This is a genomic window from Streptomyces sp. NPDC056128, assembly GCF_042263835.1.
GTDB lineage: Bacteria > Actinomycetota > Actinomycetes > Streptomycetales > Streptomycetaceae > Streptomyces.
Genome location: NZ_JBHJVQ010000031.1, coordinates 1 through 57,039, shown reverse-complemented (window position 1 = coordinate 57,039; position 57,039 = coordinate 1). Strand labels below are relative to the sequence as shown.

The following is a 57,039-nucleotide window of genomic DNA, read 5'->3' as shown; positions in this document are numbered from 1 at the left end:
GCCACGCGCGTGACGGCCACCGACGTCAACCCGCGCGCGCTGCACATCACCGCGCTCACGCTCGCCCTGTCCGGGGCCCCGGCCGCCGAGCTGCGCGAGGGCTCGCTGTACGAGCCGGTCGACGAGGACGCGACGTACGACCTGATCGTCTCCAACCCGCCCTTCGTGATCTCGCCCGGCGCCCGCCTCACCTACCGCGACGGCGGCATGGGCGGGGACGATCTGTGCCGCCGGCTCGTTCAGGAGACGGGGGAGCGGCTGAACCCGGGCGGGTTCGCGCACTTCCTCGCCAACTGGCAGCACGTGGAGGGGGAGGACTGGACGGACCGGCTGCGCTCCTGGGTGCCGCGCGGCTGCGACGCCTGGATCGTGCAGCGCGAGGTGCAGGACATCACGCAGTACGCCGAGCTGTGGCTCAGGGACGCGGGCGACCACCGCGGTGACGCGGCCGAGTACCAGGCGCGGTACGACGCGTGGCTGGACGAGTTCGAGGCGCGCAAGGTCAGGGCCGTCGGCTTCGGCTGGATCACGCTGCGCCGGACCGGGGCCGCCGAGCCCTCGGTCGTCGCCGAGGAGTGGCCGCACCCGATCGAGCAGCCGCTCGGCGAGACGGTGCGCGCGCACTTCGACCGCGTCGACTACCTCCGCGCCCACGACGACGCCGCCCTGCTCGAAGCGCACTTCACGCTGGCCGGCGAGGTCGTCCAGGAGCAGGTCGGGCTGCCCGGCGCCGAGGACCCGGAGCACGTCGTCCTGCGCCAGAACCGCGGCATGCGCCGGGCCACCCGGGTCGACACGGTCGGCGCCGGTTTCGCGGGCGTCTGCGACGGCACCATGAGCGCGGGCCGCATCCTGGACGCCATCGCCCAGCTGGTCGGCGAGGACCCGGTGGCGCTGCGCGACCGCACTCCCGCCCAGATCCGGCTGCTGGTGGAGCAGGGCTTCCTCGAACCGGCGTAGAGACATGCCACGTAGAGGCGTGCCTCGTGGAGACATGCCTCACCGGTCCCCGCCCTCCCGTCGCCGAACGGGAAGAACGAGCCACGCGCGGTGGCCGGCCGCCCGTCGGCTCCCCGTTCACCTCGGGTTCGCCTGCCCGCCGCCCGCGCGTGACAGCGTCCCCGATGCTGCACACGCGCGGGCTGGAGAAAAGGGGCACGGGGACCATGGAGAGCGGGCCGGCGATCTTCGCGGGATTGGTGTTCGCCCTGTTCGGGGCCGGTCTGCTGGTGTGGACCACGACGCGGGTGCGGCACGGCCGGCCCGTCGCGCACGGTGTGAGCCCCGTCGCATCGGCGACCGCCGCGAGTGTCGCCGCCGTGGTCGCGCTGGCCCTCGGGGCATGGTGCCTGTCGCACGTGTGAGAGGCCGGTTCCGGTCCCCTGCCGCAGGCTCCCCCGCGTAATCGGGGGATCGCGCTCCGGATACCCGGATCAGGGCCGGTGACCACTCCGGGCGGCAGGAACAGGGTTCGTCGGGTTACCGTTCGAGTGGCCGTTGCGGGCTTTTCCCGTTTGACACGGGGGCGGGAGGTACCGTCACACTCCGCAGCGTCACGACCGAAACGCAGTACGACCCGACCCCGGGGACCACGGCCCGGGGAGGCCCAGCGTCGACCGGAGAGAAGAGCGAAGTTGTCCCCGACCAGCGAGACCGCGAACGGCGGCCGCCGACTCGTCATCGTCGAGTCGCCTGCCAAGGCGAAGACGATCAAGGGCTATCTCGGCCCTGGCTACGTCGTCGAGGCGAGCGTCGGGCACATTCGCGACCTTCCCAGCGGCGCCGCCGAGGTGCCCGAGAAGTACACCGGCGAGGTCCGCCGCCTCGGTGTGGACGTCGAACACGACTTCCAGCCGATCTATGTGGTCAACGCCGACAAAAAGGCACAGGTCAGGAAGCTCAAGGACCTGCTGAAGGACTCCGACGAGCTCTTCCTCGCCACCGATGAGGACCGCGAGGGCGAGGCCATCGCCTGGCACCTCCAGGAAGTCCTCAAGCCGAAGATCCCCGTCAAGCGCATGGTGTTCCACGAGATCACCAAGGACGCGATCCGGGCCGCCGTGGCCAACCCGCGCCAGCTCAACCAGAAGCTCGTCGACGCCCAGGAGACCCGCCGCATCCTCGACCGCCTCTACGGCTACGAGGTCTCGCCGGTCCTGTGGAAGAAGGTCATGCCGAAGCTGTCGGCGGGCCGCGTCCAGTCCGTCGCCACCCGCCTCGTCGTCGAGCGGGAACGCGAGCGCATCGCGTTCCGCTCCGCCGAGTACTGGGACCTCACCGGCACCTTCGCCACCGGCCGCGCGGGCGACGCCTCCGACCCGTCGTCGCTGGTCGCCCGCCTCCAGACGGTCGACGGCCGGCGTGTCGCGCAGGGCCGCGACTTCGACTCCCTGGGACAGCTCAAGGGCGCCAACACCCTCCACCTCGACGAGGCGAACGCCCGCGCGCTCGCCGCCGCCCTGGAGAACACGCGCTTCGCCGTCCGCTCGGTCGAGTCCAAGCCGTACCGCCGCTCGCCGTACGCCCCGTTCCGTACGACGACGCTCCAGCAGGAGGCGAGCCGCAAGCTCGGCTTCGGCGCCAAGGCGACCATGCAGATCGCCCAGAAGCTGTACGAGAACGGCTACATCACCTACATGCGTACGGACTCGACGACCCTGAGCGACACGGCCGTCAGCGCCGCCCGCGCCCAGGTCACGCAGCTGTACGGCGCCGACTACCTGCCCGCGCAGCCGCGGACGTACGCCGGCAAGGTCAAGAACGCCCAGGAGGCGCACGAGGCGATCCGCCCGTCGGGTGATCGTTTCCGCACGCCCGCCGAGACCGGGCTGACCGGCGACCAGTTCAAGCTCTACGAGCTGATCTGGAAGCGGACCGTCGCCTCCCAGATGAAGGACGCGACCGGCAACAGCGTCACCGTGAAGATCGGCGGCGCGGCCTCCGACGGCCGGGACGTCGAGTTCAGCGCCTCCGGCAAGACCATCACCTTCCACGGCTTCCTCAAGGCCTACGTCGAGGGCGCCGACGACCCGAACGCCGAGCTGGACGACCGCGAGCGCCGCCTGCCGCAGGTCGCCCAGGGCGACGCGCTGACGGCCGAGGAGATCACGGTCGACGGCCACGCCACCAAGCCCCCGGCCCGCTACACCGAGGCGTCGCTGGTCAAGGAGCTGGAAGAGCGCGAGATCGGCCGCCCGTCGACGTACGCGTCGATCATCGGCACCATCCTGGACCGCGGCTACGTCTTCAAGAAGGGCACGGCACTCGTCCCGTCCTTCCTCTCCTTCGCCGTGGTCAACCTCCTGGAGAAGCACTTCGGGCGGCTCGTCGACTACGACTTCACCGCCAAGATGGAGGACGACCTCGACGCCATCGCGCGCGGCGAGGCGCAGGCGGTGCCGTGGCTGCGGCGCTTCTACTTCGGTGAAGGCACCGGCCACGGCGGGGCGGCGGAGGCCGGCAACGGCGACGGCGACCACCTCGGCGGCCTCAAGGAACTGGTCACCGACCTCGGCGCGATCGACGCGCGCGAGGTGTCGTCCTTCCCCGTCGGCAACGACATCGTGCTGCGCGTCGGGCGCTACGGCCCCTACATCGAGCGCGGCGAGAAGGACTCCGAGAACCACCAGCGCGCCGACGTCCCCGAGGACCTGGCACCGGACGAGCTGTCCGTCGAGCTGTCGGAGGAACTGCTCGCCAAGCCGAGCGGCGACTTCGAGCTGGGCGCCGACCCGGCCACCGGCCACACCATCGTCGCCAAGGACGGCCGCTACGGCCCGTACGTCACCGAGGTGCTCCCCGAGGGCACCCCGAAGACCGGCAAGAACGCCGTGAAGCCGCGGACGGCCTCGCTGTTCAAGTCGATGGCGCTGGACACCGTCACCCTGGACGACGCCCTGAAGCTCATGTCGCTGCCGCGTGTGGTCGGTGCCGACGCCGAGGGCGTCGAGATCACCGCGCAGAACGGCCGCTACGGGCCCTACCTGAAGAAGGGCACCGACTCGCGGTCCCTCCAGGCCGAGGAGCAGCTCTTCACGATCACGCTGGAGGAGGCGCTGGCGATCTACGCCCAGCCCAAGCAGCGTGGCCGGGCCGCGGCCAAGCCGCCGCTGAAGGAGCTGGGCACCGACCCGGTCAGCGAGAAGCCGGTCGTGGTCAAGGACGGTCGCTTCGGCGCGTACGTCACCGACGGCGAGACCAACGCGACCCTGCGCTCCGGCGACAGCGTCGAGGAGATCACGCCGGAGCGCGGCTACGAGCTGCTCGCCGAGAAGCGTGCCAAGGGGCCCGCCAAGAAGACGGCGAAGAAGGCCACCAAGAAGACGGCCGCCAAGAAGGCTCCGGCCAAGAAGGCGGCGGCGACCAAGAAGACGGCCGCGGCGAAGACCACGGCCGCCAAGAAGACCACCGCCGCCAAGAGCACCGCGAAGAAGACGGTCACCAAGAAGGCGACCGCCTCGCGGGCGTCGGAGGACTGAGCCCGGCTCAGATCCGAGAGCGGATCGACAGAGCACCCTTCGCAAAACGAACGCCCCGGCATCATTCGGATGCCGGGGCGTTCGTACGTGCCGCCGGGCATGCCGGACTGTCGGCGGCGACCGATAGGCTGAACGCATGACGCGAGCCGAGCAACCAACGGCCCCTCACCCCGCCCCGGACGACGCCCTGGTCGCGGACTCCCGCGAGCGCGCCGTCCGCGCCCTGCTGCGCCGGCCGCAGCTGCGGCGTTTGTGGAGCGCACAGCTCGTGGGGGGTGTCGGCGACATCCTCGCCCTGCTGGTGCTGGTCCTCCTCGCCGTCCAGGCGGCGATCGGCGCGGGCTCGTTCGGCGGCGGCTACCGGGGCGTGGCGTTCGCGGTGGCGACCGTCTTCGGCGTCCGCATCCTGGCGACGCTGCTCTTCGGCGCCGTCCTGCTCGGGCCCCTCACCTCACTCACTTCGCAGGACGGTCCGCTCGACCGCCGCTGGACCATGGTCGGCGCCGACGGGCTGCGGGCCGCCCTGCTGATCGTCGCCCCCCTGTGGATCGACTGGACGCCGGACGACGCCCTGGCCGTCCTCCTGGTGACCGCATTCGTCACCGGTGTCGCCGAGCGCTTCTGGACGGTGTGCCGCGAGAGCGCGGCCCCCGCGCTGCTGCCGGTGCCGCCCCTGGAGGGCGCGACCGTACGGCCGCTGCCCGACCACATGGACACGCTGCGCCGCCTGTCGCTGCGTACGGGCTTCGTCGCGATCCCCCTCGCCGGCGCCGTACTGGTCGTCGCGGCACTGGTGAACAACCTGCTGGGCGCCGGCATCGACTGGTTCGCCGAGCACCAGGCGGCGCTCGCCTCGTACGTCGCGGCCGGTCTCTTCGCCGCGTCCCTGTCCGTGGTGACCTTCCTGGAGCTGCCCGGCGTCCGCACCCCCCGCGCGCGGTCGCCGCTGGAGGGCCTGCGCCGTCCCAAGAGCGGCACCGGCGTCGACAAGGGCCGCACCGGCGTCCTGCCCCTGCTGGTCTTCGCCTGCGCGGCCGTCGCCGCCGTCGTGGCCGCCGTGGTCGCCGTGGCGGTGCTGCACGCCAAGGACCTGGGCGGCGGCCCCGTGCTGTACGGGCTGATGGTGGGCGCGCTCACCGGCGGCGTCGTCGTCGGCATCCGTACGGCCCCGGCCCTGCTGCCCTCCCTGTCGCGCCGCCGCCTGCTCGCGCTGGCGATCGCCTTCGCCGGCGTCGCCCTGCTGGCCGCCGGGCTCGTCCCGGATGACACCACCGTGCTGCTGCTCCTCGTGCTGGCCGGTGTCGGCGCGGGCGTGACCGCGAACACCGGGCACGCGCTGCTCGACCAGGAGACCGAGGACGGCCGTAGGGCCCGCACGACCGAGCACCTGCACGCGGTCGTCCGGGTCTGCGTGGCCCTCGGCGCGGTCGTCGCGCCCGTGGTCGCCGCGGCGATCGGCCCGCACCGCCTGGAGAGCGGCAAATTCGTCTTCGCGCACGGCGGCGCCGCGTTCGTCCTGATGCTGGTCGGCGCGCTGCTGCTGCCGGTGGCCGCGCTGGTGCTGGCCAAGGTCGACGACCGGTCCGGCGTACCGCTGCGGCACGACCTGCGGGACGCGCTGCTCGGCGGCGACGACCCGGTGCCGACGCCCGCGACGGGCGGCTTCTTCATCGCCCTGGAGGGCGGCGACGGCGCCGGGAAGTCCACCCAGGCCGAGGCACTCGCCGAGTGGATCCGGGGCAAGGGGCACGAAGTCGTGCTCACGCGCGAGCCGGGGGCGACCCCGGTGGGCAAGCGCCTGCGCTCCATCCTGCTGGACGTCTCCAGCGCCGGTCTGTCGCACCGCGCGGAGGCGCTGCTGTACGCCGCCGACCGCGCGGAGCACGTCGACACCGTGGTCCGGCCCGCGCTGGAGCGCGGCGCCGTGGTCATCTCCGACCGGTACATCGACTCGTCGGTCGCCTACCAGGGCGCGGGCCGCGACCTGTCGCCGACCGAGATCGCCCGCATCAACCGCTGGGCCACCAACGGGCTCGTACCGCACCTGACCGTCCTGCTGGACGTCTCCCCGGAGACCGCGCGCGAGCGGTTCACCGAGGCGCCCGACCGGCTGGAGTCGGAGCCCGCCGAGTTCCACGCGCGCGTGCGCTCCGGCTTCCTCACCCTGGCCGCCGCCGACCCCGGGCGGTACCTCGTCGTCGACGCGGGCCAGGAGCCCGAGGCCGTCGGCACCGTCGTACGCCACCGGCTCGACCAGGTGCTGCCGCTGTCCGAGGCCGAGATCAAGGCCCGGGAGGAGGCGCGCCGCAAGGCCGAGGAGGAGGCCCGCCGCAAGGCCGAGGAAGAGGCCGCGCGCAAGGCCGAGGAGGAGCGCCTGGAGCGCGAGCGCCTCGAACAGCTGGAGCGGCTGCGCGCCGAGGAGGAGGAGCGCAAGCGGCGCGAGCTGGAGGAGGCGCAGCGGCGCGAGGCCGAGCGGCAGGCGGAGGAGGCCCGGCTCCGGGCCGAGGAAGCGAGCCGGAAGGCCGAGGAGGAGCGGGTACGGCTCCTCGCCGAGGAGAAGGCACGCGCCGAGGAGGAGGCGCGGCTGCGGGCCGAGGAGGAGCGCCGCCGCAAGCAGGCCGAGGAGGAGGCCCGGCTGCACGCCGAGGCCGAGGCCCGGCGGCTGGAGAAGCAGCGCAAGGCCGAGGAGGCCCTGCTGCGGGCGGAGGAGGCGCGCCGGGCGGCGGAGGCGGCGGCAGCCGCCGCATCCGCGGGCCCGAAGACGTCGGCGCCGCCCGCTGCGGACGCGCCCCGGCCCAAGCGGACCGCGGCCCCCACGGACGCGGCGACGGTGCCGACGCCGGTGGTGACCCCGACGAACGCCTCCGGCGGCCCCGTGGAGGACACGGCCGTCCTGCGGCCGGTGCGGGACACGCGGGACGGCGACACCGAGGACGGATCCGGGGACGGATCCCGGGCCGATGGGGCTTCCGGAGCAGCCGGGGCGTCCGGGTCCCGGGAGTCCGAGTCCGAGGTGACGACCGAGCTGCCCAAGCCGCCCGAGCCGGCCGGTTCGGCGGACGAGACGACGGTGCTGCCGGCCGTGGAGCCGCGGGACGTCGACGAGACGGCGGTCCTGCCGCCGGTGACGCCGGGCGCCGCGGACGAGACGGCGGTGCTGCCGCCGGTACGCGACGACGACCCCGCCGACCGGGTCCCGCCGGGCTACTTCCGGGAGGACGGCCCCGGCGACGGTGCCGCCGACCGCACCCGGGAGGCCGACGCACGGGACCGTACGCGCGAGCTGCCTCAGATCGACCCTGACCAGGCACCGCCCCGCCGACGCCGCTCCGACTGGGCCGAGGAGACGCCGCTCGACGACCTGCCGACCCTGGCGGACGAACTGCTCGGGCCGCGCGACGACGAGGACGGCCGGGGCGACGAGGGCCGGGACGGCCGCGGTGTCGACGGTGGCCGCCGGGGCAAGGGCCGGGGGCGCCGCTGAGCACCGGGCCCCGGGCCCCTCGGTCGCGGGGCCCGGCCTCGTTGTCAGTGCCGCCCCGCACAATGGAAGGCGCGACGCGGACAGGTGCGGCGCGGTGCGACGGCGGAGCGTGACGGAAGGACGGCGTGACCCATGACTGTGTGGGACGACCTCGTCGGGCAGGAGAGGGTGAGCGAGCAGCTCACCACCGCTGCCCGGGACGCCGACGCCTTCGTCACCGCCGCCGCGGCCGCGGGCCCGCTGCCGGAGGCGTCGAGCATGACGCACGCCTGGCTGTTCACCGGCCCGCCCGGCTCGGGAGTGACCCAGACGGCGCGGGCCTTCGCCGCCGCGCTCCAGTGCGTGAGCCCCGACCGCGCCCTCGGGGGCGTCCCCGGCTGCGGCTTCTGCGACGGCTGCCACACGGCGCTCCTCGGCACCCACGCGGACGTCAGCACGGTGAGCGCGGTGGGCGCCGAGATCCTGGTGCGGGACATGCGGGACACGGTCCGCAAGTCGTTCACCTCGCCGGCCAACGGCCGCTGGCAGATCATCCTGGTCGAGGACGCCGAGCGGCTGAACGAGAAGTCGGCCAACGCCGTCCTCAAGGCCGTCGAGGAGCCCGCCCCGCGGACCGTCTGGATGCTGTGCGCCCCGTCCATCGAGGACGTCCTGCCCACCATCCGTTCCCGCTGCCGCCACCTGAATCTGCGCACACCGTCGGTGGACGCCGTCGCCGACATGCTCGTACGCCGGGAGGGCATCGAGCCGGACGTCGCCGCCGCGGCGGCCCGCGCCACCCAGGGCCACGTCGATCACGCCCGCCGCCTGGCCACCGACCCGGCCGCCCGGGAGCGCCGGACCGCCGTGCTGAGGATGCCGCTGCGGGTCGAGGATGTCGGCGGCGCGCTTCGGGCGGCCCAGGAGCTGGTCGACGCGGCGGCGGAGGACGCCAAGCAGCTCGCCGACGAGACCGAGACCAAGGAGACCGAGGAGCTGAAGGCGGCGCTGGGCGCGGCCCAGGGCGGCCGAATGCCACGCGGCACGGCAGGCGTGATCAAGGACCTGGAGGCCGACCAGAAACGCCGCAGAACGCGTACGCAACGCAACAGCCTCGACCTCGCCCTGACCGACCTCACCGCCTTCTACCGCGACGTCCTCGCCCTCCAGCTCGGCTCCCGCGTGGCGATCGCCAACGCCGACGCGCAGGACGCCCTGGACCGGCTGGCCCACGGCAGCTCACCCGAAGCGACCCTCCGCCGCATCGAGGCGATCGCCGCCTGCGGTGAGGCCCTGGACCGCAATGTGCCGCCGCTGCTGGCGGTGGAGGCGATGACGATGGCGCTCAGAGCGGGCTGAGCCGCCTTCCGTCCCGGTGCCGCATCCGGTTGACGGGGTAACACGAACGAGGCACGCGAACCACGCACCGCATCAGTGTCGTCGCGGAGAGTTACGCTCGCTGAATGCACACAAGGCGCACTCACCGCAGGACCCGCATCGGCACCACCCGGATCCGAGCCACGCTCCTCGCCGCCGCGCTGCTCGCCACCGCCTGCTCGGCGGGGGGCGCGTCGACGTCCGCCGGTTCGGCGGCGGAGGCGGCAGGCGCGACGGAGGCGGCGACGGCGTCCCTGGCCCCGCTGCCGAAGGCCACGCCCGCCGAGCTGTCGCCGTACTACGAGCAGAAGCTCGGCTGGCGCGACTGCGGTGTCCCCGGCTTCCAGTGCGCCACCATGAAGGCCCCGCTCGACTACGCGAGACCGGCCGAGGGCGACGTCCGCCTCGCCGTGGCCCGCAAGAAGGCCACCGGCCCCGGCAAGCGGCTCGGCTCGCTCCTGGTCAACCCGGGCGGACCGGGCGGCTCGGCCATCGGCTACCTCCAGCAGTACGCGGGCATCGGCTACCCGGAGAAGGTCCGCGCCCAGTACGACATGGTGGCGGTCGATCCGCGCGGCGTGGCCCGCAGCGAGCCCATCGAGTGCCTGGACGGCCGCGAGATGGACGCGTACACACGGACCGACGTCACCCCGGACGACCAGGGCGAGACGGACGAGCTGGTCGACGCGTACAAGGAGTTCGCCGAGGGCTGCGGGGCGGACGCGCCGAAGCTGCTGCGCCACGTCTCGACGGTCGAGGCCGCCCGCGACATGGACGTCCTGCGCGGGGTGCTGGGCGACGACAAGCTGACCTATGTCGGAGCCTCGTACGGCACGTTCCTCGGGGCGACGTACGCCGGACTCTTCCCGGACCGGGCCGGTCGGCTGGTCCTGGACGGCGCGATGGACCCGTCCCTGCCCGCTCGCCGGCTGAACCTGGAACAGACGGCGGGCTTCGAGACCGCCTTCCAGTCCTTCGCGAAGGACTGCGTACGCCGCGCCGACTGCCCGCTCGGCGACCGGGGCACCACCCCCGGCCAGGTCGGCAAGAACCTGAAGGCGTTCTTCGACGACCTGGACGCCAAGCCGATCCCCACCGGCGACGCGGACGGCCGCAAGCTCACCGAGTCCCTGGCCACCACCGGCGTGATCGCGGCGATGTACGACGAGGGCGCCTGGCAGCAGCTGCGCGAGTCGCTGACCTCGGCGATGAAGGAGAACGACGGCGCCGGCCTGCTGGTCCTGTCCGACAGCTACTACGAGCGCGAGGCCGACGGCGGCTACAGCAACCTGATGTTCGCGAACGCCGCCGTGAACTGCCTCGACCTCCCCGCGGCCTTCTCCTCGCCCGACGAGGTCCGCGACGCCCTCCCCGACTTCGAGAAGGCGTCCCCCGTCTTCGGCGAGGGCCTGGCCTGGTCCTCCCTGAACTGCGCGTACTGGCCGGTGCGGGCCTCGGGCGAGCCGCACCGCATCGAGGCCGCCGGCGCCACCCCGATCGTCGTGGTCGGCACCACCCGCGACCCGGCCACCCCCTACCGCTGGGCCGAGGCCCTGGCCGACCAGCTCTCCTCCGGCCGCCTCCTCACCTACGAGGGCGACGGCCACACCGCGTACGGCCGCGGCAGCACCTGCATCGACACCGCGATCGACACGTACCTGCTCCGCGGCACCGCCCCCGAGGACGGCAAACGCTGCTCGTAGCGCCCCCTCACCCACCCCACCCGCCCCGGAACCCTGGCCTCCGGGGCGGGTACGAAGCACCCCCGGAAACTGTGTAGACTTACCGACGTTGCTGATCGCACCATGGTGCCCAGCACACGCCGCCTTAGCTCAGATGGCCAGAGCAACGCACTCGTAATGCGTAGGTCTCGGGTTCGAATCCCGAAGGCGGCTCCGGCAAAGGCCAGGTCACATAGGCCGTGACCTGGCCTTTTGTGTTGCTCGGGGCATGACGCGTCACGCGGCCGGGTTGCGGCGAGATGGCTTGCGTGAGCGATGCGTGAGCGGAGCCGCCCGGGAACCTACTTCTGGGACTTGCCGCGCTTGGCCTTCGTGGCGCCATTGGCTGGGGCGTTCGCCTTGGTCTTCGGCTTGCCGCCCTTGGCCTTGCCGGCGTTCTTGGCCGCAGCCTTCTTGGCCTTCTCCTTCTTCTCGGCTTTGCGTGCCGCCTTCTCGGCCTCGGCTTTCCGCTGAAGAGGGACCAGCTTCGCGGTCGCCTCGGCGGCGCTCCTGCCGACCTGGGGCAGGACGCTCTGGTAGATGTCCCGAGTGATCCGGGTATCACTGTGACCGAGGGTGTCCGACACGATCTTGATGTCGATGTCAGCGGCGAGCATGAGGGTGGCAGCGCCGTGGCGGAGGTCGTGCAGACGGATCGGCGGAAGTCCGGATGCGGCGACGAGACGCTCGAAAAGATCGGTCACCTTGCCCGGGTGGAGCCAGGACCCGTCCTCCTGGGTGAAGACGTTCCCCGTCTCGACCCAGGCGGTGCCCCACTCCTGGCGGTCGGCGTCCTGCCGCTGACGGTGCCGCTTCAGGACGTCGACGGTGTCGTCGTCGAGCGCGACCACGCGATGCCCGCTGTCCGTCTTGGGGTCGGACGCCTCTACCTCCCAGCCGTCCTGCACTAGTTGGGAGGAGACGGTCAAGGCGTGGGTGTCGAGGTTCGTCTCCGACCACGGCTGCCCGCACGCCTCGCCACGGCGAAGGCCACGGAAGGCGATCAGGTGCCACATCGCGTACAGCCGGTCTTCGGCGACGAAGTCGAGGAACGCTCCTGTCTGCTGCGGCGTCCAGACCATCACCGGCGACGGCTTCTCGCCCGTTTGCTCCCACTTGGCGCCCCGCTCGTCCGTCCACACGAGCGCCTTCGGCTTGCGCACGGGATCGATCTCGACGTGGGCGGCGGGGTTGAAGGTGATGATCTGCTGCCCGATCGCGTCGTTCAGGGCCGCGCGGAGGGTGGCCTTGACGTGCTGGCGCGTGGCGGGGCCGGTGACGCGGCGGAAGGGCGGCATCTCATCGATCGCGGTCTTCATCGTCTTCCGGCGGGCGCGATTCTCCCCGCCCTTCCACGGTATGGTCGCCAGCTCGTCGAGTGCAGCGCGCCGTTGAGCATTGTCCTCCAGGATCTGGGCGTTGGCGTCGCGGATGTCGGTGAACATCTCGCTGAGGTGGCTCACGCGGAGCCGGTCCAGGCGCCGGTTTCCGATGCGAGGCTTCAGGTGCACGCGGATGTCGGTCTCGTAGCGGTTGAGACCTGACTTGCGTATGCGCTTGCCGGCCAGCCACCGGTCGAGCCACTCGGCCACGGTCAGGCTGCCGATGAGGTCCTGGCCGGAGTTGAGACGCCGCCTCGTCTCCTCGACCTCGGGCAGAGGCGACCGCTCGCGGCTGACCTCGGCCAGCATCTCGGCGATGAGCTCGGTGCCCTCGGGGTCGTCCGACTCGGCCAGCCCGAGGAGGGCCCGCACGTGGTCGAGGTCGGCCTGGGCGGCCTTTAGGCTGCCGTACCCGCCCCGGGCGAAGGAGCGCCGGCTGCCGTCCTCGCGGGGCGAGAGCTCCTGGCGTACGGAGTAGGTGCAGTGGTTCCTGCTGTTGCGCTTGGGGCAGGAGGTGCCGAGTTCCTTGCCGGTCTTCGGGTCGCGGCAGGAGCAGCGGCGGTAGGTGGAGCCCTTCAAAGATCATTCTCCTCGGTGGTATCGGGATCGCTCTCGGATGAGTCGATCGCGGTGGCCACATCGGGCCACAAGGACGGGGGCGTGACGCCCTCTTGCCGGATGAAGGCGCGGATTCTGCGCAAGCTGCTGGCGGCGTCGTCGGCCGTCTCGGCGGCACGGGCCTGAGAGCGGAGGGCCTCGGCCTTACGGTCGGCGTTCGGCGCGGTCTCGGCGTGGTAGCGCGCGTGGTCCCCGTCGTGGCGCGCCTTCCGTAGTCGCTCCTGGGCAGCGTGGTGGGCGCGGAAGTAGCGGAGCATGTCGTCGTCCGTGCCGAGGTCGGTCTCCTCCCCGGTGAAGCGGCGCAGCGCGTCCAGCGAAGTGGTGGGGTGCTGAAGCGGGAGTCGCTGCACGTCGTCGACGTAGCCGACCGGGTAGACGAGGCAGATGGGCGGGGTGTTCAGCGCTTCGGCCAGGACGATGACGTCGACCAAGGGCAGGTTGGAGCGGCGTCCGGACTCCATGTTGGCGATGACGTTGCGGGGGATCGGGTGGCCGATCTCGTCGCACTTGTCGGCCAAGTCCTGCGCACTCCAACCTAGTTCCTTCCGTCGTCTGCGGACTTCGGCGGCCACGGTGGCCATGACCTGATCCACCCACTCCGGGACGTCGTCCTCGTCGTCGGCCTTCTTGAATCCAGGATCGCTACGGCGCTGTGTCATTTAGACACAGTAGCTCGCTTAGCGTTGATTCCAAGACCTGGAGACGGGCGCGATGGGCGCGTTCGCCGTGGGCTCAGTCATGGATGGAGCGCGCATGCGCGAGAACGAAGAGGCCGGCCGGGTGAAAGGGATGAGCCGCGATGAGCTCCTTGAGCTTCCTGCGGCCGTTGACCTGGAGACGGGCAACCGGGCGCTGGGGCTGGGGCGGAGCAAGGGGTACGAGCTCGCCAAGCGCGGCCAGTACCCGTGCAAGGTGCTCCGTCTCGGAAACGCCTACCGGGTGGTGACCGCAGACTTGTTGGCTCTGCTGGGGCTGGCAGCGTGAAGCGCCTGACGCGTAGCAGATGGTTCTGCGCTGAGCTGACACAGAAACGCTGGACTGTGGCACGGCGTGGACGTACTGTCCGTGGTCGCTCGCGGCGCCGAGAGGCCCGCGAGAAGAGGAGGAGCCTCCGACGGTGCAACGCCGGAGGCCCCAAGACTCCCCAGCAATCCCGTGAGAACCGACCCGGCGGCAGGGGTGTGCAAACCCGAAACCGCCAGACGAGGAGCCGCCCAGTGCAACCCGAGAACCCCGAGTCCTATTCCGCCCCCGCACGAGCGGCCTGGCCCGCCACAGCCATCCCCGGCCGGCCTGGCGCCCACCTGAGTCCCGAGCGGGCCAACACTGCCACGGTGGACCCGAGCGACGGTACGGCCGATGACAGCGCCAACGAAGCGGACCCGGCAATCGGCTTGGAGGCCATCCCCGACGCGGAGCCGACGGCCGGCTCGAAGCTGCTGGACGAGCTGCGCTCGCAGATAGCCCGGTTCGTGATCCCGCCCTCGTCGGAGGCACTGGACGCGATCACTCTGTGGGTGGCAGCGACACATCTCCAGCCGGCGTGGCAGCACGCCCCGCGGCTGGCGGTGGTGGGGCCGGCGAAGCGCTGCGGCAAGTCGCGGTTGCTGGACGTGCTGACCGAGACGGTCCACGAGCCCATGCTCACCATCAACACCACGCCGGCGGCCATCTTCCGCTCGATCAGCGAGGACGAGCCGCCGACGTTGCTGGTGGACGAGGCCGACACCATCTTCGGCCCCAAGGTCGCAGAGAAGAACGAGGAGACGCGCGGTCTGCTCAACGCCGGCCATCAGCGCGGCCGGTACGTCACCCGGGTCGTCGGCAATGACCACACCCCGCACAAGTTCGCCACCTTCGCGATGGCGGCCATCGCGGGAATCGGGGACCTGCCGGACACGGTCATGGACCGGTCGGTGGTCATCCGCATGCGGCGCCGAGCCGAGGGCGAGAAGGTCAAGCCCTTCCGCTCCCGCCGGGACATCCCGGCCCTGCACGAGCTACGAGACCGCATCCACGCACTGGCCAGGCCGCTGCTGGAGGAAGCCGCGAACCTGGAGCCGGACATGCCGGTCGAAGACCGCGCTGCCGACACATGGGAGCCCCTGGTGATCGTCGCCGATCTGGCAGGCGGTCGCTGGCCCCGGGTGGCGCGGATCGCCTGCGCGCGGATGGTCGCCGCCGAAGTGGCCGCGGAAGAGGATCACCCCAGTGGTGCGCGCATCCTCGCCGACATCCGCAGGGTGTTCTTCGCTCAGCGTGAGGTGGACAGCCTGTCCACCGAGGAACTTCTCCACCACCTGAACCGAGACCCCGAAGCCCCGTGGGGGGAGCGAGGGCGCGACGGCCTGACCTCCCGGGAACTCAGCAGGATGCTGCGCGACTTCGACATCCGGCCCGGCAATGTGCGCATGGCCGACCGGACACAGCGCAAGGGCTACATGCGCAACAAGTTCCTCGACGCTTGGCGGCGGTACTGCCCTACCGTCCACTCCCTCGACGCCGACCCTGCGCGCGGCGAAGGCTGACCCCCACCTCCTGGTTGCCGTACTTGCCGTCCCTGCCGTGATCTCGCAGGTCAGGCAGCACACCAGCAAGACGCCAGCCAGGGGCAAGACGGCAACGCAAGCGTCTCCCGGCGTGTTGCCCGCCGGAGACGCTGCCGAAATCCGTCTTGCCACGTCCCAAGCGTCCATGCCGTATCGCCGCAGCTCACAGCCCTGCGTACTGGGACGGACGGCGCTGCGCAGCCGTCCCTTCAAGGGACACACCGACCCAAGCAAGGCCCGCCCCGAAGGCGCCGCGTCCTTGTCCCGAGTCGGGACAAGGACGCCGCACACCTGTCCCGACCCGGGACAAGACGCCAGCACTCGCCGAGACGGCACCTCAGGAGCGCTGCCGTCCCGCGCTGACCTGCACGTGCAACGGCCGAGACGGCAAAGACGCCGCACACCACTATCCCCAGGAGCCTCCCGCTTGACCACTCCGCCCCTCACGCAAGCCCCAAAGCCGCACGATGACGTCCCCAGCGAAGGGCGACCGAATAGGAAGGCTGACGCCGAGCAGTTCGCGCTCGGCGCCGCCGGCATCGTCATCGTCGCCCTGACTGCCGGAGCGTTCTGGCTCTCCTATGCGCACCTGGCTGACGTCGCCGGCCAGCACGGGCTCGGAGCGTCGCCCATTCGCCGCTGGGCCTGGCCCGCCACCCTGGACGCGTTCATCGTCGCGGGCGAACTGCTCATGCTGCGCGCAGCGCTGCGCCGCGTTACTGACCCGTGGGCGATCGCCGTGACCGCCGTCGGTTCGGTCGGCTCCATAGCGCTGAACGTCGCCGGGGTCAGCGGTACGGGCGACGCACGCACCGTCCCGTTCCTCGACTACGTGGTCGCCGCCGTCCCTCCGGCCGCCGCGATGGTCGCCTTCGGTGTCCTGATGCGACAGATCCACCAGCTCGTCGCACCGTCCGGCGACTCCCCGGACACCGGTTCCGTACAGACGCAGGAACAGGCGGTCGGCGACCTCAGCCACAGCCACCTGCCAGACGCCGCTCCCGACGGTTCACAAGCCTCCGGTGGTGAGCGGACGGAACCCGCGTCACAGGTTCCGGAGGGCAAACCGAGCGGTGGCCGTCCGGCGAAAGCGACCATCGCGGAGCTGGCGGATATCGGCCGGGCCACCGGTCACCAGCACGGCAAACTCACGCGCGGCCTGCTCCGAGCGGCGGTGAAAGACCGAGACCTGACGATCGGCAGTGAGCGGCAGACCGAGGTGATGGAACTGCTTCGGCCGGAACTCGAAGCCGCCGGGATCGAGGTTTCCAGGCGCTGACAGCGCCCTGCTTGGGTGACCGGAACCCTTCCGGTCACCCAAGCTCCGGCCCGCCGCCCCGCAGATTTCCACACCTGTGGACAACACGACGACCCAGCCGGGCAGGCATCTCCGCCCCGCCTACCCAGCCGTACCTGGAGCATTTCCCTTGACGCACGACCAGCATCTGCCTGAAGACACCCACCCTGAGCCACCTGTGTCGTCGCATTCCCCGACGCTGCTGGGACGTCTGCGGCGGGCGTTCGGACGGACGGCTCCTGGCGGAGCCAGTAGTACCCCGAGTCCGACTCAAGGCCGGTCTTCGGGGATCTCCGCCCCGGGGGTGGCGGAGACGGCCCAGCGCCAGGGGGCGCCGGGCGAGGAGGCCGGAGCCGAGGGCGGCCTCGACCCGGACACGCTCCACGCCGTACAGCACGAGATTCTGCGCCCCGTCCGTGCCACCGAGCCTCCCGTGCACAGCGTCCAGCCGACTATCCGCCGATTCACCGGAGACAAACGCACGGAGCGTATCGGCCCTCTGCGCTTCACCACCGGTCAGCTCGCTCAGCTTGAGGAGGCCACCGCCGAGCACGGATACAAGGGTGAGGGCGGCTTCGCCGCCGATGTCGTCGTCGCCTTCATCACCGGCCGGTTCACCGCCAACCTGCCGCTGTCCGAAGACCGCCGCCGCACCCACGTGTTCCGCGCCCAGGTACTGCGCGAACTCAACCGCATCGGCGTCAACGTCAACCAGATCGCCCGCGCCCTCAACAGCGACCTCACCCCGCCCGACGTACGTGACCGTCTCGACGAGCTGCACCACCTGCTGGACCTGATCGCCGAAGCCCTACGTGAACCCGCCGACGCCAGGAAGGACGAGGCCGCGTGATCGCTGCCATCAAACCGGCCGGAGCCAACACCCGTGGCCTGCTCGCCTACCTCTACGGACCCGGTCGCCACGACGAACACCTCGACCCACACATCGTCACGGGCTTCGCCATGCTCGGCATGCCCGACCCCGGCCGCAACCCCGACGCCACCCTCACCCAGCTCGCCCAGCACCTCGATGAGCCAGTGCATCTCCGGAACAGCGAGTTCAAAAAGAAGATCACCGACCACGTCTGGCACTGCCCCGTCCGCGCAGCCCCCGAGGACCGGCACCTTTCCGATGCCGAGTGGGCCGACATCGCCCAGAGGATCGTCGAAGCCGCAGGCATTGCCCCTCCCGGAGACGACCTCGGCTGCCGGTGGATCGCCGTACGCCACGCGGACGATCACATCCACATCCTCGCCACCACCGTCCGCGAAGACGGCCGCCGCCCGAAGCTCCACGACAGCGGCATCCGCGTCGGCGACGCCTGCCGCCAGATCGAGACCGACTACGGCCTACGCCAGTTGAAGAAGGGCGACCGCACCGCCGCCCGCCGGCCCACCCAGGCCGAGATGCACAAGGCCCAGCGCCTTGGCTGGGAGCAGACGAGCCGCGACTGGCTCCAGGACCGCATCCGCGCCGCCATCCCCCACGCCAGCAACACGGAAGAACTCCTCGCTTACCTCGAAGCCGACGGCATCGCGATCAAACCCCGCCGCGGACCGTCCGGAGACCTCCTCGGCTACGCCGCCGGCCGTCCCGGCGATCTCAACAAGGACGGCGAACAGATCTTCCACCCCGGCGGGAGGATCGCCCCTGACCTCACCCTTCCCAAGCTCAAGGCCCGCCTCGAAACCACTGAGCCGGAGGAGCACCCCACCGCCCGTCGCGACCAACCTGCCACCCCCTGGCACCGGGCAACCGACGCCCTCGACACCCTCCAGGTCGGCATGGCCGACGACGCCCACGCCCAGGCCCACATCACCGCGCTCGGCGACCTCATCGAAGTCACCGCCCAGAAAGCCCCCGTCCGCCTGCAGGCGGAACTGCGAGCTGCCTCACGGGCGTTCGCCCGCGCTCAGCGTTCCCAGATCCGGGCCGAGAACCAGGCCGCCCACACCCTGCGCAAGGCGGCCCGCGACATCGCGCACACCGCCACCGGCCCCGACGGCAGCGCCCTGGCCGCCCTGCTTGCCGCCCTTGTTTGGGCTACGGTCCTCGCCGCTCGCTGGCACGAGGCGAAGAACCACGCCCAGCAGACCGAAGCCGCCCGCCAAACCCTCCACCACCTTCAGGTGGCAGCCGATCACGCCCTCACGCCCGTTCTCGACAGCCTCGCCACCCGTCAACCGAGCGAGCAGGCCGGCCGGACCCTCGTCCTCGACATCCGCGCCGCCATCCCCGACCACGCCGACCGCATTCTCGCTGACCCCGCCTGGCCCGCCCTCGCCACGGTGCTCGCCGACGCCGAAGCCGGCGGCCACAATCCCCACCAGATCCTCAAGGAAGCCGCCGCCCAACGCGAACTCACCACTGCCCGCCAACCCGCACGCGTCCTGATCACCCGCATCCAGCACACCAGCCGCAACCCCGCACCCAACCCCCGAGCCGAAGCCGCCCGCCGCCGCTCCACCATGACGCCGGCGCCCAGCGGACACCTGGCTCGAAATCCCCCGCCCACCACCGCACCCACGATCTCCGCCGATCAACGCCACCGACAGCGCTGATAGCCGAAGAGAGCTCCATGACAGCTACCCAAAATCCGCAAACACGCCCACACGCCACCCCAGCGCACTGGCAGGGTGCCGACCCCACACCAGTCGACAACAAGGACACCACCCTGAAGATCCATCCCGCCGCCAGCATGTTCCCGATGCTCAGCCAGGACGAACTGCTCGACCTCGCCGAGTCGATCAAGACCGAGGGTCAGCACGAGGACATCGTTCTCGACCCTGACGGCGTCCTCCTCGATGGCCGCAATCGTCTCGCCGCCTGCGAAATCGCTGGAGTCGAGCCCCGCTTCACCACCTACGCCGGCACCGATGCCATGAGGCTGATCATGTCCAGCAATCTGGTCCGCCGGAGTATCAGCAAGGGCCAGCAGGCAATGATCACCGTCATGGCCCGTTCCTTTTCGGGACACTCCCTGCGAGACCAGGCCAAGCAACACGGCCTCAGCCTCACCCGCCTCTCGAACGCGGCCACCATCCTCAAGTACGCCCCAAACCTGGCCGAACAAGTCCGCGTCGGCGCGCTCGGCCTCGACGCCGCCTATACCGCAGCCCGCGAGCAGAGGGACCGGGCCGCTGCCTTCCTCGCCCAGCACGACCGACTCCGCGAGCAGGCCCCCGACCTCGCCGCACAGGCCGCAGAGGGCCTCATCTCCCTCGACGACGCCACGGCAGCACTCGACCAGCGACAGGGAGAGGAACGACTCCGGCAACAGGTGACCCACGCCGACACCATCCGCCTCGCGGACGGCAACACCGCCCTGCCCCTCGCCCAACTCGCCGAACAGGGCGACATCACATGGCACGAGGCCCAGCAGAGCGCCGAAGAGTTCCTCGCCCGCCGACAGGACGCCATCCACCGGGCCCAGCACGCTCTCCAGCTGATCGCCGACAACTGGACCGAAGTCCAGGGCCTCGCTGCCCGACCCGACACTCAAGTCACCCGGGACATCTTTGGGGGCCTTGCACCCGAAGTCCGTGCCTTGGCGCAGCGCTTGATCACCCTCGACTGAGCCATTGCACGCCCTTGGGGCCGGCGCGACGCCTCCGGCCCCGAGGGCGATCGCTCATGCCACCGAGTTCCGCACAGCGTCTGCCAGCGCAGCAGCGCGCACGCCGTCGGAGCCGCTGATGATGTGGTTCATCACGTACCCGAAGGCGATGCCGTGTTCGGGATCGGCGAAGGCGAGTGAGCCGCCGCGGCCGGTATGGCCGAAGGCGTTCGGGCCGGTCATGCGGTTGCCCGCTGTGGGCAGCATGTAGCCGGCACTGAATCGGCTCGGGAGCACCATCACCTCGTCTTTCCCGTTGGCCTGCTCTTCGGTTGCCGATGCCAGGGTTTCCGGGGCGAGCAGGCGCACGCCGTCGACCTCACCGATCAGCGCGGCGTACATGCGGGCGAGTGCGCGTGCGGTGCCGATGCCGTTGGAGGACGGGAGTTCTGCGGCCTGCACCTCGGGGGAGTCGAAGTCGATCGCGGCTGGATCGGTAACCGCGAATGCTCGGTTGCTGAAGGAGTTCGGGTCGCGCCATGCGGCGACCTGTTCGCGAAGCTCCTCGGGAACGGCCACGGCGGGCACGGTGGTGAAGTCGACGGCAGGTCGGCGGTACACCATGTGGCTTACCCGGTCGCGTTCGCTCGCCGGCAGGCCGATGAAGAAGTCCAGCCCGAGGGGACCCGCGATCTCGTCAGCGAAGAAGGTGCCGGGCGAGCGACCGGATGCGCGGCGGATCACCTCACCCACCAGCCAGCCCCAGGTGCGACCGTGATACCCGTGCGCGGTGCCTGGGGCCCACTGTGGGCGCTGGGCCGCAAGCGCCGCTGCCATGGGGTCCCAGGCCAGTGCCGCGGCCAACGGCAGTGATTGATCGAGGGCGACCAAGCCGGCCTGGTGGGACAGCAGCCAGCGGACAGGGATGTCCCCCTTGCCGTTCGCCGCGAACTCCGGCCAGTACTTCGCCACCGGGACGTCAAGGTCGAGCATGCCGTGCTCGACCAGCATGTGTGCGGCGGCCGCCGTGGCTCCCTTGGTCGCCGAGTAGACCAGCTGCAGGGTGTCCCGCGCCCACGGACGGCCGGTCTCGGGATGGGCAACGCCGCCCCACAGGTCTACCACCGGCCGACCGTGCCAGTAGACGCACACGGCCGCGCCGATGTCCCCGTGCTGGGTGAAGTTCGCTGCGAACGCCTCGCGGACCGGTTCGAATCCGAGCGCTACCTCACCGTTGATCGTCGTCATACCCTTCATCCTGGCAGCCGGACTGCCCCAGCCTGCAGGGAAAGCTGCCTGTGCTCAGGGGCGTTCGGCACCGACGCGTACGACGAGGATGACCCGTTTGCCCCCTCACAGGACAACGAACATGGCCCCCGACTCGCCCCGCTTCACTTGTCGGCCAGAAGCTTGTGAGCCTCCTCCGCGCAACCCCATGACAGCGTGACGCCAGCGCCGCCGTGCCCGTAGTTGTGTATGACCAAGGCGTGGTCATCCCGCCGGTCAGCCTCCACCCGGACCGTGGCCCGCGTGGGCCGGGCACCGATCCGATGCTCCAGAACGCGGGCTGCGGCAAGATGGGGTTCGACCTCGGCACAGCGTGCCAGGATGCTGGCCGCCGCCGTGTCGTCGGGGGCTAGGCCACCCTCTCCGTCGATGGCCGTGCCGCCCAGGACGACGGTGTCGCCGTGGGGGTAGAAGCACAGCAGGTCTGGCGAGAGGCCGGTGTCCTCGGAGAAGAACTCGGTCAGCCCTGGGTTGGTGACGACGACGTGCTGGCCGCGGATGGGTCGAAGGTCAGGGTCCGGGAGTAGATCCTTGGCACCGAGGCCCGTGCAGTTGACGATCACGGTGGCTGGACCAGCGTCCGAGAGCGAGGCCAGGCGGCGCCGCTCGACTGATCCCCCAGCGGCATCAAGCCGACGCAGGAGGTAGCCGAGGTAGGTGGGCATGTCGATCAACGGCACCGTGAACCGGTAGCCGGCCGAGAATCCGGCCGGCAGTTCAGTCGGCCCGCACGACCGGAAGCCGGGCAGGGTGGTGGCCCAGTCCGGTGGCGCCTCGGCCGTGCGGGATGCCTCGATGCCGCTGGTGAGCCGGACGCCCGTGGCCGGATCCTCGGCGAGCCTACGGAAGATCTCCAGCGACCGTTGTCCCCACCGGTCGACCTTGTCCTTCGGCTCGACCAGGTACGGACCCCACATCGCCCCGGCCGCCAGCGAGGTGACGCCCGGCACCTCCTCGGCGATGACATGCACCGAGACTCCGGCCTCGGAGAGAACGACGGCGGTGGTGAGCCCTGCCACCCCAGCCCCGACAACGACAACACGCTCCCCTGCGGCCATGGTCCTGACCGTAACGGCCCGGGTGACGTCGATGCGGCGTGTCAGCGGGGCGCGCCCAGCACATCGGGCGCAGTCCTGCCCACCTCCCGCGAGTCGGAGCCGCCCGTCGGCATACCACCCGTGCCGTCGTCAACGATCTCGGTCATCCCTCGCGCTCTCCGCAGACTGAGCCGCCGCTCTGTCCGATCCGAGTCGTTGGCACCGCAGGCAGAGGGAAGCGCTCGGGCCTTCGTCTTGGGGAAGGCCCGAACGCCGTGACCCGCCCTGGCCGCTGACGCTCGCACCGCGGGGGACGGCGGGCGCCTGCGACCAGGGCGGGAGCTAACCTCTGCGGAGGAACCTGCTTTGACCCCGGTGCTTGCCGGGCCTCCGGCCAGCCGTCGGCTGTCCCACTACAGAGTCTTCGCTCGGCTGGGTGGAGCGGCTTGGGCAGTCCTTGCTGAGGAAGGACTGCCAGACCCGTTCCTGTAGCGCTCGGATGCAGGGTCCGCACGCGTACATCGGTGCCTGGGCGCCCGCGACACGGGCGGGGCCGATCCACAGGACGCGAGTCCACCGCTGTCCGCAGTAGAGCCAGCAGGGCCCGTCGACCCACTCGTTGCCGTCGTCCGTGGCCGCTGGTGCGGGTAGTCCACCGCGTGCGAACTCGGCGATCCCCGGGATCACTCTGTGCCGTAATGCGGCTTCCGTGAGCATGGCGTGTCCGCTTCCTTGGTCAGTGGCTGCGGACAGCGGAGGAAGCGTCCTCCTGCTTCTCGGCGTCGGAGAACAGGAGGGTGGGCTCGGCGAGGATGTCGCGGCCGGCCTCGCTCTTGTAGATCTCGTCGACGCTGCCGAAGCGGGCTTCGGAGTAGTCGAGGTCCAGCAGCGCGGCGGCCTGCCGGACCGATGCCTCGTCGGGCCCCTCGATCTCCAGGAAGGTGGGGAGGTCGGGCCAGGTGTCGAAGTCGAAGGCGACCTCGCCCAGGCGCCACTCCTCGCGGTAGTTCTCCTGGTAGCGCACCTCGGTGAGACCGACCCGGCGCAGGATGTCGGCCATGGCGTGCAGGTCGGACACCTCGGTCTCGATCTCCTTGGTGCCGTCGATCGTGGTGGCGTCGGTGACCTGCTTGAGCGTGAGCGTCGACCGGGTGCCCTCGTCCCGGAGGCGGATCCAGGCCCCGCCGTCGAGGGAGTCGTTCTCGAAGATCTTGCGGGTGAGGAGGGTGCGGGGGAACGCCTGGACGGCTCCGAGGGCGGTCAGTTTGGCCTGGAGGCCGGCGGCGTCGACGGCCAGGAACTTCGCCTCGTACTCGTGCTTCATGTGTCCTTCTCTCAGAAGTGGTCGGTGAAGGTGGACGTTCTGGCTGCCATGAGCAGGCCCATGCGGTGGGTGTGGTCGTGCGGCTGGCCGACGTGGGGCCGTTCCGTGAACTCGTTCGTGCGCAGGGTGAGCAGGACTTCCCAGTCGCCGAGGAAGTGAGGGAGCAGGCGCTCGGGGGATGTGTAGTGCTCGGTCACGTGGTGGCGTCTTTCGACGGGCATCATGAACTCCGCACCGAACACGCCGCCCGGGCGGACCAGGCGTTGCATGCGGTCGACGAACTCGGCGAGCGGGCGGTGGTGGTTGGCACTGTAGTGCCACGAGCAGCTCGTCCAGACTGCCTCGCACTGCACGCCGAGGGGCTCGCCCTCAAGGAAGTCGTCCTCAACCACGTGGACGCGGGAATGGAGTTCTTCGAGCTTCAGCCGGTCGATCAGGCCCATGGCGTGGGCCTCGCTGTCACCCGGAAGGCGTACCTCGCCTCCGTGCAGGGCGACCGCGTCACGTTCGATGGCGACGACGTGGTAGCCGGCGGCGGCGAGCGGCAGGACGAACTTGCCGTCGCTCGCCCCGACGACCGCGATGGTGGCGTCAGGGGCGACGCGCTCGCGCAGTGTGCCGAGGAACTGGGGGAAGAAAGTGAGGGTGTGCTCCCACAGGCTCTGGGTCTGCATGGGAGTTCGCTCCTTGCCTGTCGGTGTCTGTGATCACGCGGAGGACCTCTTCGGGGCTGCGCCCCGTGGTGTCGACGCGACGCATCGGGAACGGGGCGTAGGCGTCGGTCACCTGGTCCGGGACGGTTTCGATCAGTACGTCCCACTGCGATGCCGGCTTGTTCCGGGCGGCCAGACGGCGGCGGCGTTCGTCGTCGTCGCAGACGAGGTGGTACGTGACGGGTGTCGGGAGCCGGCGCGGCAGCGTGACGCCGAGCCGAGCCCCCATGGCCCGGTGGGTGGCGAGGCACCGGGCGAAGTAGCTCTCGACGACTACGGGGACGCCGGCGTCGAGGTGGCTCTGGATTTCCTCGGTCGCGGTGAACAGCGCGGAGAGATAGAGGCACATCCGCGCGTCGACGTTGGTCCGCTGGTCCACGGCGCGCCTGAGCGGCTGGTACAGGGCGGGCACGGTGGGGACCAGGACGGCTTGTCGGGCGGCGGCGAGCATCGGGGCGAGGGTCGACTTGCCGGTGCCCCGTAAGCCCTCCAGGCTCTCGAATCGCGGGTGGTCAGGCACGGGCGTACACCACGTCCGGCACCGCAAGCGTGAGCTCGTCCGTGGCCGAGGGCTGGTGGACGATGCGGCCGGCGCTCTTCTCGTACCAGAAGGCGTGGGAGTCCTTGCCCACGGCCTTGCAGGACATGGTCAGAGCACCGCGCGGGTCGGCCTCGATCCGGTCGATCTCGCGGGGCCCGCCGGTCGGGGTGCAGAGCTGTGGGGCGCCGTGTTCGGAGAGGTCCTCGTCAACGATCACCTCCAAGGACAGGTCGGCCGACGCGAGCTCTTCGCGGAGCTGGCCGTAGGCGGACGGCTCGGTGACCAGAAGCTCGGGGTGGTCGGCGGCGTTGCCGACGGGCCGCAGGTGATGGAGCTTGAGCTGCCGGACACCGAGCCCGGCCAGGATGCCGGCGAGCGGGAGCACCTCACCGATGTTCCGTGAGGTCACGGTCATGGTTGCGCCGGTCGGCACCCCGAGGTCCCGCGCCAAGCTCAGCGAGTCGAGGGCGCTCTGGTAGCTGCCATACCTGCGGATGCCGTCGTTGGTCGATCCGACGCCCTCCAGGGAGACCCTGAGGAGGTCCAGGTGCGGCGCGATCTCGGTCAGGCGTCGCTCGATCCGGTACCCGTTGGTGCAGATCTCGACGCGCTGGCCCAGTTCCTCCTTGGCGTGGCGGACGACCTGCGGGAGATCCCGGTGGACGAAGGGCTCCCCGCCGAGCAGGGTGACTTCCTCCGTGCCGTACTCGTCCCGCATCAAGGTGAGGAGGCGACTGGCTTCGTCGGCGGTGAAGGCGTCCGCGTACTGAAGCCGCTTGCCGTGGAAGCAGTGCAGGCACGTGAAATTGCAGCGGTAGAGCAGCTGCAGGTACAGCATCCGGATCTTCCTGATCCCGGTGACTTCCCTGATCACTTGGGCTCCTTCGGCTGGCTGCCTTTCGGGAACCCGATCGTGGCTGTCTGCCAGGGGACCTCGTCACCGCGTTCAGGGACGGCCCGAGGACGTCCTGGGACGTTTTCCGTCACCTGCGACCGACTCCAGGACGCTTAGAAGGCGCTTGGCGTCTGCCAGGTCGGGAAGGACCTCGGGGGCGCCGGCCGCTGCGAGTTCCGCGCGATCGTGCAGACCGGAGGCGACGGCGACGATCCCGCACCCCGTGGCCAGGGCAGCCTCCACATCGCGAGGGGTGTCCCCGACCAGGACGATGGGCGTGTCGAGCCGGACGCCACGAAGCCGCTGCACTCGCTCGCGGGCGACCGCGACCAGGTCGGGGCGGAGATCGGCGTCCGCTCCGTAGGCACCCACCGGCAGGTCCAGCAAGGAGTCGAGGCCGAACGCAGAGAGCTTCACCTGGGCGTTGGCCGCGATGTTGCCGGTCAGGACGGAGGAGACCCAGCCGCTCCGCGCCGAGGCGACCTTCAGTGCGTCGTGGGCTCCTGGCAGGGCCCATCCGCGCGAGCGCAGAGGGTCCAGGCGTTCACGCCCTGCTCGTTCGAGTGCGGCCTCGGTGTCGGGCCAGTCGGGCACGGGCAGCCCGTCTCGCACGAACATGTCGCGCATGATCAGTCGGTCCGTGCGCCCCTCGGTGCGTGCCGGCTCCGTCGGCTCGCGCCTCGCCAGCGCCGAGAAGGCGGCGGCGTAGATCTCCTTGCTCACCCCCGCGTTCTCGATGAGGGTGTGGTCGATGTCCCACAGGACGATGAGCTCCATGCCGCCAGCGTAAGCAGCAGTCGGCGACGCCGTGGTTCCGCGGCAACGGCCCATAACGTCCTTGCGCGATCAGGCGTTGCACCGCTTCCATGGCTTCTGTGAACGACCGACTGCACACTGTGCTCGCCCAGCGAGGGGTCTCACCCGACTCGCTCGCAGAGATCTGCGAGGTCGACCCCAAGACAGTGAGCCGGTGGCTGGGCGGGCGGGTTCCTCATGCGCGTCATCGCTTCCGCGTCGCGGGTCACCTGCGCGTGGAGGAGACCTTCCTCTGGCCGACGCCGTCCAAGCGGCCCGGTCGGCCACGCGACGAGTTAGGCACCGAGCTGGTCAGCACCTACCCGAACCGAGCCAGCGTGCCACGGGAAGTATGGCTCTCGCTGCTGCGGGAGGCCCGGCAGGAGATCAGCGTCCTCGTCTTCTCGGGCACCTTCTTCGCGCAGTCCAACCCGCACGTCGCCAAGATGCTCTCCGAACGTGCCGCTGAGGGCGTCCGGGTTCGCCTGTGCTTCGGTGACCCCGGCGGGCATGCGGTCGCTGTACGGGGCCGCGAGGAAGGAATTGGCGACACGCTCGCTGCCAAGATCCGCGCCTCGCTGACGTACTACCGCCCCCTGCTGGGCGAGGCCGGGTGCGCGGTGCGTCTGCATGACACCACGCTCTACACGTCCATGTTCCGCTACGACGACGACCTCCTCGTCAATCCCCACATCTGGGGGCAGCCGGCCAGCGCCAACCCCCTCCTCCACCTCAAGAGAGCCGACGGCATGGGGTGGTTCGACAACTACGCTCAGAGCTTCGACGCCGTCTGGGCCGCCGCACGGCCATGGGCACCCGACCAGGAGAGGACCGCCGACCATGGGCAGGACTGAGTACTACAACGACCCGGCCGCGCCGAAAGCGAACACCCTCATCCCGGCCAGCAACCTGCTCGTCGCCGACAAGACCGGCGCCATCCTCCTCCAGCGCCGCCGCGACACCGGACAGTGGGCACTCCCCGGCGGAGCCCAGGACATCGGCGAGACCGCGGCCCAGTGCGCGGTCCGCGAGTGCCTGGAGGAGACCGGCATCGTCGCGGAGATCACCGGCTTCCTCGGCGTCTACACCAACCCGAACCACATCGTCGCCTACACCGACGGCGAGATCCGCCAGCAGTACGAGAACACCTACATCGGCCGCCCTGTCGGCGGCGAGCCCACAATCAACGACGAGGCCGACGGCGTCCGCTTCGTCCAGCCCGCAGACCTGGACCAGTACGACATCCACCCGAGCATGCGTCAGCAGATCGGCGATTATCTCGCCGGCACTTATCCCTACCTCGGCTGAGCCGCCAGAGCGGCCTCGATCCTCTCGACAGAGGAGAAGATCTCCGGCGCCGCCCGCCGGATGAACCGACCGACCACGCTGTCCGCGCCGTACCGCCCGACGATCTCCGCGACCCGGTCGTGTGCGGTTGTCCGGTCGCCGTCGGGTGTCGTTGTCATGTCGCAGTACACGAGGGCATCCACAAGCAGAGGCTGCTCCAACAGCGGGAACTCCGTTGCGAGCTCCGCCCTCAGCCCGCGCTCTTCAGCCTCGAGAAGGGCGAACGAGTGGTTCGCGACAAGCCGCACCAGCCGCTGGTCCGCCCCATACTCGTCACGAAGGAAGCGGGCTCCGTCCAGGGGATGGAAGCCCGTGGTCGCGAGCCGGGGTGCATACCCGACGTCATGAAGCGTGGCGGCAGCAAGGAGCAGGCCAGCGTCTACGCCGAGCATCTGACGTACTTCAACCGCGCGTTCAGCCACTCCTTGTGTATGTGCCCACCGCCGTGGAAGCGGACTGCTGAGTTCGGCTTCCGCTACTTCCATCGCCCACTCAGCGAACAAGTCATCCATGTCGTGGTTCGTGCCCAGGGCGCGTCTCGCTCAAGCCCTACGGGACTGCTGCAGGGTTGGGTGACACCTGACCTGGGTCGCTAAGAGGCGGGCTGGAAGGATGTCGCAATGCCCAAGCCCTATCTGAACGAGTTCCGCGAGGACGTCGGTCAGTAGTTCTCCCGTACATACTCGTACGTGCGGTCGAACAACTCCCCCTTAATCGGCAAGCTGTACTCCTTCAAGACAGAGCGCAGCTCGCGACGAACGCGTTTGTCGCCAGCGTCGCTCGCGCTCCAACCGGCATAGGCGACCTCGACGACGATCGAGTCGATCCGCGAGGCTATGTCGGGGACGATCTTGTGCAGCCCAGGCGGTGTGTTCTCCGCCACGATCTGAGTGAGCGCCCCACGCTTCGGATCGGCCAGCCGGTCGAGCGCCGCCTGGTCGCCCTGTTCCGCTGCTCGATCCGCGGCGACCACGTCCTGAGCGACCTTCAGTGCCTCCTCGAGGAACGCTAGAGAATCCGCGACGTTCTCGATCGCCTTGGCACGGAGCTTCTCGATCCGCTCCGCCAGCGACTGGTACGCCGGGCTCTCGGTATCGGCGAGCCGACGCCGCAGGCGCGCCTCGATGGAGTCGAGGACCTCCTGGTATACGTCATCGGATTTCGACTCCGGCTTCTGCTGCTCGGAGAGTTTCAGCTGTTCGGCGATCTTCTTGACCAGCTCCAGGCCGGCAGCATCCAGCGTGACTGTCTTCGACGGCATCGTCTTCACGCCCACATCGCTCATGTGACCGTGAATCAGGCTAGTGGTCTTCGCGCCGAGACGTGCCCAGAGGAAAGTCTTGGAGACGTCCTTGGGCCGGATCGACTCGTACACCTTTGCGAGCCAGAAGTACTGCCCTTTGAATGGTTGGAGCATCGGGTGCGGGTCGAGAAACTCCCACACCGTCTGCAGCGCGACGTAGGTCTCGATGAACTCGGTGCGCTGCGCGCCGCCCTCGGGGACTCGCTCATGGGCCTCGGCGAGCGACTCGAATGACGAGTCACTGGTGTCAATGCCGTTGAACAGATGAAGCAGACGCGTGAGGTCGGCGACGAACTTCCCCGCTAGCTTCGAGGCGTCGGTGACGTTGAGTTCGTCCTCTTCATCGTCCTTCACCTTCGGGCCGGCGACTGCCTTGCCGATGGCCCTCGCGAGGCCAATGTAGTCGACGACCCGCCCGAAGTCCTTGCGCTGACCGGTGACAGGGTTTGTCCAAGGACGGTTGGGCCGGGTGATCGTCTGGAATAGGTTCGTATCCTTAGCGGGCTTGTCGAGGTACAGCACGCCCTCGATGGGCGCGTTGAAGCCGGTCATCCACTTTGCGGTGACGACGATGAACGACATCGGGTCATCGACCTTCTTGAAGCGGCGCTTGAGCGCCTCCTCCTGCTCCGGTGTGAGCAGGTGCTTCTTGTACTCCTTGGGGGTCTCCTTGCTGTCGGCGACGTGCATCACAACACCGACCTCACGGAGTCGTCCATCCGGCATGACTGCAGCACGGCGCTCCAGCTCGGCCTCGATGGCTCTGGTGTACGCGATCACAAGGCATTGGTTGTAGGCCACGACCTGAGCCTTCTGCCCCAGAGGCGCGACATAGGTGAGGAAGTGGTCGACGATGTCAGCACACACAGCAGCCACGCGCTCGGGGTTGGAGAGGATCGTCTCGATGTGAGAAGCCTTCCCCGACAGGAAGACCTTCTCCTCCTCGTCCAGGCCCTCCTCCGTGGCCAGCTCGTCGAACGCCTCGTCCAAGGCTTCCTTGTCGAGGTTGAACCCGACAGACCGGCCCTCCACGATCACGGGCTTAGTGAACCCGTCGGCGATCGATTGCTCCGGCGTGTACCGCGACATCACAAAGTCCGGGTCGTCTGGGTCGCCGAACAGCTTGAACGTCGAACGGTCTTTGTCCTTGATCGCGGTACCCGTTGCGCCAAAGAACTTCGCGTTCGGCACCGCCGCGCGCCATGCGTCGCCGAACTTCCCCTCCTGTGAGCGGTGCGCCTCGTCAACGAGGACTACAATGTTCGACCGATTGTTCAGATGGCCGGCCTCAGCGAACTTGTGAACTGTCGTGATGACCACGCCCGGCTCACCACTGCGCAGCAGAGCGTGCAGCTCCCGCCGGTTGCGGGGCAGCGACATCCGCGGCATGCCGGCAGTCTCGAACATATCCGCCGTTTGCCGGACCAGATCCTTGCGGTCGGCAATCACGATGACCGTCGGTGCGCTCCCGAACTTCTTCGTTACCGTGTCGTCCCGCAGCAGACGTGCGGCAGTGAACGCCATGAGTTCGGTCTTGCCCGACCCCTGGTGATGCCAGATCAGGCCGCCGGGACGGCCGGCGAGCACCTTGGCGTGGATCGCCAGAGCCGCCTCGAACTGCGGGTAACGAGGCAAGAACTTGATGTCCACCTCGGAGGCATCCCGAGCGTGACGGAACATCACCAAATCTCTGAGGATCGGCAGGATCGTCTCAGGCCGCAGCAGCAAACGCGCCGCCCGCTCGACACGAGCCGGGCCCGTGACGGTTTTTGGGTCGTCCTCAGTGGACCCCCACGGGGCCCAGAGTTCGGAGTCAGGGTCTGGCACCGCACGGATCGGAGCCATGCGGAACTCCAGGCCGTCGGTAGCGACGTTGAAGACGTTCGTCGCGAAGAAGTTCGGGTATTCCTCTTCGTACACGTCGTGAAGATCCTTCGCGGCGTTGACCCACGAGACCTGATGTTTAACAGGCGTCTTGGCCTCGGCAACGACCAGCGGAAACCCGTTGACGTAGTAAACGACGTCGAACCGACGCGGTTTGGTCGCACCGTTGACGGTGACCTCGTCAGCGACAGTGAAGCGGTTGTTGTTGAGGTCTTTGAAGTCAATCAGCCGACGAGGCACATGCCTACCGTCGATTGTCGTGAACGAGTGGTCGCCACGAAGCATCACGGTCAGCCGCTCGTTGGCCGCTACGAGACCGTTATGCGCATCGAGGACAGCCTGATTTACCTCATGCAGAACGAGGTCTGCTGACTCAGAGTCGTCGACCAGCTCCGGGTTTAGCGCGAGCAAGGCTTCGCGTGCCCAATCCTCGACAATGACGTCATGCTCATCGCGCGGTAATGCTTCCCCGTCGAGACGCTCCCAGCCGGCCTCCTCGGCCCACTCGAGCAGTGCACGCTGGATCGTGCTCGCTTCCGTCCACCCCATGTCAGGACACTTCCTCGAGTAGAGCGTCGTACGCCTCCGGGATCTCGATTTCCTGGTTCAGGAGGCATGCCATCATCGCCGAACGGAAGGCGCGGAGATTGGCGAGCTCCAGATCTAGGTCTGCTACCGCGAACGCGACAGCATCACAGTGCTGAACGTACTTGGCTTGTTCCTCAAGCGACGGGATCGGCAGACGCAGAGAACCCAGCAGAGCCTTATTGATCTTCCTCATCGATGCGGTCCCGCGCGCTGATGCTGTGATAGTCGAGCGCACTGACGGAGAACACAATAGATGGGCCAGAAACGTCGCTTGGCAGACCTCGGGCTTTGTTTGAATTCGCCAGATAAGGTCAGGCAGATAGGTCTGGGGAGCTACGTTTCGCGCGATGGCAGCATAGCCGACGCGATCGAATGAACCACTGGCTCTGGTGATAAGGAGGTCGCCCTCTGTCACGAGATGGGTATTGCTATAACCCGTCAGGTCAACAAGCCGCTTTGCTTCGGAGGCCGCGAAAGCACCAAGTTGGATTGCGCTCAGTTTCAGGACAGCCGGCTCTCCGGCTCGCGGCTTTTCATCCGAAGTCTGCACGCTCTTTCCGCCTTGGATCCTGGAAATGACGCTGCGTAGTTCGCGTTCGGCGCCTTCGGGATGCGCGTTGCGAACGAGTGCCAGCAATGCGGCCGCTTTTTGCTTCTCGGCATCCAACGCTTCAATCTGTGCGTCTACCGATGCCATAACGTCGACGATGCGGCATTGCTCCGGCAAGGATGGGAGAGCAACTTCAATCGTCAAAAAGTCGGCAGGCTTGACCCGCTCCCTCCTACCGCCCATGCCGGTCGACAACGCCTGCAGTATTTCCCACAGTCTTTTTGTGGTCGTGAGGAGCCGGAAGTATTCGGGAAGAATTCGTTCGCCGCAGGTGAAAGTGGGAAACTCTTGCGACGCGTAAACTTCGCCCAGATCGTTAGGAGTAACGGTGATTGCTCCTTCGAACGCCTTCAAACGGCTGTAGACGATCTGGTTCGGCCGGATGCGATTCAGTGTCTTGTACGAGGTCTCATCGCCAGCAATCGGATCCCGGAGCAGCAGGCCCCGACCGCGGTTCAAGACGCCGACGATGTTGTAGGAGGCCGTCGCCGTGATCGGGACTGCGTCGACGTCCAGTGCGATGACCTCGTCGAGCCGGGCTCGTTCCCACTCACTCACTGGACACCCCGAACACGCTCAGGTCGACGCCTGCCGCTGCGAGCCGCTCGAACATGACAGTCTCGGTGTCGATGCGATGCTGCCGGGCGTCGGCATACGCCACGAGCGCGGTGCCCAGGTCGGCCGTCTCTTCTGCGGCGACCGTGATGTAGCGGCCGATGTTCAGGTCGAAGCCGTTTTGCTCGATCTCATCGAGCGGCACTAGCCGGACGTTCGCACCGCCCTCACCCGCTGAGTCGCTGCCTGTCTGGTACGCCTCGATGACAGCCCTGACGTCTTCCTCGGCCATCAGGTTCTGCTTCTTGCCCTTGATAAACCGCGCCGAGCCGTCGATGAAGAGCACGTGATCCTTGCGCTCTGCGGGCTTCTGGTTGCGGAAGATCAACAGGCATGCTGGGATTTCGGTCGAGTAAAAAAGCTTGGGCGGCAGCCCGACGACGGCCTCCAGGACGTCCTTCTCGATGAGGCCCTGGCGGATCCGTGCTTCCGCGCCTCCGCGGAACAGCACGCCGTGGGGCATCACCACGCCGACGCGGCCCGATCCAGGCTTCATAGACGAGACCATGTGCTGGACGAAGGCGTAGTCGCCGTTCTTCGCCGGCGGAACGCCGCAGATGGCTCGCGGGTCCGAGGACCAGCGGTCCGCTCCCCAATCCGCCAGCGAGAAGGGCGGGTTGGCGATCACGACGTCGAACTGGCGGACGGCACCGCTGGGAGCCTTGAACGCCGGAGCGCGGAGGGTGTCTCCGCGCTTAATGTCGAAGTCCTCGATCTCGTGCAGGAACAGGTTCATCCGGGCGATCGAGGCCGTGGTCAGGTTGATCTCCTGGCCGTACGCCCTGAGCGTGCGGTGATCCTTGCCGGACTCGCGCAGCTGGTTGATCGTCGCGACAAGCATCCCACCGGAGCCACAGGATGGGTCGTAGACGGACTCGCCCGGCTCAGGCTGGAGGATCCCGACGAGCAGGTTCACGACTTCACGGGGCGTGAAGAACTCGCCGGCCTTCTTGCCCGACTCGTCGGCGAAGTTCTTCAGCAAGTACTCGTAGCCCGCGCCGAGTAGGTCGTGAGAGACCGTCGACGGGTCGAGCCTGACTTTGTTGAACGCGCGGATGAGCCCCAGCAGGGCCGACTCCGGGATGCGCTCCTGGTTGCCCCACGAGGCGTCGCCGAAGACACCAGCTAGCGAGCGGGGGTTGGCCATTTCGATTCGCTGGAAGGTCTTCGCGATCTCCGCACCGAGGCCGGTGACCTTTTCGGTGACCTCGCTCCACAGCGTGCCCTCGGGCAACTCGAACCGGTGAAAGTCAGCCTCGATCTCGTCGTCGAGGTCGTCGCCGTACTCATCGAACGCCGCGTCGTGCTCGTGGACCCAGGTGTCACTGATCCACTTCCAGAACAGCATCGGGAAGACGTAGGTCTTGAAGTCAGCGGGGTCGACGGGACCGCGGAGCGCGTTCGCGGCGTCCCACAGCCGGGATTCGAGCTCGTGCTGGGTGATCGTCACAGAGATGAGGTCCTTCGTTGAAGACGGTGCCCCGATTATGGAGGAGGGCACTGACATTTCGGGAGTCCGGTACCGCAGGCAGCAACGAGCTGTAGAAGATGACCAGCGCCCACGCTCCGAACCGAGCGTGATCGCGGACAGCCTGTGAGTTCAGCTCTGCGCCCCCCGTCCGGGTCTCAGAATCTGAGACAGGCCCTTCTTCTCGGAGCTGCTTGTGACGGCTCAAGGGGGAGGCCGAAGAGCTGCAGGGGGCCTACTTGGTGAGTTCGGGTAGGCCCTCACTAGGCTGGCACTGCGTGAGCGAAGCGTGAGCGGACGGGTTGGCACCCTGGTGGACCGGGCGGCATGCCGGTCACGGCTATGGGCTTCTGATCAGCGAAAACGGGATTCTGTGGCACGGTCCCGCACAGTCCAAGATGATCTTGCAGGCCCTCGTAATGCGTAGGTCTCGGGTTCGAATCCCGAAGGCGGCTCCATCCTAAGCCCAGCCCAGACAGTGTCTGAGCTGGGCTTTTTCGTTGCGTGTGGCCGGTGGTGCGGGGTCGCTGCTGGGTGGCACTGGCAGTGGCAGTCTCCGTGGGAGTGCCCTTGAGGGGGATCTGGCTGGGTGGCGGCGGGCGGCCGACGGTGGATGCCATGACTACCGTTGATACCGCCACGACCGCCGCGGGCACCCCGCCGGACGGGGTCCGTATGACAGGCCGCCAGGTCGCCGCCCTGGTGGTGCTTCTCGCGTCCCAGTTCATGATGGCCGCCGACTTCTCCGTGCTGAACGTCGCGCTGCCCGAGGTGGGCACGTCCCTCGGGTTCTCGACCGGGAGCCTGCAGTGGATCACCACGACGTTCGCCCTGTGTGCCGCCGGCTGCACCCTGGTCTTCGGGCGCGTCGGTGACTACGTGGGGCGCAGGCGCATCTTCACCGCCGGGATGGTCCTGCTGACCGTGTCCTCACTGGTCGGCGGCGTCGCGGACTCGCCCGCGGTGCTGCTGGCCGCCCGCACGCTTCAGGGTTTGGCCACCGCCGCCGTCACGCCGGCCGCGCTGGCCCTGCTGACGACCGCCTTCACCGAACCGGGTCTGCGCACCCGCGCCCTGGGCCTCAACAGCGTGATGATGAGTTCCGGCTTCAGTGTCGGGGCGATCCTCGGCGGTGTGCTCACGGACGTGTTCTCCTGGCGCTGGGCCTTCTTCATCAACATCCCCGTGGCCCTCGCGGCGATTGTCGTGGTGTCGATCGTCGTCGACGAGAGCCGGGCGGAGGAGCGGAGCCGCATCGACCTGCCGGGCGCCCTGCTGATCACCCTCGGCCTGTTCGCGGCGATCTACGGGGTCACTCGTGTCGGCGAGGAGGGACTCGACCCGGCCGCGGGCGGCTCGCTGATCGCGGGTGCCGTGCTGCTCGGCGCGTTCTGGGTGGTGGAGAGCCGTACCGCCGGTGCCCTGGTGCCGGTGAAGATCCTCAAGAAGCCCGACATCGCCTTCGGCAACCTGGCCGCCCTCTTCATCTTCGGCGGCCAGACCGCGCTGATCTTCTTCACCGGCCTGTACGTCCAGAACGTGCTCGGCCTGTCGTCCATGATCGCGGGCCTCGTGCTGCTCGGTATCGGTGTGGGCCAGATCATCGCCGGGACCGTCGGGCCCCGCATCCTCCAGAAGGTCTCACCGCGCACCCTGCTCGGCGTCTCCCTCGCCCTCCAGGGCGCGTTCATGCTGCCGGCGCTGTGGGCCGGCTCGGACTCGTACTGGCTGGTCCCGCTGATCGCCACCCAGTTCGTGAACGCGTTCTTCTCCATGCTGGCCGCCCTGTGCTTCATGGTCATCGCCACGTCGTCCGTCGACTCCGACGCGCAGGGCATGGCCACCGGCATGGCCACCCAGAGCCAGCAGGTCGGCATCGCGACCGGAATCCCGCTGGTGAGCGCGGTCTTCGCGGCCGTCGTCGGACAGGGCACTGTCACCGCCGCCGAAGAGCTCACCGGGATCCATGTGGCGGTCGGTGTGGCGGGGGTCTCCCAGATCGCCGTCGGGCTTCTGCTGTGGCTGGTGCTGAGGGAGAGGGGCCGGCAGGCGGCGCACGTCATCGCGTAGATCGCCTGGCGCGGTGGACTCCGACGGCCGGTGGCCATAATGAGAACGGTGGAGCAGATCATGAACACGGATCTCGGCGGTTACCTGCGGCAGATGCGTGAGCGGGTCCGGCCGGAGGAGCGGGGACTGCGCGTCAGCGGCTCGCGGCGTGTTCCCGGACTGCGCCGGGAGGAGGTGGCCGCGCTCGCGGGAGTGAGCCAGACCTACTACACCCGGCTCGAACAGTCGCAGACGGCGCAGGCCTCCCCGCAGGTACTGCTCTCCATCGCGCGCGCACTGGATCTGAGCGCTGATGAACAGGACTATCTGCTCAAGATCGGTACGTCGGTGCAGAACCCGCACCAGCGGGCGCCGTACGACGACCAATTGAACCCCAGTACGAAGATGTTGATGGCGTCACTCGGCAACGTGGCGGCGGCCGTACTGAACTACCGCTGCGACATCCTCGCCTGGAACCCGCTCTACCACCGGCTGTTCGCGCCGCACCTCGACTTCGACGTGCCCGAGGACGCCGAGCTGCGTCCCAACGTCATCAAGATGAACTTCGTCGACGACGATGTCCGTGCGCTGTACGTGGACTGGGCCGCGGAGTCCGAGTCGAACGTGACCTACCTGCGCTTCATCTCCGGGAACCATCGGCACGACCCGCGGTTGGCCGCACTCATCGGAGAACTGACCATTCAGAGCGAGGAGTTCGCGGAGATCTGGTGCCGGCAGCGGGTGGCCAACTGCATCGAGGGCACCAAGCTCTTCAGCCATCCCGTGATGGGTGAGCTGGAGTTGATGTACCAGTCGGCGGATCTTCAGGACGGCAACATCCTGAAGGTCTACCACGCGGAACCGGGCTCGCCGCACGAGGCGGCCCTCCAGTTCCTGTCGAGGGGTGAGGGGCGGCGGGGCTAGCCGATCGGACCGGTGGTGTGGTCGGTCGGCAGGCGCGGGGTGGGGTGGGGCGGGCCTAGCGTCGTTCGGGCCAGGTAGGCGCCGTGTTGTGAGGGGAACGTTCGATGGAGCAGCGAGAGACCACTGGGGCCCGTGACGACGGTACGGCCGGGATGACGACGGAGTTCGAGCCGGACGTCATCGAGCTGCTCGTGGCGGCCTCGCGTCGGGCGGTCAGGAGTGAGCCGGCGGTGGTCGGGACGGACACGCTGCTGGGTGAGCTGGTGATGGGGGACTCGGAGGCGGGGGAGGCGATCGCCCCCCGGATGCGGAAGGCCGGTTCGCTCGGGGGGCTTGTTCAGGCACATGCCGGGCGCGGGTGGGTGAGTGAGGACGAGGCCCCGGGGGAGGGGCGGGGAGCGGAGGCCGATGAGGGCGAGGTCGATGCCGCCTGGCGTGAGGCGTGGTGGCGGTTCGGGCAGGGGGTGCGCGGGGCGGGACGGGAGGACATGCCGGTGCTGCCGCCCGCGATGACCGGGGCGATGCGGGGCTGCCTGCTGCGTGCGCTCGCGGCCGCCCGTGCCGAGGGGACGGTCTCCTTGCGCTGCCGGCATGTGGCCCGTGCCCTGCTCGACCTGCCGGGCAGCCGGGCGCGGGAGGCGCTGGTGCTTCAGCGGCTGGACCTGGGGGCTGCGGCTGCCGGGCTTGACCGGCTGGACGCCGACGCCGCGGGGGCCGAGGGGGCGGAGTCCCGTGGGGTCGCTCTGCTTCGGCAGGCGGGCGTGCTGGGCAAGAGTGGCAACCGGCTCACGCGTGCGCTGATGTCGTGGACCTCCGGGAGTGGGGTGAACGGTTCGCCGGAGCTGGGCGCCGTGAACATCGAAACCGTGCGGCAGGCCGCTCGGGGTGGGCGGGGAGTGGCCGAGCCTGTGGATCTGCTGCTGGGGATACTCGCCCTGGACCGGGCGTTGGCGGTGGCGGGGCTGGTGATTCCGGACGGCCTGGCCGGTGCCAACGCCGCTGCGGATGTCCTGCGGCGCCATGGTGTGCGGCAGGAGGCCGTCGTTGTCGCCGCGTCTGCGTCGGTGAGTGCGACGGCCGGGGTTTCCCATCGTTCCGACGACGGTGTGCTGACCTCTCCCGCCGCCGATCGCGTCGTCGCCGTCGCGCGGTTGTCCGCCGCCGAGCACGGGTCGCCCACCGTCGGCACCGTCCACCTCCTCGCCGCGTTGCTCGACGAGACGCGGGCCGAGGCGGACGTGGAGGGTGACGTCGTACGGTTGCTCCGCGACCTGGGCGTGGAACTGACCGCTCTGCGGGCGGCGCTGGATCTGCGGGGCGGGGCGGGGCAGGGGTGAGCATGGGCAGTCAGGTGGCCAGGGGTGCACGGGTGCGGCGGGAGGTGGTCGCCAGCTGGGCGGCGGTGCGGGGAGCGCCGCGCCGTACGGTCGTCTTCGAGGCGCTGCTCAGTCTCCTCACCCTCGCCTTCGGGCTGGTGCCGCTCCTGGTGATCGCGCCGGCGCGACCGGAACTGGCGGTGCTGGAGGCGTTGTGGGCCGCGCTGCTCGTGCCCGCTCGGCGTGGCCAACCGGTCGTCGCGATCCTGGGCGCCTCCCTCCTGGTGGTGGGGAACAACGTGTGGACCCTGGCGATGCTGCCGCTGATCGTGATGTCCGCGACCCGGCGCATCGCACCCACCCGGCGTGCCTGGCAGGTCGTCGGGGTGGCCTGTGCCGTCGTCGGTGTGCTGACCGTCGTCACCGCCCCGTTCCGGGTGGACGGCCTGGCGTTGGTGCTGGTGGGCAACGCGATCTCCCTGGTGCTGCTCCTGCTGCTCCCCGCCCTGGCCGGCACGCTGTTGGGCCGGCGGCGCCCCCTCGTCAGCCTGCTGCGCGAGCGCAACGCCTACCTGGAACAGGCCCGCACGCTGACCGCCGCGGCGGCCCGGATGGAGGAGCGGAACCGGATCGCGGGGGAGATGCACGATCTCCTCGGGCACCGGCTGAGCCTGATCTCCGTGCACGCCGGGGCACTTGAGCTGGCGGCCGCCCGGCAGGCGCCGGCGCTGTCGAGGCAGACGGAGCTGCTGCGTACGACCGCCTCGGCGGCCATGGAGGAACTGCGTGAGATCCTCGGTGTGCTGCGGCACGCGGATCTGTCCGGCCCCGGCGACGACCGGACCGGGGAGGAGCGCGGCTCTCGCGAGGACATCGCCGCTCTGGTGACCGAGTCGCGGCAGACGGGCAGCGTCGTCCAGTTGGAGTGGGCCGTTCCCGACGCGGCCGACGTGGGGGCGCGTACGCGTCAGGCGATTCATCGCGTGGTCCGCGAGGGGCTGACGAACGTGCTCAAGCACGCGTCCGGCGCGCCGACCTGGGTGGAGGTCAGGAGCGTGGGTGGCGGGGTCCAGGTCTCCGTCACCAACGCCCCTCCGCGCGCGGCCGCCCCCTCGCACGGGGGGACCGGCAGCGGGCTGGTCGGCTGTCAGGAGCGGATCGCGCTGCTGGGCGGCACGTTCGAGGCGGGTGCCCTGGTGGACGGGGGATTCCGCGTGGCGGTCTGGCTGCCCGATCAAGGGGGCCGGGTGCGGTCTCCTGCCGTGTCCCTCGGTCAGGAAGGAGCCCGGGGTCATGAAGGAGCCCGGCCTCCGCTGCCGGACGAGATCCTTACCTGGCCGCGTGTCCTCGGATCGGGCTGCGCGGCGCTGGCCGTCGTGCTGCCCACGGCGGGCTTCCTCGTCGCGCTGCTGGTCCTGGCGATCCTGAGATGACCAACGGGTGCTCCTGAGACGACCCGATCGGCGGTCCCGAGACGGCTCGATCGGCGCCCCGATCGGCGGCCTTAGGATGAACAGATGATCCGGGTCCTGGTCGCCGACGACGAGGCGCTGATGCGCGCGGGAATCCGGCTCATCCTGGAGAACGCCGACGACATCGAGGTGGTCGCCGAGGCGGGTGACGGCCGGGAAGCCGTCGCGGCCTGCCGGGCTCAGGGCGTCGATGTCGCCCTGGTCGACGTCCAGATGCCGGGCGGGGACGGTATCGCCGCCGCCGAGGGCATCTCCCGTCTCTCGCCCCGCACATGCGTCGTGATGCTGACGGCCTTCGGGGAGGAGGAGCACGTGACGCGTGCCCTGCGGGCCGGGGCCAGCGGCTTCCTCCTCAAGGACACCGGCCCCGCCGACCTCATCCGCGCCGTGCAACTCGCCGCCAGGGGCGAGCCGGTGCTGGCACCCCGGATCACCCGGCAGCTGCTGGACCGGCACGTGCGGTCCGGCCGGGACACCGAGGCCGCGCGGCGCCGCGTCGACGAACTGACGCCTGCCGAACGGGACGTGCTGCGGCTGCTCGGCACCGGGCTGTCCAACGCGGAGATCGCCGACCAGCTGTACCTGAGCGCCGGCACGGTCAAGGCGCACATCAGCCGCATCCTCACCCGCACCGGCTGCGCCAACCGCGTCCAGGCCGCCGTACTCGCCCACGACGCCGGGATGCTCGACGCCCGTTGAACCCGTCGTAGGGCGCTCACTTCGCGTCCCCGTAGCACTCCACCACCGCCGTGGTGAACGGGAACCGCACCGGCGTGGCCCCGAACGTCAGCCGTCCCGCCAGTTCCGCCGACTCCCGGATCGCCGCCACGACCGCGTCGGCCTCCTCCTCGGGACAGTGCACGATCACCTCGTCGTGCTGGAAGAAGACCAGCTCGGCCGCCATGTCCGCGCAGTGCTGCCGCAGCGCGGCGAGCAGCAGCAGCGCCCAGTCGGCGGCGCTGCCCTGCACGACGAAGTTGCGGGCGAAGCGGCCCCGCGCGCGGGCGTCGGTGGAGGCGTAGCCCGGCACCCACTCGTGCGGGCGGTCCGGGGAGCCGGTGGGGTCGTCCTGCGGCAGGCCCGCCTCCTCGGCGCCGTCGGCCGCGCCGGCCGCCGGCGGGCAGGTGCGCCCGAGCCAGGTCCGCACGAGCCGCCCCTCCTCGCCCGCGCGGGCCGCGTCGTCCACGTACGCCACCGCCCTCGGGAAGCGGCGTCGGAGCGCGGCGAGGTTCTTCAGGCCGTCGCCGGAGGTCTGCCCGTACACCGCGCCGAGCACGGCGAGTTTGGCCTGCGCGCGGTCTCCGGAGAAGGCGCGGTCGGAGACCGACTGGTAGAGGTCGCTCTCCCGGCCGGCCACCTCCATCAGCCCGGGGTCGCGGGAGATCGCCGCCAGTACCCGCGGCTCCATCTGGTCGGCGTCCGCGACGACCAGCCGCCAGCCGGGGTCGGCGACGACGGCCCGCCGGATCACCTTGGGGATCTGCAGCCCGCCCCCGCCATTGGTCACCCAGCGTCCGGTGACGGTGCCGCCGGCCAGGAACTCGGGGCGGAACCGTCCCTCGCGCACCCAGTCCTGGAGCCAGGACCAGCCGTGCGCGACCCAGATCCGGTACAGCTTCTTGTACTCGATCAAGGGCTTCACGGCAGGATGGTCGAGCGATTCCAGCTCCCAGCGGCGGGTGGAGCCGACCTTGACGCCCGCCTGCCCGAACGCCTTGACCACGTCCGCGGGCAGGTCGGGCCGCACCCGTCGGCCGAACGCCGCCGACACCTCCTCCGCCAGCTCGGCCAGGCGGCGCGGCTCGCCCCCGCCCGCGTACCGCTCGCCCAGCAGGTCGTGGAGGATCTCGCGGTGGACGTCGGCCCGCCAGGGGAGCCCCGCGTGGTTCATCTCGGCCGCCACCAGCGTGCCCGCCGACTCGGCCGCGGTCAGCAGCCGCATCCGGTCGGGGTGGGCGGTCCGCTCGTGCCGGCGCTGCTGCTCGGCGTAGACGGCGAGCAGGTCGTCCAGGGGCAGGTGGACCCCCTGCGGTTCGAACAGCGGGGACTGAGCGCCCGGCTCGGCGGAGCGCTGCGGCGGATCGGTCGGTACGGGGCCGCCGCGCAGCCGGGCCAGGGCCGCCGCGGCCGAGCGCGGCTCCCCGTACCGCCCCTCGTGGCCGAGGAGCAGGGTCTCGGCTGCCTCCATGTCGTAGCACCGCTCGACTCGCACCCCCGTGGCGAGCAGGCGCGGAGCGACCTCGGCGGTGGACCGCCACACCCAGCGCGCGACCTCCGGCCTGCTCCGTACGGCCTCGGCGGGGCCGGCCTCCCGCCGCACCGGTCCGGCGGGCAGCCCGTCGGGGCCGAGGGGGGCGACCTCCACACCACCCTCCTCGGCCACGGCGAGTGCCCACCGGTCGGCCATGTCGCGAGTGTCGCAGCAGGGTCTGACAATCCCCCCCGCGGCGACCGCAGCGGCGTTGTCAGACCCTCCGCGACCGCGGGCGTCAGCCCTGTCCCTCCTCGCGGTCGTCTTCCGGTTCCGGCTTCATGAACTGCGCCAGTACCTCCGTGACGTACCGCTCGATCGACTCCTTGCCGATGCCGAGTCCGCTCAGTACGCCCTCGCCGTTCTCGTGCTCCAGCAGGGCGAGCAGGATGTGTTCGGTGCCGATGTAGTTGTGGCCGAGGCGGAGGGCCTCGCGGAAGGTGAGTTCCAGGACCTTCTTCGCGGCGGGGCCGTACGGCACCAGTTCCGGGACCTCGTCGGCGGCGGGCGGCAGCTTCGCCGTCGCCGCCTCGCGGATCGCATCGAGGGCCACGCCCTGCGCGGTGATCGCCTTGGCGGCCAGACCGTCGCGTACGGTGAGCACGCCCAGGACGAGGTGTTCGGGCAGGCCCTCGGTGGCGCCGGCGGCCACCGCCTCGTTGTGCGCGGCCATCACGGCGTTCTGCGCGCGCGGCGTGTAGCGGCTGAAGCCCTGGCTCGCGTCCAGGTCGGCCGACTCCTTGGGCACGAAGCGCTTCTGCGCCGCCTGGCGGGTGACGCCCATGCTCTTGCCGATGTCCGTCCAGGAAGCACCCGAACGCCGGGCCTGGTCCACGAAGTGTCCGATGAGGTGGTCGGCCACCTCTCCGAGGTGCTCGCCGGCGATGACGGCGTCCTGGAGCTGTTCGAGGGGCTCCGGGTGCACCTTCTTGATCGCGGTGATGAGTTCGTCGAGTCGTACGGATGACGTGATGCTCGGATTCGTCGCCATGTGTCAACCGTAGGTTGCGCCCTCATGACTGTCAACCTTCAGTTGACAGTAGGTCGCTCGCTCTCGGCGGGTCGTGGCACGATCGCCGGGTGAGTACGTCCCGCACCGTCGACCGCGCCTTCGAGGCCGCCCTCTACGACACCGCCGAGCACGCCCTCGACACCGCCGCCTCGCTGCTCGCGGCCGACCCGGCGGCGGACGCGGAACTGGCCGGGCGCGGCGAGGAGTTCGTGGCCACGGCCTGGCGGCGCGGCTGGCAGCCCGCCGACCTCGTGCGCGTCGTCCGCCGCGAACTGGGCGACGTACACGTACGGCTGGTCGCGGCGCTGATCCGCGCGCAGGCGCCGCACGACCGGCCGCGCGGCCCCCGCTGGGCGGCGCAGCTCGACGGCGTACCGGACGGGACCGCCCCGCCGCGCACCGACCGCTTCTCGCACGCCACCGCCGTACTGGAGCTGTACCGCCTGCTGCTGCGGCTGCCCACGCTGGAGCCCCTCGACGCGGGGGAGACCGGGCGGCCCCGGCGGGAGAACCGGCCCGAGTCCCGCGCCCTCGCCCGCATCCGCGCGCTGCTCGCCAAGGCGGAGGCGACCGGGTATCCGGAGGAGGCGGAGGCGCTGAGCGGCAAGGCGCAGGAGCTGATGGCCCGGCACAGCGTCGACGAGGCGCTGCTGTCGGTGCACGCTCCCTCGCCGGACGCCCCCGGCGCCTGCCGGATCGGGGTCGAGGCGCCGTACGAGCGGGCCAAGGCGGTGCTGCTGGACGCGGTGGCCGACGCCAACCACTGCCGGGCGGTGTGGAACGAGCCCCTCGGCTTCTCCACCGTCGTCGGTTTCGAGGCCGATCTGGAGGCGGTCGAACTCCTCTACACCTCGCTGCTGGTGCAGGCCGAGGCCGCGATGACGAAGGCGGAGGCGGCCCAGCGGGCGGGCGGGCGCAAGCGCACCAAGACGTTCCGCCAGTCGTTCCTCGCCGCCTACGCCCACCGCGCGGGCACCCGGTTGCGGGCCGCCGCGGAGGCCGTCACCGCCGAGGCGGGCAGCGCCGGGGACGTGGACCTGCTGCCGGTGCTCGCCTCCCGGGAGGTCGCGGTCACCGACCGGCTGGAGCGCATGTTCCCCGAGACGACCACGACCCGGCTGCGCGGCGCCGGTGACGCGGCCGGCTGGACGGAGGGCACCCGCGCGGCCGACCACGCCGAGGTCGGCCGCCGACGGCCACTGCGGTAGGCGGCCACTGGAGCAGGCGCGGGTTCAGGAGCCGAGGCCCTCCGTCGGCAGGCCCGGCGGCAGCGACCCGCCCTCCGACTTGGTGTACGTCTCCTCGCCGAGACCGCCCTCCCAGATCATCTTGAGGGACTTGCCGTCCACCGACCCGACCGTGCCGGTCGCCCGGTCGTCGCTGCCGTCGGTGCACTTGAGGCGGATGATCCGGGTGCCGGCGTCCTCACCGGCGGTGCCGCTGCACACGGTTCCGCCGGTGGCGAAGAGGGCGGCCTTGTCGCCGGTCACCATCAGCGCGACGGCCTGGCCGTCGGTGGTGGCCAGCCAGCTCCCCTCCAACTCCCCGGCGTCGGACGGCGACCCGCCGCTGTCGCCGCCCGGGTCCGTGCTCGCGGACGCCTCGGGCGCCGCCGAGGACTCGCCGCCCCCGCCCGAGCCGCTCCCGCCCGAGCCACCGTCCTCGGAGCCCCCGCCGTCGGTGCACGCGGTCAGCGCCAGCGTGCCCACCAGCCCGAGGGTCACGGCCGCGGCCCGCACGGACCGCCGCGCCCGCCCGCGCGAGCGCCGCCCGTCCGAGCGCCGCGCGCGGGGTTCCGGCAGAAGGTCATCCGTACGCGTCGCGCTCGCCGTACTCTCCGCAGTCACCAACGTCACGGGAAGCTCCAAGCTGTAGCCGGACGGCCGGGCCGGCCCCAGGGGCATCGCAACCCCGGGACGACCTGAGGACAGCCGCAAGTTACCAGGACGACTTGCGGACCCCCGGCAGATGTCCGGCGTGCGCCTGCTCACGCAGGTTCACCCGGGACAGCCCGAAGGTGCGGAGGTAGCCGCGCGGGCGTCCGTCGACCTGGTCGCGGTTGCGCACCCGCGTGGGGCTCGCGTCGCGCGGCTGCCTGCGCAGTTCCCGCAGGGCGGCGAGCCGTTCGGCCTCGGTGGAGGACGGGCGCCGGACGACCTCCTTCAGTTCGGCCCGGCGCGCCGCGTACCGCGCGACGGTCACCCGCCGCTGCTCGTTCTTCGCGATCTTGCTCTTCTTCGCCATCAGACCTTCACTCCCCGGGCACGGATGCGGGCCACGGCCGCCTCCACGCCGATCGCGTCGACCGTCCTGATCCCCTTCGTGCTCAGCCGCAGCCGTACGTGCCTGCGCTCGCTCGGCAGCCAGTACCGCTTGCTCTGGATGTTGGGGTCGAAGCGGCGCGAGGTGCGCCGGTGGGAGTGGGAGATGCGGTTGCCGAAACCGGGCTCGGTGCCGGTCAGCATGCAGTGGGCGGACACGGGTGACGTACCTCTCCTTCAGAGGGGGCGGACGTAACTGTTAATGGAATTCATTTTCAGTAAGATAGCAGCATGGCACGCAACGAACTCCGTCCGGTCATCAAGCTGAGGTCCACCGCCGGGACCGGCTTCACCTACGTCACCCGCAAGAACCGCCGCAACGACCCGGACCGGCTGACCCTGCGCAAGTACGACCCGGTGGCCGGCCGGCACGTCGACTTCCGAGAGGAGCGCTGACCCGTCATGCGCGAGGGAATCCACCCCGAGTACCGCCCGGTCGTCTTCCGCGACCGCGCGGCGAACCACGCCTTCCTCACCCGCTCGACGATGACCAGCGAGCGCACCGTCGAGTGGGAGGACGGCCGGACCTACCCGGTCGTCGACGTCGAGACCTCGAACGTCAGCCACCCCTTCTACACGGGCACCGCCCGCGTCCTGGACACCGCCGGACGCGTGGAGCGCTTCGCGCGCCGGTACGGGAAGGGCGGGGCATGAGCGGCCCGGACCGACCGGCGCCGCCGGTGGTGATCGTCGGCGGGCTGCACGCCGAGGCCCGCCGGGCGACCGTGGCGCGGCTGCTGGCCGACGTGCCGGGCAGCGTCGTCCTCCACCACGACCTGGCGACGGCCACCGCGGGCACGGTCGTACGGACCGTGCGGGACGCCACCGGCATCCTCTCCGCCGGCGAGGCGCCCCTCGTCAACGACTGCGCCTGCTGCGCCCTGCGCGAGGACCTCGTCCCCGAGCTGGTCCGGCTGGCGGACGCCGGGGGCACCCCGCTGGCGGTGGTCGAGCTGTGGGACTCCGTCGAGCCCAAGGCCATGGCGGAGGTGGTGACGGCCGGCGGCTTCACCGTCACCGGCGTGATCACCGCCGTGGACCCGGCCCTGGTGCTGCCGTACCTGGGCAACGGCGACGACCTCGCCGAGGGCGGCCTCGCCGCCGCGGCCACCGACCAGCGCACCGTCGCCGACACCTTCGCGCGGCAGCTGGAGTACGCCCCCGTCCTCGCCCTGGCCGACTCCCTCCCCGGCTCACCGGAGGCCGACGACGAGGACCGCGAGCTGCTGGCCCAGCTGCATCCGACGGCCCGCCGGGTGCCGGTCGGCCACGCGGACGGGAGCGCGCCCGCCCCGCCCTCCGAGCTGGCCCGCGCCGCCCTCGCCGGGTTCGACGTGGAGGCCGCGGCCGCCGCCCAGCACCCGGCCTGCGCCCTGCTGCCCGCCGAGGCCGACGCGCACGGCGTCACCACGCTGGTCTGGCACCGCCGCCGCCCCTTCCACCCGGGCCGGCTGTACGCGGCGCTGGAGGACCTGACCTGTGCCGCCGCCCGCAGCCGGGGCCGGTTCTGGCTGGCCGACAAGGCGGACACGCTGCTGCACTGGGACGCCGCGGGCGGGGCGCTGTGCGTGGAGGGGGCGGGGCCGTGGCTCGCCTCGCTGCCCGACGCCGCCTGGGACCTGGTCCCGCCGGTGCGCCGGGCCGCCGCCGCGCTGGACTGGCACCCCGAGCACGGCGACCGCTGCCAGCACCTGGTCTTCACGTCTCCCGGCCTCGACCGCGACGGCCTGGCCCGGCTCCTGGAGTCCTGCCTGCTGACCGACGCCGAGTACGCCGCCGGGCGGGCCGCCTGGGAGCGGCTGCCGTCCGGCTTCGACACCCTCCTGGAGGTCTGACCCCATGTCCCGGATCCCCCGCAAGAGTGACCGCAAGCCCGCCGGGAAGCGGCCCAACCCGCTGGACCAGGCCGGAGTGACGTACATCGACTACAAGGACACCGACCTGTTGCGGAGGTTCATCTCCGACCGCGGCAAGATCCGCAGCCGCCGCGTCACCCGCGTGACGTCCCAGCAGCAGCGGCGGCTGGCCAGGGCGATCAAGAACGCGCGCGAGATGGCGCTGCTGCCCTACGCACCGCGCTGACCTGCGCCGCAACCGTCCCGTCCGACGTCGCGCCGGGGGCCCGCTCAGCCGAGCGGGCTCCCGGCGCTGTTGCATGTTGTTGCATGTTCTAGGAATTCGGGGGCAAACGGGGAACGTCTTCTCCGCAGTGGGCGTCCATGAGAGCAAGGGCTTTCGGGTAAAGCGGCCGTCAAGGCTGTAACCGCAGGAACACCGCGCGTGCACGTGCATTTGCTCATGCATCAGCACGTGAACGGGGTTATGATCCGGATCAGTTGACCACTGCATCAATGGCCACATCAGCCAGTGCACCACCGGGGAGCGACCTGTGGACCACGACGTGTACGACGTTGACCGCGTGTCCGGCGTGTACAACGGCATGGCCGCCACGCAGCTGCACGACGCAGCCTGGCAGAAGAGCCGGCACAGCAACTCGCAGGGGTCCTGCGTGGAGTTCGCGCGGCTGCCCGACGGCGCCGTCGCGGTGCGCAACTCGCGCTTTCCCGACGGGCCCGCGCTCGTCTACACGCGGGCCGAGATCGAGGCCATGCTGCTCGGCGTCAAGGACGGCGAGTTCGACCACCTGGTCACGAGCTGACACGCCGGGTGACACGTGGCACCCGGCGTGTGACACGCGTAGAACCGCGACGCGTCAAGGCGTCGCGGCGCTGCGTCATCCGTAGGTCGGGTCCGTCCCCTCGCAGGGCCGCGGGAGCCGGAACAGCGCCCAGACGACCTTGCCGTTGAGCGTCCCGGCGAGCGGGTGCCAGCCCCAGCTGTCGCTGAAGGAGTCCACGAGGAGGAGGCCGCGGCCCGACTCGGCCGAGAAGTCGTCCGTCTCGCGGGCCACCGGACTGTCGTGACTGGGGTCGCGCACCGCGCACACCAGCCGCTCGGTCCAGCGCATCAGGTGCAGCCGGACGGGGCCGTTGTGCTCGCCGTGGCGGGGGGTGTCCGCCGGCAGCGCGTGGCGCAGGGCGTTGGTGACGAGTTCGGAGACCACCAGGCAGACGTCGTCGAAGCGGTCGCCCGCGTCCCAGCCGTCCAGCGTTCTGCGGGTGAATCTCCGGGCCTCGCGCACCGCTTCGAAGCGCGGCGGGAGGGCGCAGGAGGCGGCGTTGGACACGGCCGCGGGGTCGAGTGGCGGAAGGCCCTGCCGTAACGGCTCGAGCATGGTCGATCCATTCGTCCCCATGCGAGGCACTCCCGAGAATTCGCGGTCGTAGCGATGCGGCGCGGTGGTGCGGGACCATGGTTTCGGATGCGTACCGCAGATGCAAGGGCAGATGCACGTGCACGTGACCGAAATGGACCTGCCCGTACCGCTTGTTGGGCAATTTTTCCGTCATTTTCGCCTCCCCTTCATCTCTGGCGACGACCGGTTTCGGATCATCGCCTGCATGATCCTGTGCGTTTCCTTTGGCTCGATTCCATTTCCGTAACCGGACGAGTACTGCTCGGAGTGTTTTAGTGGCAGACTTCGGCCCCTGAAGACGGTTGGGGAGGCTGGCGAACGTGAGCGCGGGAGAGCCCGGATCGGTGGTGCGGCGCATGCTGCTCGGATCACAACTCAGGCGACTGCGTGAGACGCGGGGGATCACGCGGGAGGCGGCGGGCTACTCGATCCGCGCCTCCGAATCGAAGATCAGCCGGATGGAGCTGGGCCGGGTGAGCTTCAAGACGAGGGACGTCGAGGACCTGCTGACGCTGTACGGCATCACCGATGAGCAGGAGCGCACCTCCCTGCTCTCGCTGGCCAAGGAGGCCAATGTCGCGGGCTGGTGGCACAGCTACTCCGACGTGCTGCCCAGCTGGTTCCCCACCTATGTGGGCCTGGAGGGCGCCGCCTCGCTGATCCGGGTGTACGAGGTGCAGTTCGTGCACGGCCTGCTGCAGACCGAGGAGTACGCCCGCGCGGTGGTCCGGCGCGGCATGAAGGGCGCCGGCGCGGCGGACGTCGAACGGCGGGTCGCGCTGCGCCTGGAGCGGCAGAAGTACCTCGTCGCGGAGAACGCACCCGAGTTCCACATCGTCCTGGACGAGGCCGCCCTGCGCCGTCCCTACGGCGACCGCGCGGTGATGCGCGGACAGCTCCAGCACCTGATCGAGATGTCCGAACGCCCCAATGTGCGGCTCCAGATCATGCCGTTCGGCTTCGGCGGACACTCCGGCGAGAGTGGCGCGTTCACGCTCCTCAGCTTCCCCGAGTCCGACCTGTCGGACGTCGTCTACCTGGAGCAGCTCACCAGCGCGCTCTACCTCGACAAGCACGAGGACGTCACCCAGTACGAGACGGCGCTGAAGGAACTCCAGCAGGACAGTCCGGGGCCGGACGAGAGCCGGGACCTTCTCCGGGGGCTCCTCCAACTCTCGTAAAACATAAGTACGATGACGCCCATTCAGGCGGCCCGCTCCGGCTGCGGCAGCTCAGGGGATTGAGGGATCACATGTCGTCGTACTTCACCGACCTCGCCCAGCAGTACATCGACGGCGAGTGGCGCCCGGGCACCGGATCCTGGGACATCATCGACTTCAACCCGTACGACAACGAGAAGCTGGCCTCGGTCACCATAGCCACGGCCGACGAGGTCGACGCCGCCTACCGGGCCGCCGAGCGCGCCCAGAAGCAGTGGGCCGCGACGAACCCGTACGCGCGCCGCGCGGTGTTCGAGAAGGCGCTGCGCCTGGTGGAGGAGCGCGAGGAGGAGATCAGCGAGGCGATCGTCGCCGAGCTGGGCGGCACCCGTCTGAAGGCCGCCTTCGAACTGCACCTCGCCAAGGAGTTCCTGCGCGAGGCGGTCCACCTGGCGCTGCGTCCCGAGGGCCGGATCATCCCGTCCCCGGTCGACGGCAAGGAGAACCGCGTCTACCGGGTGCCGGTCGGCGTCGTGGGCGTCATCAGCCCCTTCAACTTCCCCTTCCTCCTCTCGCTGAAGTCGGTCGCCCCGGCCCTCGCCCTGGGCAACGGCGTCGTCCTCAAGCCGCACCAGAACACGCCGATCGTCGGCGGCACCCTGGTCGCGAAGCTCTTCGAGGACGCGGGGCTCCCCGGCGGCCTGCTCAACGTCGTCGTAACCGACATCGCGGAGATCGGGGACGCCTTCATCGAGCACCCGGTCCCCAAGGTCATCTCCTTCACCGGCTCGGACAAGGTCGGCCGCCACGTGGCCACGGTCTGCGCCGCGCACTTCAAGCGCTCCATTCTCGAACTCGGCGGCAACAGCGCCCTGGTGGTCCTCGACGACGCCGACGTCGACTACGCGGTCGACGCCGCCGTCTTCAGCCGGTACGTGCACCAGGGCCAGGTCTGCATGGCCGCCAACCGCGTGCTGGTCGACCGCGCGGTGGCCGACGAGTTCACCGAGAAGTTCGTCGCCAAGGTCCGCACGCTCAAGACCGGCGACCCGCGCGACCCGTCGACCGTGATCGGCCCGGTGATCAACTCCTCCCAGGCGGACGCGGTCTCCAGCGTGGTCGAGCAGGCGCTCGCCGAGGGCGCCACCGCCCTGGTGCACGGCACGGTCACGGACAACCTGGTCGAGCCGTCGGTCCTGACCGGCCTGCCCGCCGACTCCGCGCTGCTGCGCCAGGAGGTCTTCGGCCCGGTCGCCTTCCTCGTCCCCTTCGACGGCGAGGAGGAGGCCGTACGCCTGGTCAACGACACCCCGTACGGGCTGAGCGGCGCCGTGCACACGGCGGACGTCGAGCGGGGCGTGAACTTCGCCAAGCGGATCGACACCGGCATGTTCCACGTGAACGACGGCACCGTGCACGACGAGCCGATCGTGCCCTTCGGCGGCGAGAAGCACTCGGGCATCGGCCGCCTCAACGGCGACACGATGCTGGACGCCTTCACCACCCAGAAGTGGATCTCGGTACAGCACGGCCGCAGTGGGTTCCCGTTCTGACGTCCGTGGTGGCCGGGCCCTAATCTGGACCCCATGTCAGCGATCCGTCTCCTCGTGCTCGGCGCCGTGCGTCAGCACGGGCGGGCCCACGGCTACCAGGTGCGCAACGACCTGGAGTACTGGGGCGCGCACGAGTGGTCCAACGCCAAGCCCGGCTCGATCTACCACGCGTTGAAGCAGATGGCGAAGCAGGGGCTGCTGCTCGCGCACGAGATCGCGCCGTCCACGGCGGGCGGGCCGCCGCGCGTGGAGTACGAGGTCACCGAGCAGGGCACGGAGGAGTACCTCACCCTGCTGCGGGCGTACCTCACCGCCTACGACCAGCGGCCGGACGTGCTCACCGCGGCGCTCGGCTTCATGGTCGACCTCCCGCGCGAGGAGGCCCTCGCGCTGCTGGAGGAGCGGGTGCGGAAGATCGAGGAATGGCGGGGCGCCGTCACCGAGTACTACACGCCCGAGGAGGGCCCGGGGCAGCTCGGGCACATCGGCGAGATCATGAACTTCTGGGTCCACTCGGCCGACACCGGCGCCGAGTGGACCCGCGGGCTCATCGACCGCGTCCGGGGCGGCGCGTACACCTTCGCCGGCGAGGGCGATCCGTTCGTCGGGGTGCTGGCGGACGGCGAGGAGAACCCGTTCGCGGCGGGGCGGCCGCACCACGGAGACGACGGAGCTGCCCGCTAATCAAGTTTGCCCAATCTCGCGCGGCGCGTTACCTTGGCGAAGTAGTCAAATTTGGCTAGCGAGGGGAGTGGCAGTGGCCGACGCGGCGATCACCGTCGAAGGGGCACGCAAGAAGTACGGCAAGAAGGACGCGCTGGACGGACTCGACCTCACCGTCACGCGCGGCACGGTGCACGGCGTGCTGGGGCCGAACGGCGCGGGCAAGACGACGCTGGTCCGCATCCTGGCCACCCTGCTGCGGCCCGACGCGGGCCGGATCGAGGTGGCGGGGCACGACGTCGCCACTCAGGCGTACGCCGTACGGCTGCGCATCGGCCTGCTCGGCCAGCACGCGGCCCTCGACGAGGAACTGGGCGGCCGGCAGAACCTGGAGATGTTCGGCCGCCTCCACCACCTCGGCGCCCGGCGGGCACGCGCGCGCGCCGACGACCTGCTCGCGCGCTTCGAACTGTCCGACACCGGACGCAAACCCGTCAGCGCCTACAGCGGCGGCATGCGGCGCCGCCTGGACCTCGCCGCGTCCCTGATCACCGAACCGGAGGTGCTCTTCCTGGACGAGCCGACCACCGGCCTCGACCCGCGCGGCCGCGCCGAGGTCTGGGACTCGGTCCGCTCGCTGGTCGGCGGCGGTACGACGGTCCTGCTCACCACCCAGTACCTGGAGGAGGCCGACCAGCTCGCCGACCGCATCTCCGTCGTCGACGCCGGCCGGGTCGTCGCCGACGGCACGTCCGACGAGCTGAAGGCCGCCATCGGCGGCGACCGCGTCGACGTCGTCCTGCGCGACGCCGGCCAACTGGGCGCCGCCGTCGCCCTGCTGCCCCTCACCGGCGTCCGCGTCGACCCCGACCGCCGCCTGCTCAGCGCCCCGGTCACCGACCGCATGGCCGCCCTCTCCGGCGTCGTACGGGCGCTGGAGGAGGCCGGTCTGGAGGCCGAGGACGTGGCGCTGCGCCGCCCCACCCTGGACGAGGTGTTCCTGCACCTGACCGACCGCACCAAGGAGGCCGTGTGAGCACGAGCACCGTCCCGCACCCGAACCCCATGACCTACGCCCTGACCGACTCCTGGACCATGACCCGCCGGGAGCTGGCCCGCTGGGCGCGGCAGCCGGTGACCATGGTCGTCAACCTGGTCTTCCCGGTCATGCTGCTGCTGATGTTCGGCTACCTGGTCGGCGGCGGCCGGGGCGTGAGCGGCGAGTACGTCGACTACCTGGTCCCCGGGATGCTGGCGCTCACCATGGCGTTCGGCCTGGAGGGCACCATGATCGCCGTCACCCAGGACCTCAACAAGGGCGTCGTCGACCGCTTCCGCTCCCTGCCGATGACCAACGGCGCGGTCCTGGTGGGCCGTTCCGCCGCCGACATGCTCCAGTCGGCGCTCGGACTCACGGTGCTGATCGTGGTCGGCCACGCGCTCGGCTGGCGGACCCACGGCGGCCCCGGCGCCTTCCTGGGCGCCGTCGGCCTGCTCCTGCTCTTCCGCTTCGCCATGCTGTGGATCGGCATCTTCCTGGCCCTGGTGGCCGGCAAGCCCGAGCTGGTGCAGGCGGTGCAGATCCTGGTCTGGCCGGTCGGCTTCCTCTCCAACGCCTTCGCCACGCCCGACTCCATGCCCGGCTGGCTGGGCACGGTCGTCCAGTGGAACCCCATGTCCCAGACCGCCACCGCCGTACGCGACCTGTTCGGCGGCCCCGGCGGCGAGTCCGGCCACGTGTGGGCGGCGATCGCCTGGCCCCTGGCCCTGCTCGTGGTGTTCTTCCCGCTGGCGGTGGGGAGGTTCGCGCGGCTCAGCCGGTGAACGACACCCCCTAGTGGTGGAAGCCGGTGGCCGCCGCCTTGTCCCGGTTCAGCGGATGCGGCTGCCGGCGCAGTTCCGGCAGCAGTCGCTCCAGGTCGTCCAGGAGCAGGTCCGCCATGTCGGTGGAGAAGCCGTTGCGGCACACCACCCGCAGCACGGACAGGTCCTCGCGGTGCGGCGGGAAGGTGTACGCCGGCACCAGCCAGCCGCCCTCCCGCAGCCGCCGCGACACGTCGAAGACGTCGTACGCCGTCACGTCGTCGGCGGTCGTGAAGGCGAACACCGGCAACTGGTCGCCGCGCGTCAGCAGCCGGAAGTCGCCGAGCGCCTCGATCCGTTCGGCGAGTCCGCGGGCGGTGTCCCGCGCGGTCTGCTGCACCGCCTGGTAACCCTCCCGGCCCAGCCGCAGGAACGTGTAGTACTGCGCCACCACCTGCGCGCCGGGCCGGGAGAAGTTCAGCGCGAAGGTCGGCATGTCGCCGCCCAGGTAGTTGACCCGGAAGACCAGCTCCTCGGGCAGCGCGGCCGAGTCCCGCCACAGCGCCCAGCCGACGCCCGGGTACACCAGCCCGTACTTGTGCCCCGAGGTGTTGATCGAGGCGACCCTCGGCAGCCGGAAGTCCCACACCAGGTCCTCGTCGAGGAACGGCGCGACCATGGCGCCCGACGCCCCGTCGACGTGCACCGGCACATCGAGACCGGTGCGCTCCTGGAGGGCGTCCAGGGCGGCGCACAGGTCGGCGATCGGCTCGTAGGAACCGTCGAAGGTGGAGCCCAGGATGCCGACGACACCGATCGTGTTCTCGTCGCACAACTCGGCGGCGGCCCGCGGATCGAGGTGGAAGCGGTCGCCCTCCATGGGCACCTGCCGGGCCTCCACCTCCCAGAAGTTGCAGAACTTGTCCCAGCAGACCTGGACGTTCACGCCCATCACCAGATTGGGCCGCGCCCCCGGATACCGGTCGGCGTTGCGCAGCGCCCAGCGCCGCTTCAGCGCCATCCCGGCGAGCATGCACGCCTCGCTCGACCCGGTCGTCGAACAGCCCACGGTCGTCGACGGGTCGGGCGCGTGCCACAGGTCGGCGAGCATCGCCACACAGCGCCGCTCCAACTCGGCGGTGCGCGGGTACTCGTCCTTGTCGATCATGTTCTTGTCCCGGCACTCGCTCATCAGCACCCCGGCCTGCGGCTCCATCCAGGTGGTGACGAAGGTGGCCAGGTTCAGCCGCGCGTTGCCGTCCAGCATCAGCTCGTCGTGGACCAGCCGGTACGCGCTCTCCGGCGGCAGCGGGGCGTCGGGGAGGCGGTGCGTGGGCGGTGCCTCGGTCATACCGCCGGTCGGGTTCGCCTGACCGTGGAAGGGGTTCACGGCGAGCCGGCGCCGGGCGCGGTCGTCGTCCTGCGGCGGGTGGGGCCCGTGTTGCAGTGGCATGCAACCGACGGTAGGTCCGGGCCGGGAACCCCGCACCCGGACTTGCACCTCACGTCACGTGAGGCGGCAGCGTGGACGGCGTCAGAGAAGGGAGCGGAAGTGAGCTACTCCGTGGGACAGGTCGCGGGCTTCGCCGCGGTGACGGTGCGCACCCTGCACCACTACGACGACATCGGCCTGCTCGTACCCAGCGAGCGCAGCCACGCGGGACACCGGCGCTACAGCGACGCCGACCTCGACCGGCTGCAGCAGATCCTGTTCTACCGAGAGCTCGGCTTCCCGCTCGACGAGGTCGCCGCCCTGCTCGACGACCCGGCCGCGGACCCGCGCGCGCACCTGCGCCGCCAGCACGAGCTGCTGACCGCCCGGATCGGGAAGCTGGAGAGGATGGCGGCGGCCGTGGAGCAGGCCATGGAGGCACGCAGCATGGGAATCAACCTCACGCCGGAGGAGAAGTTCGAGGTCTTCGGCGACTTCGACCCCGACCAGTACGAGGAGGAGGTCCAGGACCGCTGGGGCAACACCGACGCCTACCGCCAGTCGAGGGAGAAGACCGCCTCGTACACCAAGGAGGACTGGCAGCGCATCCAGGAGGAGTCAGACGAACTCACCCGGCGCTTCGTCGCCCTGATGGACGCCGGTGAGCCCGCCGACTCCGAGGCGGCCATGGACGCCGCCGAGGACCACCGGCAGGGGATCGCCCGCAACCACTACGACTGCGGGTACGAGATGCACACCTGCCTGGGCGACATGTACGTCTCGGACGAACGGTTCACGCGGAACATCGACGCCGCCAAGCCGGGCCTCGCCGCCTACATGCGCGACGCGATCCTCGCGAACGCCGTCCGCCACACCCCCTGAGCGGTGGCCGTGGGGCCCGGGGGAAAAACCGGGCCCCCCCCCCCCCCCCCCCGCCCCCCCCCCCCCCGGGGGCACCGCCCCCCCCCGCCCCCCCCCCCC

51 protein-coding genes and 1 tRNA gene (1 of these 52 only partly in view) are annotated in these 57,039 nt (G+C 70.2%); 32 read left to right on the top strand and 20 right to left on the bottom strand.

The genetic code is table 11. The annotated features are described in order from the left end of the window. The 7 genes from ACFC1X_RS34295 to ACFC1X_RS34265 form a co-directional block, all read left to right on the top strand. Positions 1–960, top strand: the 3' portion of a protein-coding gene (locus ACFC1X_RS34295; RefSeq protein ID WP_376361611.1) for a methyltransferase. It extends 555 nt beyond the left edge of the window; 960 of the gene's 1,515 nt are visible here — the last part of the coding sequence; the start codon falls outside the window, past its left edge; the stop codon is at positions 958–960. A gap of 206 nt (positions 961–1,166) precedes the next feature. Next, positions 1,167–1,364, top strand: coding sequence for a hypothetical protein (locus ACFC1X_RS34290; protein ID WP_122616931.1), 198 nt, complete (start codon positions 1,167–1,169; stop codon positions 1,362–1,364). Between the two features lie 270 nt (positions 1,365–1,634). Beyond that, entirely contained in the window at positions 1,635–4,478 is a 2,844-nt protein-coding gene (topA, locus tag ACFC1X_RS34285; protein WP_376361607.1) for a type I DNA topoisomerase, read from the top strand. Between the two features lie 136 nt (positions 4,479–4,614). Continuing rightward, positions 4,615–7,962: a dTMP kinase gene (tmk, locus tag ACFC1X_RS34280; RefSeq protein ID WP_376361604.1), complete on the top strand. Its 3,348-nt coding sequence runs from the start codon at positions 4,615–4,617 to the stop codon at positions 7,960–7,962. A 132-nt stretch (positions 7,963–8,094) separates the two neighbouring features. After that, the gene (locus tag ACFC1X_RS34275; RefSeq protein WP_376361601.1) at positions 8,095–9,300 is read left to right on the top strand and encodes a DNA polymerase III subunit delta'; all 1,206 of its coding nucleotides are present in this window, start codon (positions 8,095–8,097) and stop codon (positions 9,298–9,300) included. 104 nt (positions 9,301–9,404) lie between these two features. Then, on the top strand, positions 9,405–11,021 hold the full coding sequence (locus ACFC1X_RS34270) for an alpha/beta hydrolase (protein ID WP_376361599.1): 1,617 nt from the start codon (positions 9,405–9,407) through the stop codon (positions 11,019–11,021). Between the two features lie 118 nt (positions 11,022–11,139). Continuing rightward, a tRNA-Thr gene (locus ACFC1X_RS34265) sits at positions 11,140–11,213 on the top strand. Between the two features lie 128 nt (positions 11,214–11,341). Here ACFC1X_RS34265 and ACFC1X_RS34260 read toward each other — a convergent pair. Then, on the bottom strand, positions 11,342–13,000 hold the full coding sequence (locus ACFC1X_RS34260) for a tyrosine-type recombinase/integrase (RefSeq protein WP_376361596.1): 1,659 nt from the start codon (positions 12,998–13,000) through the stop codon (positions 11,342–11,344). Further along, complete coding sequence (locus ACFC1X_RS34255) at positions 12,997–13,698, bottom strand: helix-turn-helix domain-containing protein (protein WP_376361593.1); 702 nt, start codon at positions 13,696–13,698, stop codon at positions 12,997–12,999. Before ACFC1X_RS34255 ends, ACFC1X_RS34260 begins: the two co-directional genes overlap by 4 nt. 94 nt (positions 13,699–13,792) lie before the next feature. On the opposite strand from ACFC1X_RS34255, the gene ACFC1X_RS34250 reads away from it, so the two are divergent. From ACFC1X_RS34250 to ACFC1X_RS34225, 6 genes are all read left to right on the top strand, one after another. Next, on the top strand, positions 13,793–14,023 hold the full coding sequence (locus tag ACFC1X_RS34250; RefSeq protein WP_376361590.1) for a hypothetical protein: 231 nt from the start codon (positions 13,793–13,795) through the stop codon (positions 14,021–14,023). 233 nt (positions 14,024–14,256) lie between these two features. Continuing rightward, positions 14,257–15,567: a DUF3631 domain-containing protein gene (locus ACFC1X_RS34245; RefSeq protein ID WP_376361587.1), complete on the top strand. Its 1,311-nt coding sequence runs from the start codon at positions 14,257–14,259 to the stop codon at positions 15,565–15,567. Positions 15,568–16,015: 448 nt separating this feature from the next. Continuing rightward, positions 16,016–16,867, top strand: a complete 852-nt coding sequence (locus ACFC1X_RS34240) for a DUF2637 domain-containing protein (protein WP_376361584.1) — start codon at positions 16,016–16,018, stop codon at positions 16,865–16,867. Between the two features lie 322 nt (positions 16,868–17,189). Continuing rightward, the gene (locus tag ACFC1X_RS34235; protein ID WP_376361581.1) at positions 17,190–17,735 is read left to right on the top strand and encodes a MobC family plasmid mobilization relaxosome protein; all 546 of its coding nucleotides are present in this window, start codon (positions 17,190–17,192) and stop codon (positions 17,733–17,735) included. Further along, positions 17,732–19,444, top strand: coding sequence for a relaxase/mobilization nuclease domain-containing protein (locus ACFC1X_RS34230; protein WP_376361578.1), 1,713 nt, complete (start codon positions 17,732–17,734; stop codon positions 19,442–19,444). The genes ACFC1X_RS34235 and ACFC1X_RS34230 overlap by 4 nt, the downstream gene beginning before the upstream one ends. Positions 19,445–19,461: 17 nt before the next feature. Next, complete coding sequence (locus ACFC1X_RS34225) at positions 19,462–20,460, top strand: ParB/RepB/Spo0J family partition protein (protein WP_376361576.1); 999 nt, start codon at positions 19,462–19,464, stop codon at positions 20,458–20,460. Positions 20,461–20,514: 54 nt separating this feature from the next. On the opposite strand, the gene ACFC1X_RS34220 is transcribed toward ACFC1X_RS34225, so the two are convergent. The 7 genes from ACFC1X_RS34220 to ACFC1X_RS34190 all read right to left on the bottom strand — a co-directional run bounded on the left by ACFC1X_RS34220 (position 20,515) and on the right by ACFC1X_RS34190 (position 27,013). Further along, positions 20,515–21,687 (bottom strand): serine hydrolase domain-containing protein, encoded by a 1,173-nt coding sequence (locus ACFC1X_RS34220; RefSeq protein ID WP_376361574.1) that lies wholly within the window; start codon positions 21,685–21,687, stop codon positions 20,515–20,517. A 143-nt stretch (positions 21,688–21,830) separates the two neighbouring features. Beyond that, positions 21,831–22,784: an FAD-dependent oxidoreductase gene (locus ACFC1X_RS34215; RefSeq protein WP_376361571.1), complete on the bottom strand. Its 954-nt coding sequence runs from the start codon at positions 22,782–22,784 to the stop codon at positions 21,831–21,833. A gap of 715 nt (positions 22,785–23,499) precedes the next feature. After that, positions 23,500–24,087 (bottom strand): class IV adenylate cyclase, encoded by a 588-nt coding sequence (locus tag ACFC1X_RS34210; RefSeq protein WP_376361568.1) that lies wholly within the window; start codon positions 24,085–24,087, stop codon positions 23,500–23,502. An 11-nt stretch (positions 24,088–24,098) separates the two neighbouring features. Continuing rightward, positions 24,099–24,761 (bottom strand): class I SAM-dependent methyltransferase, encoded by a 663-nt coding sequence (locus ACFC1X_RS34205; RefSeq protein ID WP_376361565.1) that lies wholly within the window; start codon positions 24,759–24,761, stop codon positions 24,099–24,101. Beyond that, positions 24,679–25,320, bottom strand: a complete 642-nt coding sequence (locus ACFC1X_RS34200) for a hypothetical protein (RefSeq protein ID WP_376361563.1) — start codon at positions 25,318–25,320, stop codon at positions 24,679–24,681. The genes ACFC1X_RS34205 and ACFC1X_RS34200 overlap by 83 nt, the downstream gene beginning before the upstream one ends. Beyond that, a complete protein-coding gene (locus ACFC1X_RS34195; protein ID WP_376361560.1) occupies positions 25,313–26,215 on the bottom strand; it encodes a radical SAM protein in 903 nt (300 codons plus the stop codon). Before ACFC1X_RS34195 ends, ACFC1X_RS34200 begins: the two co-directional genes overlap by 8 nt. A 72-nt stretch (positions 26,216–26,287) precedes the next feature. Continuing rightward, the gene (locus ACFC1X_RS34190; RefSeq protein ID WP_376361558.1) at positions 26,288–27,013 is read right to left on the bottom strand and encodes an HAD family hydrolase; all 726 of its coding nucleotides are present in this window, start codon (positions 27,011–27,013) and stop codon (positions 26,288–26,290) included. A gap of 98 nt (positions 27,014–27,111) precedes the next feature. Between ACFC1X_RS34190 and ACFC1X_RS34185 the strand changes: the two genes are divergently transcribed. Together ACFC1X_RS34185 and ACFC1X_RS34180 are read left to right on the top strand one after the other, a co-directional pair. Then, positions 27,112–27,885, top strand: coding sequence for an XRE family transcriptional regulator (locus ACFC1X_RS34185; protein ID WP_376361555.1), 774 nt, complete (start codon positions 27,112–27,114; stop codon positions 27,883–27,885). Next, the gene (locus ACFC1X_RS34180) at positions 27,872–28,339 is read left to right on the top strand and encodes an NUDIX hydrolase (RefSeq protein WP_376361552.1); all 468 of its coding nucleotides are present in this window, start codon (positions 27,872–27,874) and stop codon (positions 28,337–28,339) included. The genes ACFC1X_RS34185 and ACFC1X_RS34180 overlap by 14 nt, the downstream gene beginning before the upstream one ends. Here ACFC1X_RS34180 and ACFC1X_RS34175 read toward each other — a convergent pair. From ACFC1X_RS34175 to ACFC1X_RS34160, 4 genes are all read right to left on the bottom strand, one after another. Next, the gene (locus ACFC1X_RS34175) at positions 28,327–28,890 is read right to left on the bottom strand and encodes an HD domain-containing protein (protein WP_376361549.1); all 564 of its coding nucleotides are present in this window, start codon (positions 28,888–28,890) and stop codon (positions 28,327–28,329) included. The two genes, ACFC1X_RS34180 and ACFC1X_RS34175, sit on opposite strands and share 13 nt — an antisense overlap. Before the next feature lie 149 nt (positions 28,891–29,039). Further along, the gene (locus tag ACFC1X_RS34170) at positions 29,040–32,114 is read right to left on the bottom strand and encodes a type I restriction endonuclease subunit R (RefSeq protein ID WP_376361546.1); all 3,075 of its coding nucleotides are present in this window, start codon (positions 32,112–32,114) and stop codon (positions 29,040–29,042) included. Between the two features lies 1 nt (position 32,115). After that, positions 32,116–33,321 (bottom strand): restriction endonuclease subunit S, encoded by a 1,206-nt coding sequence (locus tag ACFC1X_RS34165; protein WP_376361544.1) that lies wholly within the window; start codon positions 33,319–33,321, stop codon positions 32,116–32,118. Continuing rightward, entirely contained in the window at positions 33,314–34,828 is a 1,515-nt protein-coding gene (locus ACFC1X_RS34160) for an N-6 DNA methylase (RefSeq protein WP_376361541.1), read from the bottom strand. Before ACFC1X_RS34160 ends, ACFC1X_RS34165 begins: the two co-directional genes overlap by 8 nt. A gap of 636 nt (positions 34,829–35,464) precedes the next feature. On the opposite strand from ACFC1X_RS34160, the gene ACFC1X_RS34155 reads away from it, so the two are divergent. The 5 genes from ACFC1X_RS34155 to ACFC1X_RS34135 all read left to right on the top strand — a co-directional run bounded on the left by ACFC1X_RS34155 (position 35,465) and on the right by ACFC1X_RS34135 (position 41,306). Then, positions 35,465–36,916 (top strand): MFS transporter, encoded by a 1,452-nt coding sequence (locus ACFC1X_RS34155; RefSeq protein WP_376361538.1) that lies wholly within the window; start codon positions 35,465–35,467, stop codon positions 36,914–36,916. A 60-nt stretch (positions 36,917–36,976) separates the two neighbouring features. Next, positions 36,977–37,819, top strand: a complete 843-nt coding sequence (locus tag ACFC1X_RS34150) for a helix-turn-helix transcriptional regulator (protein ID WP_376361535.1) — start codon at positions 36,977–36,979, stop codon at positions 37,817–37,819. Between the two features lie 104 nt (positions 37,820–37,923). Continuing rightward, a complete protein-coding gene (locus ACFC1X_RS34145; protein WP_376361532.1) occupies positions 37,924–39,156 on the top strand; it encodes a Clp protease N-terminal domain-containing protein in 1,233 nt (410 codons plus the stop codon). Between the two features lie 2 nt (positions 39,157–39,158). Beyond that, positions 39,159–40,568, top strand: a complete 1,410-nt coding sequence (locus tag ACFC1X_RS34140) for a sensor histidine kinase (protein ID WP_376361529.1) — start codon at positions 39,159–39,161, stop codon at positions 40,566–40,568. 84 nt (positions 40,569–40,652) lie between these two features. Then, positions 40,653–41,306 (top strand): response regulator, encoded by a 654-nt coding sequence (locus ACFC1X_RS34135; protein ID WP_376361526.1) that lies wholly within the window; start codon positions 40,653–40,655, stop codon positions 41,304–41,306. Between the two features lie 16 nt (positions 41,307–41,322). On the opposite strand, the gene ACFC1X_RS34130 is transcribed toward ACFC1X_RS34135, so the two are convergent. Both ACFC1X_RS34130 and ACFC1X_RS34125 read right to left on the bottom strand, forming a co-directional pair. Beyond that, positions 41,323–43,014: a bifunctional 3'-5' exonuclease/DNA polymerase gene (locus tag ACFC1X_RS34130; RefSeq protein WP_376361523.1), complete on the bottom strand. Its 1,692-nt coding sequence runs from the start codon at positions 43,012–43,014 to the stop codon at positions 41,323–41,325. Positions 43,015–43,096: 82 nt separating this feature from the next. Beyond that, a complete protein-coding gene (locus tag ACFC1X_RS34125; RefSeq protein WP_376361520.1) occupies positions 43,097–43,849 on the bottom strand; it encodes a Clp protease N-terminal domain-containing protein in 753 nt (250 codons plus the stop codon). An 89-nt stretch (positions 43,850–43,938) separates the two neighbouring features. On the opposite strand from ACFC1X_RS34125, the gene ACFC1X_RS34120 reads away from it, so the two are divergent. Continuing rightward, positions 43,939–45,078, top strand: coding sequence for a DUF2786 domain-containing protein (locus tag ACFC1X_RS34120; protein WP_376361517.1), 1,140 nt, complete (start codon positions 43,939–43,941; stop codon positions 45,076–45,078). 24 nt (positions 45,079–45,102) lie between these two features. Here the strand turns inward: ACFC1X_RS34120 and ACFC1X_RS34115 are convergent, their stop codons facing one another. From ACFC1X_RS34115 to rpmB, 3 genes are all read right to left on the bottom strand, one after another. Then, positions 45,103–45,726: a hypothetical protein gene (locus tag ACFC1X_RS34115; RefSeq protein WP_376361514.1), complete on the bottom strand. Its 624-nt coding sequence runs from the start codon at positions 45,724–45,726 to the stop codon at positions 45,103–45,105. Positions 45,727–45,808: 82 nt separating this feature from the next. Beyond that, positions 45,809–46,114 (bottom strand): 30S ribosomal protein S14, encoded by a 306-nt coding sequence (gene rpsN / locus ACFC1X_RS34110; RefSeq protein ID WP_376361511.1) that lies wholly within the window; start codon positions 46,112–46,114, stop codon positions 45,809–45,811. After that, the gene (gene rpmB / locus ACFC1X_RS34105) at positions 46,114–46,350 is read right to left on the bottom strand and encodes a 50S ribosomal protein L28 (protein ID WP_376361508.1); all 237 of its coding nucleotides are present in this window, start codon (positions 46,348–46,350) and stop codon (positions 46,114–46,116) included. The genes rpsN and rpmB overlap by 1 nt, the downstream gene beginning before the upstream one ends. A 72-nt stretch (positions 46,351–46,422) precedes the next feature. Between rpmB and rpmG the strand changes: the two genes are divergently transcribed. The 5 genes from rpmG to ACFC1X_RS34080 all read left to right on the top strand — a co-directional run bounded on the left by rpmG (position 46,423) and on the right by ACFC1X_RS34080 (position 48,850). Beyond that, positions 46,423–46,587: a 50S ribosomal protein L33 gene (gene rpmG, locus ACFC1X_RS34100; protein ID WP_044382365.1), complete on the top strand. Its 165-nt coding sequence runs from the start codon at positions 46,423–46,425 to the stop codon at positions 46,585–46,587. A gap of 6 nt (positions 46,588–46,593) precedes the next feature. Beyond that, positions 46,594–46,845 (top strand): type B 50S ribosomal protein L31, encoded by a 252-nt coding sequence (locus tag ACFC1X_RS34095; protein WP_122616829.1) that lies wholly within the window; start codon positions 46,594–46,596, stop codon positions 46,843–46,845. Then, entirely contained in the window at positions 46,842–48,026 is a 1,185-nt protein-coding gene (locus tag ACFC1X_RS34090; protein WP_376361503.1) for a CobW family GTP-binding protein, read from the top strand. Before ACFC1X_RS34095 ends, ACFC1X_RS34090 begins: the two co-directional genes overlap by 4 nt. Positions 48,027–48,030: 4 nt before the next feature. Then, the gene (rpsR, locus tag ACFC1X_RS34085; RefSeq protein WP_376361500.1) at positions 48,031–48,273 is read left to right on the top strand and encodes a 30S ribosomal protein S18; all 243 of its coding nucleotides are present in this window, start codon (positions 48,031–48,033) and stop codon (positions 48,271–48,273) included. Between the two features lie 307 nt (positions 48,274–48,580). Beyond that, complete coding sequence (locus tag ACFC1X_RS34080; RefSeq protein WP_122616831.1) at positions 48,581–48,850, top strand: DUF397 domain-containing protein; 270 nt, start codon at positions 48,581–48,583, stop codon at positions 48,848–48,850. A 75-nt stretch (positions 48,851–48,925) separates the two neighbouring features. Here ACFC1X_RS34080 and ACFC1X_RS34075 read toward each other — a convergent pair whose 3' ends face one another. After that, positions 48,926–49,447, bottom strand: a complete 522-nt coding sequence (locus ACFC1X_RS34075) for an ATP-binding protein (protein ID WP_376361497.1) — start codon at positions 49,445–49,447, stop codon at positions 48,926–48,928. Positions 49,448–49,803: 356 nt separating this feature from the next. Between ACFC1X_RS34075 and ACFC1X_RS34070 the strand changes: the two genes are divergently transcribed. The 5 genes from ACFC1X_RS34070 to ACFC1X_RS34050 all read left to right on the top strand — a co-directional run bounded on the left by ACFC1X_RS34070 (position 49,804) and on the right by ACFC1X_RS34050 (position 54,647). After that, on the top strand, positions 49,804–50,628 hold the full coding sequence (locus ACFC1X_RS34070) for a helix-turn-helix domain-containing protein (RefSeq protein ID WP_376361673.1): 825 nt from the start codon (positions 49,804–49,806) through the stop codon (positions 50,626–50,628). Positions 50,629–50,699: 71 nt separating this feature from the next. Then, positions 50,700–52,160: an aldehyde dehydrogenase family protein gene (locus tag ACFC1X_RS34065; protein WP_376361494.1), complete on the top strand. Its 1,461-nt coding sequence runs from the start codon at positions 50,700–50,702 to the stop codon at positions 52,158–52,160. A 33-nt stretch (positions 52,161–52,193) separates the two neighbouring features. Beyond that, positions 52,194–52,844, top strand: a complete 651-nt coding sequence (locus ACFC1X_RS34060; RefSeq protein ID WP_376361492.1) for a PadR family transcriptional regulator — start codon at positions 52,194–52,196, stop codon at positions 52,842–52,844. Between the two features lie 73 nt (positions 52,845–52,917). Beyond that, positions 52,918–53,859 carry an ATP-binding cassette domain-containing protein gene (locus ACFC1X_RS34055; RefSeq protein WP_376361489.1) on the top strand — a complete coding sequence of 314 codons (942 nt, stop codon included), beginning with the start codon at positions 52,918–52,920 and terminating at the stop codon, positions 53,857–53,859. 29 nt (positions 53,860–53,888) lie between these two features. After that, a complete protein-coding gene (locus ACFC1X_RS34050; protein WP_376361670.1) occupies positions 53,889–54,647 on the top strand; it encodes an ABC transporter permease in 759 nt (252 codons plus the stop codon). Positions 54,648–54,657: 10 nt separating this feature from the next. On the opposite strand, the gene ACFC1X_RS34045 is transcribed toward ACFC1X_RS34050, so the two are convergent. Continuing rightward, the gene (locus tag ACFC1X_RS34045; RefSeq protein WP_376361486.1) at positions 54,658–56,079 is read right to left on the bottom strand and encodes a glutamate decarboxylase; all 1,422 of its coding nucleotides are present in this window, start codon (positions 56,077–56,079) and stop codon (positions 54,658–54,660) included. A gap of 99 nt (positions 56,080–56,178) precedes the next feature. Here ACFC1X_RS34045 and ACFC1X_RS34040 point away from each other — a divergent pair, with 99 nt between their 5' ends. Further along, the gene (locus ACFC1X_RS34040) at positions 56,179–56,940 is read left to right on the top strand and encodes a MerR family transcriptional regulator (protein WP_376361483.1); all 762 of its coding nucleotides are present in this window, start codon (positions 56,179–56,181) and stop codon (positions 56,938–56,940) included. Positions 56,941–57,039: the final 99 nt, after the last annotated feature.

Bases quoted from the DNA above. Each gene is read 5' to 3' on its own strand.
- ACFC1X_RS34045 (WP_376361486.1), bottom strand. From the start codon at position 56,079: ATGCCACTGCAACACGGGCCCCACCCGCCGCAGGACGACGACCGCGCC.
- ACFC1X_RS34065 (WP_376361494.1), top strand. From the start codon at position 50,700: ATGTCGTCGTACTTCACCGACCTCGCCCAGCAGTACATCGACGGCGAG.
- ACFC1X_RS34145 (WP_376361532.1), top strand. From the start codon at position 37,924: ATGGAGCAGCGAGAGACCACTGGGGCCCGTGACGACGGTACGGCCGGG.
- ACFC1X_RS34190 (WP_376361558.1), bottom strand. From the start codon at position 27,013: ATGGAGCTCATCGTCCTGTGGGACATCGACCACACCCTCATCGAGAAC.
- ACFC1X_RS34170 (WP_376361546.1), bottom strand. From the start codon at position 32,114: ATGGGGTGGACGGAAGCGAGCACGATCCAGCGTGCACTGCTCGAGTGG.
- ACFC1X_RS34225 (WP_376361576.1), top strand. From the start codon at position 19,462: ATGACAGCTACCCAAAATCCGCAAACACGCCCACACGCCACCCCAGCG.
- ACFC1X_RS34290 (WP_122616931.1), top strand. From the start codon at position 1,167: ATGGAGAGCGGGCCGGCGATCTTCGCGGGATTGGTGTTCGCCCTGTTC.
- ACFC1X_RS34255 (WP_376361593.1), bottom strand. From the start codon at position 13,698: ATGACACAGCGCCGTAGCGATCCTGGATTCAAGAAGGCCGACGACGAG.
- ACFC1X_RS34095 (WP_122616829.1), top strand. From the start codon at position 46,594: ATGCGCGAGGGAATCCACCCCGAGTACCGCCCGGTCGTCTTCCGCGAC.
- ACFC1X_RS34070 (WP_376361673.1), top strand. From the start codon at position 49,804: ATGCTGCTCGGATCACAACTCAGGCGACTGCGTGAGACGCGGGGGATC.
- tmk (WP_376361604.1), top strand. From the start codon at position 4,615: ATGACGCGAGCCGAGCAACCAACGGCCCCTCACCCCGCCCCGGACGAC.
- ACFC1X_RS34180 (WP_376361552.1), top strand. From the start codon at position 27,872: ATGGGCAGGACTGAGTACTACAACGACCCGGCCGCGCCGAAAGCGAAC.
- rpmG (WP_044382365.1), top strand. From the start codon at position 46,423: ATGGCACGCAACGAACTCCGTCCGGTCATCAAGCTGAGGTCCACCGCC.
- ACFC1X_RS34215 (WP_376361571.1), bottom strand. From the start codon at position 22,784: ATGGCCGCAGGGGAGCGTGTTGTCGTTGTCGGGGCTGGGGTGGCAGGG.
- ACFC1X_RS34090 (WP_376361503.1), top strand. From the start codon at position 46,842: ATGAGCGGCCCGGACCGACCGGCGCCGCCGGTGGTGATCGTCGGCGGG.
- ACFC1X_RS34075 (WP_376361497.1), bottom strand. From the start codon at position 49,447: ATGGGGACGAATGGATCGACCATGCTCGAGCCGTTACGGCAGGGCCTT.
- rpsN (WP_376361511.1), bottom strand. From the start codon at position 46,114: ATGGCGAAGAAGAGCAAGATCGCGAAGAACGAGCAGCGGCGGGTGACC.
- ACFC1X_RS34275 (WP_376361601.1), top strand. From the start codon at position 8,095: ATGACTGTGTGGGACGACCTCGTCGGGCAGGAGAGGGTGAGCGAGCAG.
- ACFC1X_RS34205 (WP_376361565.1), bottom strand. From the start codon at position 24,761: ATGCAGACCCAGAGCCTGTGGGAGCACACCCTCACTTTCTTCCCCCAG.
- ACFC1X_RS34050 (WP_376361670.1), top strand. From the start codon at position 53,889: ATGACCTACGCCCTGACCGACTCCTGGACCATGACCCGCCGGGAGCTG.
- ACFC1X_RS34250 (WP_376361590.1), top strand. From the start codon at position 13,793: ATGCGCGAGAACGAAGAGGCCGGCCGGGTGAAAGGGATGAGCCGCGAT.
- rpsR (WP_376361500.1), top strand. From the start codon at position 48,031: ATGTCCCGGATCCCCCGCAAGAGTGACCGCAAGCCCGCCGGGAAGCGG.
- ACFC1X_RS34150 (WP_376361535.1), top strand. From the start codon at position 36,977: ATGAACACGGATCTCGGCGGTTACCTGCGGCAGATGCGTGAGCGGGTC.
- ACFC1X_RS34175 (WP_376361549.1), bottom strand. From the start codon at position 28,890: ATGGATGACTTGTTCGCTGAGTGGGCGATGGAAGTAGCGGAAGCCGAA.
- ACFC1X_RS34210 (WP_376361568.1), bottom strand. From the start codon at position 24,087: ATGAAGCACGAGTACGAGGCGAAGTTCCTGGCCGTCGACGCCGCCGGC.
- ACFC1X_RS34125 (WP_376361520.1), bottom strand. From the start codon at position 43,849: ATGGCGACGAATCCGAGCATCACGTCATCCGTACGACTCGACGAACTC.
- ACFC1X_RS34270 (WP_376361599.1), top strand. From the start codon at position 9,405: ATGCACACAAGGCGCACTCACCGCAGGACCCGCATCGGCACCACCCGG.
- ACFC1X_RS34140 (WP_376361529.1), top strand. From the start codon at position 39,159: ATGGGCAGTCAGGTGGCCAGGGGTGCACGGGTGCGGCGGGAGGTGGTC.
- ACFC1X_RS34130 (WP_376361523.1), bottom strand. From the start codon at position 43,014: ATGGCCGACCGGTGGGCACTCGCCGTGGCCGAGGAGGGTGGTGTGGAG.
- ACFC1X_RS34155 (WP_376361538.1), top strand. From the start codon at position 35,465: ATGACTACCGTTGATACCGCCACGACCGCCGCGGGCACCCCGCCGGAC.
- ACFC1X_RS34135 (WP_376361526.1), top strand. From the start codon at position 40,653: ATGATCCGGGTCCTGGTCGCCGACGACGAGGCGCTGATGCGCGCGGGA.
- ACFC1X_RS34060 (WP_376361492.1), top strand. From the start codon at position 52,194: ATGTCAGCGATCCGTCTCCTCGTGCTCGGCGCCGTGCGTCAGCACGGG.
- ACFC1X_RS34220 (WP_376361574.1), bottom strand. From the start codon at position 21,687: ATGACGACGATCAACGGTGAGGTAGCGCTCGGATTCGAACCGGTCCGC.